This window comes from Streptomyces typhae, from assembly GCF_009755605.1.
In the GTDB taxonomy this organism is placed as follows: domain Bacteria; phylum Actinomycetota; class Actinomycetes; order Streptomycetales; family Streptomycetaceae; genus Streptomyces; species Streptomyces typhae.
This window is the reverse complement of record NZ_WPNZ01000032.1, coordinates 1-55595: the sequence shown is the minus strand read 5'-3', so window position 1 is coordinate 55595 and position 55595 is coordinate 1. Positions and strand designations below refer to the sequence as shown.

Sequence of the window (55595 nt, the reverse complement as noted above, 5' to 3'; positions counted from 1 at the left end):
AGGTCGTCGACGTGCAGGCCGCGGGCCGCGACGTTGGTCGCCACCAGTACGGTCACCTGCCCGTCCTTGAACTGGGCCAGGGTGCGTGTGCGCTGCGGCTGCGACTTGCCGCTGTGCAGGGCCGCGGCACGCACCCCGCTGGCCCGCAGGTGCTGGGTGAGGCGGTCGACGGCGTGCTTGGTGTCGAGGAACAGCAGGACACGACCGTCGCGGGCGGCGATCTCCGTCGTCACGGCGTACCGGTCGGGTCCGTGGACCACCAGCAGGTGGTGCTCCATCGTCGTGACCGCCCCCGCGGAGGGGTCGACCGAGTGCACGACGGGGTCGTGGAGGTGGTCGGCGACGAGCTGGTCGACGTCGCGGTCCAGGGTGGCCGAGAACAGCATGCGCTGGCCGTCGGGGTGCACCAGGTCGAGCGCCTCGGTGACCTGCGGCAGAAAGCCCATGTCGCACATCTGGTCCGCTTCGTCCAGGACGGTGATCCGGACCCGGCCGAGGCGGCAGGCCTTGCGCTCGACGAGGTCGTGCAGGCGGCCCGGGGTGGCGACGACGACCTCGGCCCCGTCGCGCAGCTCGGCGATCTGGCGGCCGATCGACATGCCGCCGACGACCGTGGCGAGCCGCAGCCCCACGGCTGCGGCGTACGGCGTGAGCGCCTCCGTGACCTGCTGCGCCAGCTCCCGGGTGGGTACGAGGACCAGGGCCAGCGGCTGCTTCGCCTCGGCGCGGCGCCCGGACGTGCGGGCGAGCAGCGGCAGGCCGAAGGCGAGCGTCTTGCCGGACCCGGTGCGTCCGCGTCCCAGCACGTCGCGGCCCGCGAGGGCGCTGGGCAGCGTGGCGGCCTGGATCGGGAAGGGCTCGCGCACACCGAGTCCGTCGAGCGTACGCAGCAGCGGGGCGGGCAGCTCCAGTGCGGCGAAGGAGGCGACCGGAGGCGCTCCCGTCGAGGGCGCCGTCGGCTGCGCGGGCTTCTCGTCGTGCGGGGTGGTGCCGGGGCGGCGGCTCTGATGCGTCATGAAGAGTCTTCCTCACGGGGTACGTGCCGAGGAAGGCCCGGCAGATGCCGACTCCGCAGGCGCGGGCCGGGACGGCTGCGTACGTGTGCTTCGCGACTTCAGAGGCTCCGGGCCGGTCGCGTCGACGCCGCCCTGGACACTCTACCGTCAGCCGTCTCCGCCCCTCACGGCACGACCCGTACCGCTCTCAGTCGATACAGAACTCGTTGCCCTCGATGTCCAGCATCGGGATGCACGCATCGGTGCCGTCGTAGAGCGTGCACACGTGGACGGCGCCGAGCGGCACCAGCCGGGCGCACTCGGCTTCGAGCGCGGCCAGGCGCTCTTCACCGACGAGGCCGGTCCCCACCCGCACGTCGAGGTGCAGCCGGTTCTTCACGGCCTTCCCTTCGGGTACGCGCTGGAAGTACAGGCGCGGGCCCACCCCGGTGGGGTCGGAGCAGGCAAACCAGGAATCCCGCTGCTCAGCAGGCTGGGAGAGCTTGAAGTCGTCCCACGTGGCGTACCCGTCGGGCGGCGGCGGGACGACATACCCCAACACCTCGCACCAGAACCGGGCGAGACGCTCGGGTTCCGCGCAGTCGAAGGTGACTTGGAACTTCCTGATCGAGGACATCGGCGCACCGTATCAAGGGGCGAGCGGGGGCGGGGGACCTACTCTCGGGTGCCACGGTCCTCGCCGGTGCTGAGACGCTCCTGCTCGGTGGCGTGACGGCCTTCCTCCGTGCTGAGACGCTCCTGCTCGGTGGGGCGACGGCCTTCCTCCGTCATGTCGCGGTCCCGGTACCTGGGCTCCTGCCGCTGCCACGCGGCATACAGCGTGGAGAGCCCGATCGCGATGGTGGACACCGCCTCGGGCCGCACCCGGCACAGGATGAGGACGACGCCGGTCAGCAGGACCGCGAGGAACACGGCGAGGTCGGTTCGCCGCCGGGGGAAGTGCATGGCTCAGCCTTTCTGATCTCTCGATGGGGCGAGATCAGGCTGTTGCGGGTGCGGGGTGTTGCGCCAGGCGGCACAGTTGCCACGTCTTGCAACACCGAGCACGGAAGAAGAACAGGGGGCGGGTATGGGCAGCCTGGTGCCACTGGGCGGGGACCTGCCGGACGAGTCGCGGGCGCTGGCGGAAGCGTTGCGCGGTCTCTTCGACGGGCTGGGCCTCAGCGTCCGCAGGTACGCGGCCCGACGGAGCTGGGACGCGGGGTCGATCTCGCGGTTCCTCAACGGCACGCGTGTTCCGACCTGGGATTTCGTCACCACTCTCATCGGCGATGTGGCGGAGCAGCACCGGCCCCTCACCCCTGAGGCCACGGAGTTGTTACGCCGTCTGCATCGTGAGGCGCTCGCCCGCAGCGGCTCCTCCACGCACCGGGTGCAGGTCCTCGAGGACGAACTGGCCGAGGCCGACCGGCAGTCCACACGGTCGGCTGCTCTGGTCCGAGCGCTCGAAGGAGCGTTGGTCGACGCGCAACACCGCGTTTCCGACCTCGAGGTGCAGATCGGACAGCTGCGCGCCCACCACGACCGCGAGCGCGCCGACACGGACAAAGCCCTGCGGCTGTACGAGGACCAGATGTCGGGGCTGCGCCGTGAACGCCTGTCCCTCATCGAGCAGGTGGAGGCGCTCGGCGAGGAACTGCGGGACGCCCACGCGCGGCGTATGGAGGCGGAGCGGCGTTGCGAGGAACTGGAGCGCGAGCTGATCACGGTCGAGGAGCAGCAGGGCCGCGAGGACGTCGGCCCCGACCAGGCAGGGGACGGATACGTCGACTCCCTGGGCGAGGACGGCGACTCCGTGGGCGACCACGGCGACGACCCCTTGAACGAGTTCCTCGTACCCGGCCGCCAGACCGGGCGGCAGACCGGCCGCCAGACTGGCCGTCAGACCGGCCGCCCGCCGCGCCCGGCATGGGTCGGACACTCCAGCACACAGACGCGGGCATCTCCTCCGAAGGACCCGCACGCGGCTCCGAAGGACCTGCATCCGGCCCACATCTTCGACACCCTGATAGTGGGCGAGTCGAACCGGTTCGCGCACGCGGCCGCGGAAGCCGTCGCGGAAAGTCCAGGCAAGACGTACAACCCGCTGTTCCTCTACGGGGCTTCGGGAATCGGCAAGACCCATCTGCTGCACGCCATCGGTCACCACGCCCGCCGGCTGCACCCGAACATCCGCGTGCGCTACGTCCGCTCCGAGGACTTCCGCCGGGCCATCCTGGACGTGGACATCCTGCTGGTCGACGACGTCCAGTTCCTGAGGGACGACAGGGCGGCCCTGGATGAGCTGCTGCGCACGTTCAACATCCTCCAGGAAGCGGGCAGACAGATCGTCTTGTCCTCCGACCGGCCGCCCAAGCAGCTGCCGTACCTCGGCGACCGGCTGCGCAGCCGGTTCGAGTGGGGCGTCGTCACCCACATCCAGCCGCCCGAGCTGGAGACGCGCTTCGCCCTGCTGAGCAGAAGGGTGCGCGAGAAGCAGCTCACGGTGGATCCGGAGGCGCTGGAGTTCATCGCCGCCCACACCTCCCGCAACATCCGGGAGCTGGAAGGCGCACTGAACCGTGTGACGGCGTACGCCCGCCTGAACCGGGCTCCGGTGGACCTGGATCTGGCGGCGACCGTCCTCAAGGACCTGGTGCCCGACCGCGGGCCGTCACGGGGAGAACGAGTGGGTGAGCTGATCGCCACCGCGACGGCCGACCACTTCGGCATGGAGCTGGGCGAACTGCGGTCGAGGAACCGCAGCCGCGCCCTGGTGACCGCACGACAGATCGCCATGTACCTGTGCTGCGAGCTGACGGACCTGTCGCGGCCCAAGATCGGGGAGCTCTTCCACAGGGAGGACCCGGCCGTCGTCGACCACGCGGAGCACAAGATCCGCGCCCTGATGGCGGAGCGCCGCTCCATCTACAACCAGATCACCGAACTCACGGTCAGGGTCAAGGACGCCGTGGACGCGCTGGCCGACTAAGGCCTGCCCGGTCGGCCGGCCGTCCTGCGCCGGGTGGACGGCGAGGAAGCGGCCGACGTGCCGCCATCCCTGGAGGGCCGCACCGGTAGGCCGCCTCCCCGCCGCCTTTGTGCCGCCCCGCCCCCCACGGACGCGAGCGGCACGAGGCCGGGTCGGAAGAGGATCGCCCTTCTCTCCCAGCCGGGGCCCGAGGCTGCGGACCCTGCTGCTTGTCGGCAGGGTCCGCGGTCATCGGGGGGTCAGGAACGGGCCACGGCTCCGCCGGTGCTCTGGCTGATCCACTGCCGGTGTGCGGTCACGTCGGTGTAGATGGTGGCGCTGCCGTCGCCGCAGGTGGAACTGTTGCGCCCGGCGCGGCTCGTGGCGCCGACCAGCTGCCAGCTCCCGGACGAGCCGATCAGGGCCGGGCCGCCGGAGTCCCCGTAGCAGGCGGTGGCCTGCGGGGTGCCGTAGACGCACAGTTCACTGGCCGGGTTGAAGCCCGATGAGCACATCCGGTCGGGGTTGATCCGGGTGTCGAGCTGCTTGAGGTAGCGGGGCGGCTGCTGCGAGCAGCCCTGCTGAGGACAGGTCTGGCCCCAGCCGAGGAGCCGGGTCGACGTGCCCTCGGCGGGCGAGCCGCTCGCGATGGAGACCGGTTGGTTCCGCACCTGGGTGCGCAGCTGCAGCAGGGCGATGTCGTTGCCGCCGGAGACGTCGCCGGTGTAGTAGGGGTGGCGGACGACCCGCTGGACGGCGGCGGCGGTGCCCTGGGTGTGGTCGGCCGAGCCGATGCGCAGCTGGAGCTGCTGGGCGGGGATCACTCCGCCCTGCCGCCCGGTGACGCAGTGGGCGGCGGTGACGACCCACTGCGAGGAGATCAGCGAGCCGCCGCAGCCATGGCGGCCCTGCTGTTGCAGCGAGGCCATGAACGGGTAGTTCTCGCTCGCCTGGCCACCGCCCACGATGGGCTGCGCGCCGGTCGGTACGGGGGCGGGAGCTGCCTGGGCGGTCGCGGGGAGGGCGATCGCCGCGGTGGCGAGCAGCAGCGTGCTGAGCACGCCGCGTATGAGGGATGTGGGAGACACGCGGAATCCTCCGAAAGGGAGTGGGGGGCGGTCCCGGCGCCGGACGCCGGGGCCGTCGGGTGAATCCACCATGGATGTCCGACGTCTTCCCGGGTAATCCCAATCCGTTCTAAGGTCCGCCTATGGGCCTGGAGTTGAGGCAGCTGCGCGTGGTCAGGGCGATCGCCGACCGGGGCAGCCTGTCGGCCGCGGCACGAGAACTCGGCCTGGCCCAACCGTCCGTCACCCAGTCGTTGGCCCAGGCCGAACGCGGTGCGGGCGGCCTGTTGTTCCAGCGTGGTTCCCGGGGCGCGGAGCCCACGGAGCTGGGGACGGTGGTCATCGAGCACGCGCGCACCGTGCTGGACGCCGTGGAACGGATGGCCGCCGCGTGCACCCGGCACCGGGAGGACGCCTGGCCCGCGGTGGTGCGCATGGGGTGCGCGCCCGGACTGCTGGTGGCCCAGCTGTCCGTGGCGGTGCCCCTGGTCGCCGGTACGGACGTGCAGATCACCGTGGCCGCCGGTACGGAAGGCCATCTGCGGGCCCTGGCCGAGGGACGGACCGAGGCCGCACTGGTGACCCACTTCCATCCGCCCGGGGTTGATCCCGTGCCGGTGGGAGTGGGCGGAGGCGGGGCGCCGCGTGGGGAGGCGAGCGACGCACATGGCGTGGAGAGGAGAGGGGCGCCGCGTGGCGAGACGAGGGGGGCGCTGTGCGGGGCGGTCGTCGCCGTGGAGCCGCTGTTCGCAGCCCTGTCGGCGAACCACCCGCTGGCCTCGTGGCAGGAGGTCCGGCTGGCCGACCTGGCGGGGGAGCGGTGGTGTCTGCCGCCGGGTCCTGACGACCTGGGGGCGCACCTCACCGCTGCGGGCCGAGCGTCCGGGCACACCCTCGCGCTCAGCGTCGCCGACGGTGCTTCGGCCTTGGCGCTCGTACGGGAGAGACGTGCGGTGCTGCCCGTGATGCCGGGTATCCGTGACGTCCCCGGCGTGGTGCTGCGGCCGCTGCGGGGTGAACCTCTCGCCATGACCACAGCGTTGTACTGGAGGCCGGACGGGCCGTTGTCCGAGGAGTGGGTGCGCAGTCTGTGGGGCCGTCTCGTGCACGCTCAGCGCGACATCGTCGAGAGCACCCCCGCCTACCGGGCGTGGCTGACCGCGCATCCCGACTGGCGCACTGTTCCTTCGGCTCCGACGGTGACGCATCGGCCTCGTGCCTGAGGGGTGGTGGCGGGGGCGGCGGCTCGACGCCTCGTGGTGCGGTCGCTGGTTGGTCCGGGGGCTCGGCTGGCTGGTTGGTCCGAGGGCTCGGCCGGCTCGCTGGACTGGTGGCTCGGCGGATCGGCAGCGCGGCGGCTCGACGGATCGGTCGCCGTCGCGGGCACGGTCATCGCCGCGGCGTCGAACCCAGCCAACCGGGGTTGCGCTCCCACCACCCCGGCACTCGCCCACTGTGTGACAGAGCCGATCGGTACGCGTCCAGGAGCCCGGAGCGCAGCCGACCGGCGAGCTTCTCGTCGACCGGGCCCCCGTTCTCGCGCCACAACAGCACATGCCGCGTCCGCACCGGGCTGCCCCGCAGCTCACGCACTACGCCGGGGATCACCATGCCGCTGCTCAGGGCGTTCATGGCTGACACCACAGGGCCGCCGCGTCGCATCAACTGCACCAGCAGCAAGGGTTCGACGGCTCGGACCACCATGGTGCTGTGACCGGCCAGGCGGCGCTGCTCCATCAGATGCCGGTCGAACTCGTCGTCGCCGTTGACGGCCAGGAGCCAGGTCTCCGCGGCAAGGTCCGCCAAGTCGATCTCAGCGCGGGCGGCAAGCGGGTGGTCGTCGGGCAAGCCGACGAAGAGAGGCTCTGTTCCGACCGAGGACATCCGTACCCCTGAGGCCGCAGTGATCGGCCGCCCGGGGAAGTCCGTGTGCAGCACCAGGTCGACATCCCCGCGCACCAGTGCGGCGACGGCCTCGACCGAGCGGTCGAGGACGACCAGCTCGGCAACCTCGCCGACGAGGTCGGCGGCCACCTCGTACAGCAGCAGCGCCAGCGGTGTCGTACGCACCCCCAGCCGCAAGGACCGGCCGACGGCTGCCGTGTGATGGGCCGCGATCGCCCGGTGCAGGGTGTCCATGCCACGCAGAGCTTCGCGCACGTAGGGCAGCAACACCTCGCCGAGGGAGGTCGCCCTGGCGCCGGACGGGCTCCGCTCGAAGACCTCGCCTCCCACCGCGGTCTCGATGCGGCGCAGCTGGGCACTCAACGCGGGCTGGGAGAGCCCGAGCAGGCGTGCGGCCTTGTTCAGGCTGCCGGTCGCCGCCACCGCCTCCAGGCACCGCAAGTGTCGCTCTTCCATGTCCACGACAAAAGTATGGAACCTTGTGCCGGGCGCTGACCAGGTGTGCGGCAAGCGGCGGGCCGCCTTTCGTGCCGGGCGCTCGGCCATCGACTTCTTCCCCGAGGCCGCTGGTTGCCGCACGTCTGAAGACCGCTGGTGTGACACTGGTGCGGTGACGGACAGAGAACAGCAGACGGACCGGCGCCTGGAGCGGGCCATCCTGGAATTGCTGGAGGCCCGTGACCCGGCTGCCACGATCTGCCCCTCCGACGCCGCGCGTGCCGTGTACGCGGGGAACGACGACGGCTGGCGCGCGCTGATGGAGCCGGCCCGCCGCGCGGCCCGGCGCCTGGTTGCCGCGGGCGAGGTGGAGATCACCCAGGGCGGCCAGCCGGTGGAGCCGACGGAGGCCCGGGGCCCGATCCGCATCCGGCGCGCCCGCTGAGGGCGGGCGCGGGCAGGCGGTGCGCCCCGCCCGATCATGCCGCAGGGTGAATCCTTTGGCGGTGCTCGTGCCTCTCTAACATGTGCGGACAACAGCGTCGGCACAGGAACCGGAGGTTTGTTGTGATCGTTGGTGCCGTCATCGTCGGGGCTGTGCTCATCTGTGCGTGTGCTGTCGTCGTGCGTCGTCAGCGGGGGCGCTCGCGTGGCTGACCACACATGGCCCGGTGAACAGCTGATCGCTGCGGCGCAGGAGGGCGACGTCGATGCCACGGCCGCTCTGGTGGCCGGCTCGCACCCGCATGTGCAGCGGTTCGCGTACTCGTTGTGTGCCACTCCTCAGGACGCCGAGGACGCCGCACAGGAAGCGCTGATCATTCTGTACCGCAAGATCGGGATGCTACGGGCCTCCGGCGCGCTGGCTTCGTGGATGTTTCGCATCGTCCGCAACGAGTGCTTGCGGCGGGCGCGACTGGCGCTGCGCAGCCATGGTCCGGTCCCCGACACCGTCGTGCCGTCGTTCGAGGACGAGGTGCTGCAACGCCTTGAAGCGGAACGGGTGGCGGCGGCGATCGTCGCTCTGCCCGCCGACCAACGGCGTGTGCTGATCCTGCGGGACATCCAGGGCTACAGCGGACGGATGGTCGCCGCTTCGCTCGGCCTCAGCACCGCCGCGATGAAATCCAGACTGCATCGCGCTCGCGCGGCGGTCCGTCAGGAATTGCGGACAGCATCTGATCCGCTGGCGGGAGTCGGCCATGACTGACCGGCACAGCTTCGCCAGCGCTTCCCTACCCCGGCACCTGGTGCGCGGTGCGCTGGGGTTCGGCGCGTTGGCCGGTTCCATCCTGCTCGTGCCCGCAGTCGGACCGGCCGGTCTCCTGCTGGCGCCCCTGGGGCTGCTCGCATTGCGTGGGTGCCCCATGTGCTGGACGATCGGGCTGCTTCAGACCATCTCGAACGGTCGGCTGCGGCGTTCGTGTGCGGATGCGGAGGGCCGCTGCGAGCTGGCTCTCGCCGCCCGGCACACCCGGTCACAGTGAGCCGCTAGCTGCACAGTCGTCCAGTCGGCGTCGCGCCTGCGGCGCCGCCGCCGTGCAGGGGAGCGCTGCACATAGCCGCAGGACCGCAGGACCGCAGGACCGCAGGGCCGCATGGCCGTGGGGCCGTGGGGGGTGACTGCACACCCACACAGCCACGCGGCCACATGACCGGAACCGTGTCTTGCGCGTCATGTAGCGCATTGACCCCACGGCACCGCCGCAGTTCCATGCTTGTGGACCTCCAGTGAAGAATCCAAGGAGAGATCGCATCCTGTTTGGGGGGAAGATGAGGAGAAGAACGAACTGGATTACCACTAGACGTGTGCGCGCCGTCCTGGGCGCCGCGGTCGCCGTCTGCGCGGTCACCGCGGTGCTCCCCGGATCCGCCTCGGCCGAGCCCGCAGCCTCGGCCGAGCCCGGGGCCAGGCACACGGCCACCACCGGCATCGCGGGCCACCGCGCAACCAGTGTCGAGAGGGTCAGCGTCGCGAACGACGGGACGCAGGCCAACGACCACTCCACCCACGCCTCGATCACACCCAACGGCCGCCACATCGTCTTCGCGTCCTCGGCGGACAACCTGACGAGTTCGAGGGGCGGCTACATGTACGTCCGTGACCAGCGCAGGGGCCACCTCACACGGCACGGCCAGCTCCTGGGCGAACAGCACCATCCTCCGACGATCAGCAACAACGGGGAATGGGCTCTCTACTCGGGCTACCTGCAACACTTCAAGCAGATGTACCTGGCCGAGGTGAGCCGGTCGACGGGCAGCCTCGTCCGTACCTGGGGCAACCACCAGACTCAGCCGTCGCTGGACGCGGACGGCCGCCTCATCGCCTTCGTCGTCATCCCCAAGCGGGACTGGACGACGTCCGACCAGCGCATCCTGGTCATGGACCGTGCCACCGGCGCCGAGTGGACCATCACCTGGCTCAGCCACTCACTGCCCTCCCGGCCGTCCATCAGCGGCGACAACCGCCGCGTCGCCTACCAGGACGCCAAGACGGAGGACGTCTTCATCTGGGACTGGGGCGACGACGTCATCGGTCCCATCGAGGGCCCGTCCAAGGCGGCGGAAATCGTGCAGCTCAGCGACGACGGCAGCAAGGTCGTCTACCGTTCCGGATCCGACACTCACGTGTACGAGCTGCGTACGAGCACCACCCAAGTGGTGCCGGACGCCCGGGGCCTGGCCATCGATCCCACCGGCCGCTACCTCCTGTACGCCCCTCAGATCGCGAACAGGCCCTCGCTCGTCCTGCGCGACCTGCGCACGGGCACCGAGGAGACCGTCGCGGACAAGCCCGCCTCGGCCGGAACCGACGCGGTCAGCGCCCATGGACGCGACGTGGTCTTCACGTCGGCGGCCGACGACGTCGTGCCCGATGACACCAACGGCAAGACCGACGTGTTCGTCCGCCGCTTCCACTGAACACCCCGTCCGCCGCTCCCGGGGCGCCCACCGCGCCTGCTGCACAGGAGTCCTGTTGCTCCCGCCCCCGCGGGAGCAACAGGGCTCGACCGGTTCCCCCGGCAAACTCACCGATCACTTCCCGCGACGACCCCGCACGAGCCATGATGATCAACCGTGGGGCCGGCCGCCGCAGGCCGCCTCAGCTAACGACCGTCGAAGTTCCATGGGGGATCAATGCCGCGTATAGGGGTCTACCTCGCACACCCACAGCCGGGCAGCTTCAACCACGCCCTGTTCGACACCGTGGTGCATCACCTGCGGGACCTGGGATGCGAGGTCCTCGCGCACGACCTCTGCGCCGAGCAGTTCTCGCCCGCGCTGACCGCAGACGAGACGGAGACGGTCCGGTCCGCCACGGGCACCCACGATGCGCAACTGGCCCTCCATCAGGCGGAGGTGGCCACCCTCGACGCCATGGTGTTCGTGCATCCGAACTGGTGGGGCATGCCCCCCGCGGTCCTCGCGGGATGGGTGCAGCGGGTCCTGGCGCCCGGTGTCGCCTACAAACTGGGAACCGCGCAGGGCGAGCCCGAGGCGCTGCTCAAGGCGGGCCGGGCCCTCGTCCTGAACACCTCCGACACACCCGCCGACCGCGAAGAGGTCGAGTTCGGGGACCCGTTGCAGAGTATCTGGGCGGCCTGCGTCCTGCCGTACGCAGGAGTTGTGGACGTCCGCCGGATCATCTTCCGGACGGTCACCGACTCGTCCGACGAGACCCGTGCCGCCTGGTTGCACCAGGCGCGTGAGCATGCCGCCGCGCTGCTGGACTGATCCGGGCGGCCCCGGGGAGCACCCCGGGGCCGCCCGATTCCGTCAGTAGCGGACCCAGAGGACGATGACGTCCGGTCTGGCGGAGCTGAAGGGCTCACAGAAGAAGATCGGGCCCCAGATGTGGTATCCGGCCTTGCCGGCGGCCTGGCAGTCGGCGTACGAGATGTGGTGGCTGCGTGCGTAGAAACCGATGCCCGGGGCGGCCTCGGCCGTACCGGCGAAGCCCAGCGCGAGGACCGCGGCGGTGGCGGTGGTGGTGAGAGCGGCTGCTGCGCGACGGAACATGGCATGTCCTCCTGAAGGCGCCGGGATGCCCCGGCGGAGTGTCCGACGATGCGATGTGGTGCGGTACGTACCTGACGTGCTCTACGTGCCGTGGATGCCGTACGTGCTCTACGTGCCCTAGATGCCGTACGTGCCGCACATGCCGTACGTGTTCTTCGTGCTCGGCTGCGCAGCCGAGCACGAACGTACCGGCGCGGACACTGCCGCACAATAGGTCTAGGCCAATTTGCAGGAGCTGTGTTCGCCGGAGCAGCACCCGGAAACAACCTGCTCAGGGCAGGCCCTCCCGCAGCGACCGGCATCCGCGTCGGTGTCCGTGTGCGAGGGGCGGCCGCGCCCGTGCGCGGTTTTCCGGCCGGTCCAGGAGCTCAGCTCGCGATGCGGTGGTGTCGCAGGGCCTGGGCGAGCCAGGGGTGGACCGGGGTCAGGGCCGGTACCACCTGCCAGCCGTTGACGATCCATACGAGGTGCCAGTACCGGTCGACCTTGGGGTCGTGTGCCTCGTCGAACCGCTGGCTGAGCCAGTCCCGGAACTCGATGTCGGGGGTGCGGGCGAGAGCCTCGGCGAAACGGTGCACGAGGTCGGCGACGAGGGGCGCGGCCCCGTCGCTGAGGGGGTCGGTGCCGGACCGCATGGCCTCGCCCACCTTCTGCCGGGTGAGTCGCATCAGTGGCTCCCCGACCTCGTCCTCGATGGCGGGTGCGCGCCCAGCAGCCTGGGACATGGCCGACCGACGCAACCGGGCCCGGAAATCCTCGTCGCCGACCAGCTCGGCGAGCTCGGCCCACGCGGCGATCTGGTCGCTGGAGGGATCATCGGGGAGGTCGGGAGTGGCGGCGCGGACCATGGCCACCGCGGCGGAGTCGGCATCACGCGAGCCGAAGGTGTCGGTCACGAACGCGTCGATCAGGCGGCGCCGTTCCTCCGCGGACAGCTGGGTGAGCCTGTGCATGTGGGTGGTCTCCTCGGGAGTGGACCCGCGCAGGGCGACGACTCGCAGGACGCTGCGGCGCAGGTGCAACTCCCGGATCTGGACGTCCAGGGCGTCCGCGTGTGCCGCGGCCACTTCCGCCACGGACAGTTCACGGTTGAGCACCCGTTTGATCGTCGCCAGGTCGAGACCCAGCTCGCGCAGGGTGCGCAGGAGTTGCAGGCGGAGCAGGGCGTCGAGATCGTAGAGCCGATAGCCGGCGGGGCTTCGGGTGGTCGGCGCCACTGCCCCCGAATCGGAGTAGAACCGGATCGTCCGCACGGACAAGCCGGTCCGCCGGGAAAGCTCCCCGATCGAGTAGAGGGTCGTCGCGTCCATGTCCCCCACTCTGCTGTCTCCAGTCACTGGAGACTCAAGGCTATCCGGCGGGTTGCCGACCTTCCGCCGGGCGAGCGGGCCGAGCGCCCCCCTGCGGTGATCGTCTCCACAATCCGGTTGGGACGGCGCCGCGTCTGCCGTGGCGCGCGCACGTCCCGTTGGGAGACAGACCCATGGGACGCAGGGAGAAACCGATCTCCACGCCCAACAGGGCACTGGAGAAGCTGGCCCGCTGGCTGCGCGCCCAGCGTGCCGCGGGAGGGTGGTCGTATGCCGAACTGGCGGACCGCGCGGGGTGCCACGCCACGACACTCCAGCGTGCGGCGTCAGGACACGAGGTGCCCAGCGCGCGTGCCGTCCAGGCCTACGCGCGGGCCTGCGGTGCCCCGGTCGAGGCGGCGATGGACCTGTGGCGGCAGGCGCGCGGAGACGACCCGTACGGGCCCGGCGGCGCAGTCGGCGCCGAGCCCGATGTACGTCGACGGGATCGGCAAGTTCAAGGCCGCCCTCCAGGAGCTCTACACGCGGGCCGGCCGCCCCACCGTGCGCGACATGGAACAACGGGCGGGCAAGTGGGGGAGGCTGCCGCACAGCACCGCCCACCGCATAGTGCTGGGACGGACCGTGCCGTGCGATCAGCAGCAACTGATCGGGTACCTGGTCGCCTGCGGGGTCGACGAAGCAGAGCATCCCCTGTGGGTCGCCGCGTGGCGCCGGGTCCTGGGGCGTGCGGCACATGAGGCACTGCCCTCCGCTCGGCGGGCGTTGCCCACGCATCAAGCACATCAAGCACATCAAGCACATCACGCACATCCCGCGTATCCAGCGCATTCAATGCATTCAATGCATTCAGCGAATCCAATGAATCCAGTGCATCCAGTGCATCCAGCGCGGGAAGCAGCGAGCTTGCGCTTCCAATTGCTCGGCCCCGTGCGGGCCTGGCGGGGTGCGGAGCAACGGCCCACCGGATCCCCGCAGCAGCGCGCCCTGCTCGCTGCCCTGCTGCTGCGAGCAGGGCGCACCGTCACTGCGGCCGAGCTGGTCGACGCGCTGTGGGGCGACGTACCCCCCTCGCAGGCACTCGCCGCGGTGCGTACGTACGCCTCCCGCCTCCGCAAGATCCTCGACCCCGGGATCCTCGTCAGCGAATCGGGCGGTTACGCGATCAATCTGCCGCCGGGGTCCCTGGACCTGGCGGTCGCCGAGGAGCTGTGGGCGGCGGCCGACAAGGCCCAGCGCGCGGGCGACCTCGCCACGGCCCGGTCCGTGACCAACAAGGCGCTCGGCCTGTGGTAGGGCGAGCCGTTGGCGAACGTCCCGGGCCCCTACGCTGACATCCAGCGCACCCGCCTGGCGGAGTGGCGGCTGCAACTCGTCGAGTCACGCTTGGACATGGACCTGGAGCAGGCCTGCCACGCCGAGGCGGTCTCGGAGCTCACGTCCCTGACGGCGGCACATCCCCTGCGCGAGCGTCTGCGGGAACTCCTGATGCTGGCGCTGTACCGGTCGGGACGCCAGGCGGAGGCGCTGGCGGTGTACGCGGACACGCGGCGGCTGCTGGCGGACGAGTTGGGGGTGGATCCCCGCCCCGGCCTGTCGGAACTCCAGCAGCGCATCCTGAACGCGGATCCGGCCCTGGCGGCGCCGTCACCGGGAACACCCGCGCAGCGGACGGCTGTTGCCGGTCCGTAGCACGCCCCGCATGCCCCGCCCGCCCCGCTCGGGCCTCCGGCAGCACGGAGCACGAGCCGTCCCGCGCCGGGGAACGCAGTGCGATCCCCGGCGCGGCTGCGGGCCAGGTGACGGAAAGGACCAGGCGGGGAGGGGAGAACCGCACGGGGTGACCGGGGGCGTGCGCCGTTTCGGAGACCGGTGCCGTGCGCGCAGCGTGTGCCGGACGAGGCCGGTCGCGGTCTCCGGCGTGCGCTTACACCTTCGAGTTACTCGGGGTGTATGTGGCGTGCAGTGCGGGATGACCTAGGTGCCGGACAGGGGACTGGCCGTTGCCGTACCGGGCCGGAACCCAGCCCGGTCGCGCTGCCGGCGCAGCACCGCCACCGAGACACCCACTGAGGAGATACGGGAGATGCGGGAGATGCTCCGATGAGAATGGGAGACAAACGCCGGTTCCGGCGGGACCCCCTCGCGTACATCGAAGGCCTCCGTCGCCGCAGCACGACGGGAATCATCCGACTCCCCTGGGGCGAGTACTGCGTCAGTGACGCGAACCAGGCACGTGCGCTGCTGCGCGACCCGGACTTCCACACGGGGATGTCGGACTTCTTCGGCGCACTGCTGCCCACGCGGGAAGCGCAGGTGGCAGTCGGCCACGCGGTGCGGGACTTTCTGCGGGCAGGCGTCCCGCAGTACCGCGCCGGGCTGGCCCGTGCCGTGACCGAGCTCGACCCGGCAGGACGGTGGCCGGAGAGCGGGAACCGGCTGGTGCACCGGAGCGTGGCCGACCTGATGCTGCACCCCGGCACCCCGGCCGCGACCCGCCGCCTCTCGGACCGGGCGGCGCGCGGGGGAGTGGTGTTCCACGCGCCGCAGGTGTGGCGCCGCGTACGAGCGGAGATCCTGCGCGCCAGGCTGGTCGCCGCCCTGACCGAGCAGGTGCGGCAACGCCGGGAACACCCCGCCGAGGAGCCACGTGATGTGCTGGACGCCGTGCTCGGCGCCTGTCCGGCCGCGGAAGTGCCCGACCGGGCGGTGGCCGAGCTGCAGCTGATGATGCACCGGGCGATCGTGGTGCCCCTCAGCGCCTCGCTGGCCTGGTCGGTGCTCCTTGGCTGCCTGCACCACACGGCTGACTCGCCGTGGCCCTGGCCTGTCGACCAGGTGGTGCGCGAGGCCCTCCGGCACCGCCCGATGCCCTGGGTGCTCGCCCGTACTGTCCCGCACCCTCTCGAAGTCGGCGGTGTGCCCTTCCAGGCCGGGGACCTCCTCTCCGTCAGCCCGTATCTGACGCACCACGACGAGCAGCAGTGGAGCGACCCCGATGTGTTCCGGCCCGAACGCTGGCAGGAGACCGGCGACCACGGATGCTTCATCACCTTCGGCGCAGGCCCCTTCACCTGCGCGGGAGCGGCAGTGGCGCAGACGCTGCTCGTCGAGTCGCTGACCGCCCTCACCCACGACGCGCACCTCAGCGTCACCGGCGGCAACACCCGCGCGGCCATGGCGGAGGGCAACGTCCCCCGGCCGTTCACCCTCCGCCGGACCCCCATGCCACCACCGAAGACCTGACACGAGACCGGAAGGAGGTGATTGATCATGACCGCAGCGATGCGACGCATCCTCAGCGACAAGAACCGGCCCGCCAGGCGCTGGTACTGGTACTGAGCATCACCGTAAGACGGCCCGGAAGCCGAAGCCCGGCTTCCGGGCCCCGCGCTGTCCGGGGAGCGGGTGATCTCAGCGATATCGGCGGTATCGGCGGTATCAGCGGTATCGTCCGGCATTAGCGGCATCGACGGCCGCTCAAGCGTTGCCGTACGCGGTCCGCCGCCCCCTCCAGAACGGCAGGACCGCGTACGGTGCGGGACCGGACGCGCTCGGTTCCCGGCCCCTCGAAGGCTTCGTGCGCAGCGTCCCGCTCGGCGGCGCTGCCGTCACCACCCACACGAGCGAACCGCGGCGCGGGTGCGATCCGGTTCGCATTCGGCGTGGGGTGCGATCCGTGTCGTATGCGGCACGGGGCGCGATCCGCCTCGTAACCGGCGCGGGGCGTCCCCGATCCGCGTCCCGCGTCCCACGCAAGGCGGCGTGCGCGATATATGGGCGTTTGCAATAACCCGCGTCCGCAAGTAACGTTTGGCGGGCAAGGCGCGCCCGCTCCAGCCTCACCTGCGGGTTCGCAACCGGCGGACCGCTCTCTTCCGCGGAGCCCCAGCGTCCCGCGGACCCCGGCACCGGGGTGCGGAGCGTGATCCGCGCCTACCCCCGTACACCGCCCCCAACCCCGCGAAAAGGCACCACCATGTCGCTTCAGACCATCCTCCCCGGCCGTCTGGGATTCGGCACCGCCCCGCTCGGCAACATGTTCCGCGCCATCCCCGACGACGAGGCCCGCGCCACCGTCGAGGCCGCCTGGGACCACGGCATCCGCTTCTTCGACACCGCGCCCTTCTACGGCGCCGGCCTGGCCGAGACCCGCCTCGGCGAGGTCCTGGCCGGCAAGCCGCGCGACTCCTACGTCCTGTCCAGCAAGGTCGGCCGCGTCATCCTCGACGAGCACGAGACCGCAACACCGGACTTCGGCGAGAAGGGCGGCCTGTTCGAGCACGGCAACCCCAACAAGGTCGTCCACGAGTGGACCGCCGAAGCCACCGAGCGCTCCATCGAGGACAGCCTCAAGCGCCTGGGTACCGACAGGCTCGACATCGTCTGGGTCCACGACATAGCCCAGGACTTCCACGGCGACGCCTGGCTGAGCAAGTTCGAGGAGGCCCGCACCGGCGCCTTCCGCGTCCTGTCCCGGCTGCGCGAAGAGGGTGTGATCAAGGCCTGGGGCCTGGGCGTGAACAAGACCGAGCCCATCGAGCTGGCCCTCACCCTCGACGAGCCGCAGCCCGACGGCTTCCTCCTCGCCGGCCGCTACACCCTCCTCGACCACGAGCACGCCCTCGGACGTCTGCTCCCGCTGGCCCAGGAGCAGAGGGTCGACATGATCGTCGGTGGCCCGTACAGCTCCGGAGTCCTCGCCGGCGGCAGCAACTTCGAGTACCAGCAGGCCCCGCCGGAGATCATCGAGCGCGTCGGCAAACTGAAGGCCCTGGCCGACGGGCACGGCGTCAGCATCAAGGCCGCCGCCCTCCAGTTCTCCCTGGCCCACCCGGCAGCGGCCGCCGTCATCCCCGGCGCGACCCGCCCCAGCCGCATCGCCGAGGACACCGCCGCCCTGAACGAGCCGGTCCCCGCCGCGTTCTGGACCGACCTGCGCGCCGCCGACCTGGTCAGCCCGGCTGCGCCGCTCCCGGACAACGCCTGACCGTCCGCCCCCCACCGCGCGCCCTGCTCTCCCGGGCAGGTCACACAGGCCACTGTCACGATTCGAGGCCCCCAACGCACTCCCTTACGACCGGGTGCACGACGCACCCCGGGCGGGAGCGACAACGAGGGGGTCCCGGATGCTCGAAGCGGCTGTGGCGCTGAGCGCGACGCTGTGCCTGGTTGCGGGCAGGCTGATGTATGCACTGATGCGTGACCGTACCCGGGTCAGACTGGCGCGACTGCGGCAGCAGGGCACCAGCGAGCGCGTCCGCGCTCTCCCGCCGGGAAGCGTGTTGCTGGAACGGCGCGCCGGGGAAGAGGTGCGCGTCGAGATCGGCGGAGGCGGACGTGGATGACGTGCACACGGCCCGAGCAGGCACGACCCGCTCCGCCTCCCCTCCCGCGCTCGGGCCCGTCACCGCGCCCGAGCCCGTGGACTTCTCCCTCTTCTACGCCCGGCACCTGAGCCGCCTCGTACGCCACCTGATGAGGCTGGGGGCGGAGCCGCACGAGGCGGCAGAGGCCGCCCAGTCGGCGTTCACCGAGGCCTACGCGCTCTGGCCGCGCCTGACGCATCCGGGGGCTTGGCTGCGCACGGTCGCCTACCGGCACTTCCTGCGCAGGGAGGCACGGTGCCGCGAGCTCACCGACACCCCACCCGAAACCCTCTCCCCCTCCTGCCCGTTGCGCGCCGTGGAGATCAAGGAGGAGGAGTTACGGGTGTACGAGGCACTGGCCTCGCTACCGCCCCAGCCGCGCCGCGTCATGGCCTGGCACCTCGACGGCTACGGCACAGCGGAGATCGCACACGCCCTGGACATGAAGCCGGACGCCGTACGGCAGAACCTCGGCCGGGCACGAGCCCGGCTCAAAGCAGTACTGGGCCTCACCCAGGGAGGTGCGCAGAAGTGAACCACGACCACAGCGACCGCGAACTCGACGCTCTGCTCTCCCAAGCGGACCGTTCCGTGCTCGGCGCCGTGACCGACGGCCTGGACATCGCCATCGGGCTGACGCACTTCTCCGCCCCCGCCGCCCGGACGTCGCAGACGCCGCAGACGCCGCAGACACGGCAGACACCGCAGACGTCACGGACCTCGCGGACGCCGTCGGTGCCGCAGAAGCCGTCGGCGTCGGAGGAGCCCGTACTTCAGCCGCCCCCGAAGGACGATCCGCCGCTCGCTCCGAGCACGCGGCTCGCCGACATCCTCCACACGACCCGCGACGTGCTGCTGACCGTCGGCCGGCTGCAGGCGGAGTCAGGCGCAGCGCCGCCCGGAGACATCATCCCAGGGGTACGTCGTGCTCTCGCATCGCACCTGGACGAGATCCACAGGTGCCTGACCACTCTCGAGTACGGCTTGGACCTGCGCAGGCTGTCGAAGGCCGAGTCGGGCGACCTCATCGCAACGGCCGCCGACCGGTTCGGGAAGATCGGGATGGACCTGGTGGGAGTGGCGACGGCCACCGACGAGGAAGCGCTGTACTGGCAGGCGGTCGAGTGGATCGACATGGCCGACGAGGCACAGGACCGACTGCGTGAGGTCGCACGCGTCATCCCCCGACTCTTCGACGACATCGACGACGCGGTGATGAACCCCGTGTTCCTGCTGTGACCCCCGAGAAGGCCTGGTCGCGGCGGTGCGGCGCCACCGCCGATGAGTTTTCCCGCCCGGCGGCGTCTGACCTTCGGCAGAAGGCACTCGACTCCTCCCTTGAAGAGCTCGACATCGAAAGCTTCCGAAAGGCGGTATCCGTGATGGACAAACAGTTCACGGCGACGTTGCAGAAGAGCCCGAACAAGGGCGGCTGGACCTACGTCGTGTGGCCCGAGTCGGTCGCGTTCTTCGGTACCCGCGGCCTGGTGAAGGTCCGGGGCAGGATCGACGGCCACCCGTTCCAGAGCGCGTTCATGGCCCTGGGGGACGGCACGCACAAGCTGCCGGTGAAGGCGGACGTGCGCAGAGCGATCGGGAAGGAGGAGGGGGACACCGTGACCGTCCGCCTGGAGGGACGGGTGGATACCTGACGCGTGGGGGGCTTGTTTCCCGCCCGTCACTGTCTGCCGCGCGTGCGGCCGTAGCACCCGTACGGGGGACTTACATGCCGGTGGCAGTTGCCTAGCATTCTTCCCACCTGCTCGTCTCTCTGACTTGCAGATGGGAAAAGGCCGTGGCCTCGCATGGGAATGCGTGCGTGGCTGTGAGGCGCTTCCTCTGGTGGAGGCGTGGGGCGGTCCGGCAATGGAAGAGGTGTCGAGATATGCGATCTGTGCCGTACGAGAACGGGGTCCCGGCGAGCACGATTCCGTCGGAGCAGTGGATCAAGAGCGAGGCGAGCAACGGGACGGGCAACTGTGTGGAGCTCGCCTCGCTGCCCGACGGCGGTGTCGCGCTGCGCAACTCCCGTTTCCCCGACGGGCCCGCGCTGGTCTTCACCGCCGCTGAGATCAGTGCCTTCGTGACGGGAGCGCGTGCCGGTGACTTCGACGGGCTGACGGCGTCGGCCGCCTGAGGGACCGAGGATCCCCTGGATCAGCCGTGGCCAGCGGTTGATCCGCCGGACATGCGTGCTCCACAGTGAAACACTGGCAACTGCCGCCAGATCACGAGGAGTTCGCATGTCCGCTGGCCCCGCACGCCGCGAGGCGTCGGCCCCTGCCCAGCAGCAGGTGCCGGCGCAGTCCCGCGGCGCGGCATCGCGACTGCTGGGGGACTTCCTGCGGCTCGCCCGCAAGGACCAGGGTCTGACCTTGCAGGAGGCGGCCCTCCTGATCCGTGGCTCCTCGTCGAAGATCAGCCGGCTGGAACGCGGGGAGAGCCCGGCCAAGGAGCGGGACGTCTGGGACCTGGTACGGCACTACAAGGTGCCCGAGGAGAAGTTCGACGACGTCCACGGCCTGCTGCGCCAGATCCGCACCGAGACGAAGGGGCACCGCTACAGCGACGTGACCCCCGGCTTCCTGCGGCGGCTGATCTCGCTCGAGGGCTCCGCGTCCCGCATCTTCGTGTACGAGAACCATGTGGTGCCCGGCCTTCTGCAGATCAAGGACTACGCACGCGTGCTGGTGAAGGCGGCCATGCCCACGGCCGACGAGGCCACCGTGGACCGCTATGTACGTGATCGCATGGACCGGGCCGAGCTGTTCCGCAGCCCGCAGCGGCCGGAGCTCGTGGTCGTCCTCGACGAGGGAGTGCTGCGCCGCCAGGTGGGCGGACCGACGGTGATGCGGCGACAGCTCGAGCATCTGCGGAAGTTCGCCGACGTGGACGAGGCGCACGTGAGCGTGGGCGTCCTGCCGTTCGAGGACGACGGCACGAGCCTTGCCCCAAGCTTTCCGGTGACGCATCTGCGGATGCAGGACGGCGGCCCGTCCGAGATCGTCTACGTCGAGCTGATGGAGAGCGCGGAGTATGTCACGGAGCCCGGCAAGGTCGATCAGTACCGGACCATGCTGACGGAGCTGATGCACAAGGCGGTTGCCTACCCCCGGAACCTGGACCTCCTCGACGAGTGCATCGAGCGCTCGGTGAGCCTGGAGAGGAAACGTGCCAGCGGATCTGCCACCTGAGGCAGCGTGCGAGCGGGAGCAGGAGCAGAGGCACGAGCAGGAGCATAAGCACTAGCAGGCACAGGCACAGGCACAGGCGCAGGAGCAGAAGCGCGAGCCGGCACAGGCACAGGGGCGGAAACACGAGCTGGCACAGGCACAGGCACAGGGGCGGACCTGGTGCGAGGGCTGCGGCAGGTGTGCGCGTCCTGTGGCCTCGCCGGAGGATCCCGGCGAGGCCGGGGCGGGTCAGGGCAGGCGGCCGACGCCGCCCCACTCCACCCAGTCGTCGACGTGCTGGCGGGGATGGACTTCGCGGTCGGGCCGCCAGTCGGTCACATCGCGCAGGCCCGGCTCGATGAGGTCCAGGCCTCGCAGATAGCCGCGGACGTCGTCCTCCTCGCGGACCCGGCCCCAGTTGCCGCCGGTGGCATCGGCCATCAGGGCGGTGACGTCCTCACGGACCTTCTCGTGCTCGCTCACGAGCTGACAGATCACCATGAAGCTGCCCGGTGCAAGACGCTCCTTGACCGCGTCGATCATCGGCTGCACCTCGTGGTCCTTGAGGCAGTGCGTGACCGAGACGAACAGCGCGGCGGTCGGCTCGTCGCGGCGGATGAGCCGGGTGACATCGGAGTGCCGGAAGATGCCGTCGGTGTCCCGCATGTCGGCTTGGACGATGGCCGTCCTGTCGTTCTCGACCAGACGGGTGCGGCCGTGCGCCAGGACGATCGGGTCGTTGTCCACGTACACCACACGCGCGTCGGTTGCGACACGCTGCGCCACCTCATGCACATTGTCACGTGTCGGCAGCCCCGAGCCGTGGTCGAGGAACTGGCGGATGCCGTACTCCTGTGCCAGTACCTTCACGACCCGCCGGAGGAAGGCCCGGTTGTTCACTGCCAGGGCCTTGGTACTGGGTGCGATCTCCAGCAGGATCTGGCACGCGTCCCGATCCGCTTTGTAGTTGTCGATGCCTCCCAGCAGCCAGTCGTACATCCGAGCAACGCTGGGCGTCTCCACATCGATGACGTGAGAAATGGATTGCTCCCCTTGGTCCACTCGTCCCCCCTCGCGGCTTCGCCTCGGAACTGTGCGGTAACTAGCCATCGTATAGAGCCAGTTGACCGCGCGGCCAGCGGAAGTGATCACCACTTCGGGTGAGGATGGGCGGAATAGCGGCACTCGGGCGGTGAGAATCGCGAAGCGGCGCACCACGGGGCAGGGCATCCGCCTGTGCAGGCGCCCGTCGCGCGCCCCGTGGGCGAGCGGCGCGGCGTTCCGGTGAGTGGGAGTGGGGAGTGGATGGTGGGGAGCGGGAAGTGAAGGAGTACGAGGGGCAGATGTTATGTGTGTGGTGAGAGAGGGGCTAGAACGTCGGGAGGCAGGCGTGGCGGGCGCGGCAGGGCGATGTGGGCCGTGCCGAGCGTCGTGCGAAGGCCAGCCGGGCTGCGATCTCGGACGTCTCCAGGCCCCGTAGATGGGCGATGGAACGGATGGAGCAGCCCAGCACGCAGTGGAGAACGATCATGTCGTGCGGGCCGGACAGGGCTGTCGGGCGGCGCGGCGCCGATGGCCGGCAGCGGTCCATGGTCGCTTGTAACAGCTCCCAGGCAGCGGCCGGAGCGCTGGGTCCGTTCAGCGCTCTGTCCCACTCCTTGGCGAGGTCGACGAAGGTGCTGTGGACGACTTGCAGAGCCAGGAAGAAGTCCCCGAGGCGGACCCGGGCGAAGCGCAGGTAGGGCATGAGCGCCAGTTCGCAGAACGCGTCGTACTCCAGGCGGCGCGACCCTGCGACTTGAGGGGCGTCCAGAGCGGGGGGAGCGGGAAGACAGGAGAACACGAAGGACTCCGGGTGCGTTGAGTTCACAGGTGGATGACGAAGGAGGAGGGCGAGGAAGGAGCAGAGGGGGAGGAAGGAGCAGAGGGGGAGGAAGCGGAGGCCGGGTCTGTGGGCTGAGTCGTCGCTCCATGGAGCGGCAGCGGGTCCGGTGTCGTGAGCAGGGCGTAGTGGACCTCCTGCCAGATGGCGCGTACCGGCGCCGTCGGTGCGCCGAGCCCCTGGGCGATGCCCGCGGTGAGTGGCCAGCCGGGCGTACGCCTGCCCTCCAGCACGGCCCGCACATCCAGGGCTGTGACGTCCGCGGGCCACACGATCTGCCGCAGGGACGGCCGCCCGGCAGCCAGGTACAGGCCCCGCAGGTGATCACGCAGGCGTCGGGAGGCCGTCTGCAATGACGGCCAAGCCGCAGTACTCGCACTGTCGTTGGCCGCCAGCCACAGCCCTTGAAGCTCTTCGGGCCGGGCCTGCACGGTCACCGCCAGCTTGCGCACCACCGGCCACGGCGGTGTCCACGCACCCGACAACACCAACCCCAGCTCCTCGACGGTCAGACCGCACGCCTCGGCAGCCCTGGTCACCGACATGCCACTCGCGCCGTGCAGACAGCTCAGAGCCGACGCCAGGCCACCTCGACCACCGTGATCGCTGCGTCCACTCCGGCCGCTGGCTCCGCTGTGCCCGTGCGGGTCCGTCCTCAGCAGCCACGCGCCGTGCGACTGCGGCAACGTCGGCCGCTCCGAGAGCAGTTCGACCAGGCGGTTGTGGCTGAACACGCTGCGGGCGCTGGGGGTGCTGATGCCGGCGGCCCGTGCGATGGCATCCCACTCCTGACCGTCCTGGCGGGCGTCGTGCACCACGGCTGCCGTCAGCCGTTGGAGGGCGGCCGAGGCATCCGCCACGCCTCTGAGCAACTGCTCCAGCGGCGCGTCACACGAGGCGAGTCGCACGAGCTGGTCCGTGAGCGACTGCAGCCGTTCGGCGGCGCCCGCGCCGAAGCGCACCGGTGACTGCGCGGCCGTCTCACGCTCCCGGCGCAGCTGGGCGCGGCGCCGACACGAACGATCGCAGTACTCCCGGCGCCGTCCAGGGCCGCCCCCCTGCTTCAGATCCTTGCCGCAGAAGAGGCACTGAACAAAACGCACCGGCTCCATGCCGGGCCTCCTCGAGTTCGCCGAAGCTGTGGGGTGCCACACAGAGAACTCCGCGGCACCCCACCCATGCCGGTGGTCACACCCATGCCAGTGGTCCCACTGCGTGCCAGTGGCCCCACCGCATGTCGGTGATCACCCCGACGCCGGTGGTCACACCGCACGCCAGTAATCGCACAGCACGTCAGTGGTCACAGAGTCGAGCCCGCCGCCCTCAACGGCGCCGCTGACGCCGCCGGTTGCGGCACCGGCACCGAGGCACGGCCACGCCCCCGATCACCGTGGCCAGAGTGACGATCGCGGCCACCAGTCCCACCGTCTGCGAGACCGCGTCCAAGGCCCGCGGTCCTCCGATCCACAGCAGCGCGAGGATGCTCCCGCACACGGCGAGGACGACCACCGCCACCGGCCACGCCCACCCGCCAGTTCGGCGGCGAAAGGCGTGCGGCACAATTCCCCTACGTAACGCCGAGATCATTGTGAAAGGTCCGCGGCGTGACGGATCACGCATGGTTTCTCCTTGCTTGATCGACAGCCCTGGAGCGCGGAAGCACTCCGGGGCTGTTTCGTTTCCTCACACCCGCTGCTCCGTATGGGGGGCGGGAGTTCAGCGAATGTACATCACCCATGTGTGCACGAAAGCGATTCTCGTCAGCGCTCACACGGAGCCGAATTTTGGGAAAAGGACTGGGAGGGGCGCCGCTGGGCCCGAGTCAAGTCGGCACGCCTGGGATGTAACCAGTTCTGGCTGCGGTTTCGTTTCAGGATTGCCTTCATGTGCTCGCATGTGACCGATAATGAGCGATTACGCGGGTAAGGGACGTTCCGTCGTCAACTGTTCGCGCTTCGACGGTCACCTACCGGCCCGTTGAATATCAGATGATTTCACCCTCAGGGGTGAAGATTCAGGCTCCGGAGTCTGTGATTCCGGATGATCCCGGATGCACCTGCAAGTTAATACCGGCAGGGAATTTGCGAGAGCTATTGAATGCGATTCACTCCTGCCGGACCGCGGAGGTGAAGGCCGCCGAGTGCGGGAGACGGGCGAAGACGCCCGACAGCCCCGTCCGCGCGATGAAGTCATACCCCCGGTCTCCCCGACGGTGTCCGCATCGCACCCGCCCGCAGCCTGATCCACACGGCGAGGACCACACACCCGGCCGTACAGCCCGATGCTGTGATGAGCAGTGCCGAATCGGCGGCAGTCTGCGCACCAACACCGCCGCTCCGGTCGGTGACGGCCCCGGCCAGTCCGACGCCGAGACCGGCGGCCACCGTGACGGCCGTCTTGGTGACCCCCGACGCTTCTCCGGCCCGCTCCGGCCGGATCACTGCCTGGGTGGCGATCAGCGTCAGGGAGTTGGCCACTCCGAGGGCCGCGCCGCCCAGGGTGGCCGCAGCCACGTACAAGGGAAGAGAGGCGGTGTGGGCAAGGCACGCCAGAACGAGGGCTCCCGCGCGCCAGCAGCCGGCCATCAGCCGCGCTGCGGTGGACGGTGGCACCCGCCCGGCGATCGGCCCGGCAACCGCCATGGCCGGCGCGGGTGCGAGGAACACGACGCCCGCAGGGACGACCGGCAGCCGCCACTGGCCCTGGAGCGTCAGGGGTACGACGAACAAGAACATCACGGTGGCGGTGTTGGCCGCGGCACCGGCCAGGGTGAGTGCCACGTACGGCTCGTTGCGGAAGAGGCTGAGCTCCACTAGCGGACGGGGCGCGACCCGCTCGTGCCGTACGAACAGGATCAGCAACGCTGCCGTGACCAGGAGGCCCGCCGACGCGATGGGCCACGGCCACTGCGGACCGCCGTCGATGACGACGCAGAGCGTGGCGAGCGCGCCCGTGGCACACGCCACTCCTGCCCAGTCGACGCTGCGGGACGCTGTGGTGCTGTCGTTGTGGTGCTGTCGTAGCTCTCGGCGGTACGTGAGGCACAGACCGCGCCGAGCGCGGCGAGTGGGACGTTGAGCCAGAACACGGCACGCCAGGACGGGGACTCGGTCAGGCCGGCGCCGACGAAGACACGGACTCGGTCAGGGCGGCGTCGACGAACGGGCCGCAGGCGGTGGCGGTCCCGCCGATTCCCAGGGCCCAGCCGGTGGCACGGCCGCGCAGTTCCTCCGGGTGGACGTTGTTGAGCAGGGACAGCCCCACCGGCATGATCAGCGCGGCTCCGGCGCCCTGGGCCACCCGGGCACCCACGAGCACGGACAGGGTCGGTGCGAGCTTGCGGGCCGACGAGGACCTGCCGAACACGACAAGTCCCGCGACCAGGAGCCGTCTTCGGCCGAACAGGTCGCCGAGCCGCCCCACCCCCAGCATCAGCGTGCCGCTGGCCAGCAGATACGCGCTGACCACCCACTGCAGACCGTCCCTGCCCGCGTGCAGGTCGTGCTCAGGGTCACTTGCCAACCGGACTTCGCGCGACCTGGCGGGGCGGAGTGCAAGGCCTGTGCACCGGGTCAGGGCCGAGGCGGTTCCCTGTCCGGGCCGCGATGTCGTGGCGGATGCTCGCCCCGACTCTGCCGCCGTTCTGCGGCGGCGTCGCGGAGCTGGCGCCTTGCACCCTCCAGGCCCCTGGAGGCGATGTCGAGAATGGCGGAAGTGCCGACAAGGATCTTTGTCAGGGAAGACCGCATTGCTTCCTCTTCTCTGTGTGTGAGCGAACCTGTGTGTGAGCCGGTCGTGGTTGTGTCAGCGAGGTGGGCGGCCCCGCTCACGCACCGGGCGAACTCAGCACTGCCGCAGGCCCGGGGCCGGGGCGACGGGCGTCCACACGCCGGGTTGGGCATAGTTCCTCTTCCTTCCGGCTCTGCTCGGCAGAGCGCGAGGTCGTGAACTCACGGCCTGGACCTCGATCGCGTCAATCGTCACGGTCACGGGGCACGCGCAGCCGGCGTGACCGGGTCCGGACAGGGCGGTGTCCTCCCCGCCGCGCACCAGCTTCGGGCCCCGGGGGATTGATGAGCAGCCCCTTTCCGTGCCGCGCAGCAATTCCGTGGCGTGGCGTGGCGGATCGGTGTCGACTCGGCGAGCGTGACGGCCGGCCGAGCTTCGACGGCGAGGCCGCCACCCGCGGAGCGAGTCTGCTGAAATGCCGCGTGACGCGGACAAACGCGTGCGGAGCTACGAGGGGACCGCGTGGGGCGTCGAGAGAAGCCGTTGGACCCAGCAGCCGGGTCGATCGCACGACTCGCCGTGGACCTCACGCCTGCTGTGCTGGCAGGCGTGAGTACCGACCGTTGTCGCTGGCCACAGTACCGACCGTTGCCGTCGGCCACAGTACGACCGTTGCCGCGTCCATCCGCGGAAGATATGCCGCTTCATTCACCGGTACCTCACTACGGTTGACCGCTCCATGTACTGGCCGAATCAACCGGACCGCCCCGTCTGCGCGTCCTGAGCGCAGCAGCCGATGCCGGCGGGCTGTTGGGGGTCGGGAGTGTCGAAGAGGCCCGCGCCGCCGCAGACTCCGGTTTCGGGGAGGGAGAGTTCGACGCGGTCGGCGGCGTCGAGGTCACCGGCCAGGGCGGCGGCGACGGAGCGGACCTGTTCGTAGCCGGTCATCGCGAGGAAGGTCGGGGCGCGGCCGTACGACTTCATTCCGACGAGGTACACGCCGCGTTCGGGGTGGGACAGTTCTCGGTGGCCGTGAGGGTAGACAGTGCCGCAGGAGTGCTGGTTGGGGTCGATCAGCGGGGCGAGGGCGACGGGGGCCTGGAGGCGTTCGTCGAGGCCGAGGCGCAGTTCGTCGAGGAAGGTGAGATCGGGGCGGAAGCCGGTCAGGACGATCATTTCGTCGACCGGTTCGAGGCGGCGTCCGTCCTCGTCGACCAGGACCAGACGCCGATTGGCGGCGCGCTCGACGGCTTCGGTGCGGAAGCCCGTGACCGCCTGCGCGTGTCCCCGGTCGACGGCGGCCTTCGCGGCCAGGCCGAGGGCGCCGCGGGCGGGGAGCTGGTCGGCGTCGCCGCCCCCGAAGGTGGAGCCGGAGATACCGCGGCGCAGGACCCACACGGCCTTGGTACCCGCCCCGTCGCTGGACTCGGCGAGGTCGGCGAGACCGGCGAGGGCGGTGAAGGCGGAGGCGCCGGAGCCGATGACGGCGGTCGTCTTTCCTGCGTACCGGGCGCGGGCAGTTGGGTCCCAGAGGTCCGGGACGCGGTAGGTGATCCGGTCGGTGGCTGCCCCCTCGCCGAGGGCGGGCAGGCCGTCGCCCCCGGCCGGGCCGGGTGTGCACCAGGTGCCGGAGGCGTCGATGACGGCGCGGGCGAGGATCCGCTCCTCGTGCCCGTCGGCGTGGGCGGTGTGGACGGTGAGGGGCCTGCGCTCGCGGTCGGCGTCCACCATCCGGTCCCGGCCGGCGCGGGACACGCCGGTGACCCGGGCACCGAAGCGGACGCGGTCGCCGAGGACGTCGGCGAGGGGCTGGAGATACAGCTCGGCCCAGTCCCCGCCGGAGGGGTACGAGGTGGGGTCGGGGTGGTTCCAGCCGGTGGGGGAGAGGAGCTTTTCGGCGGCCGGGTCGACGACCTCGGCCCACGGGGAGAACAGGCGTACGTGTGCCCATGCGCGCACTGCGGCGCCGGCAGCCGGTCCCGTCTCCAGGATCAGGGGTTCGAGTCCCTGGTCGAGCAGGTGGGCGGCGGCGGCAAGTCCGACGGGTCCGGCTCCGATCACGACGACGGGCAGCTCGGTGGCTGGCTCGTTCACGGCGACTCCTCGCTTGGTTCGATGTATGTCGATGTCGTGTCGCGTCGCCTAGAGTGACATGTGTATCGATGGACGTCAACATAGATGGATGTCGAATCGGAGGGGTGATCCGATCTCCCTGAGGCCAGGTCGTACTCTCTGCCGCCTCGCGCCGCCCTTCTCGCCACTGCTTCGACATGTGTCAACATAGCTATATGTCGAATGCGAAAGTGCTGCCGCTGGTCGAGTCCGACGGCCAGGGTGTGGTGCCGTGCTGCCCGCCGCTGACCGAGCGTCCGATGACCGCCGAGGAGGCCGAGGCGGCCGCGCGGATGTTCAAGGCGCTCGGTGACCCGGTCCGCCTGCGGCTGTTCTCCGCCGTGGCCTCCCACGAGGGTGGGGAGGCGTGCGTGTGCGACATCTCCGATGTCGGTGTCTCCCAGCCCACGGTCTCCCACCACTTGAAGAAGCTGAAGGAGGCCGGGCTGCTCACCTCCGAGCGGCGCGGCACCTGGGTGTACTACCGGGTCGAGGCGTCGGTGCTCGCCGCGATGGGGCAGCTGCTGACGCTGCCCGCCGCGGCCTGACAGCCGGTTGATCGTGAGGGCGGTGTTGCAGGGCATCGGGGGTGGTGAGCGCGCCGCCGGCGGCGGAGCTGCGTTGCCTCCGCCCTGCTTGGGGCGCTGATCGGCGCCATCGAGCGGGCCGGGGTCAGTGGAGCTGCGTGATCTCGCGGACGGCATCGCGCGCTGTCCGTCCGACGCCGACGAGGGTGGCGGATGCGGGGCCGGTCCAGTCGCCGTAGCCGAGCAGGTGCAGTCGTGGCTCTCCGAGGGCGCGGGTGCCGTCGGTGGCGATGTGTCCGCGTGGGCCGCGCAGGTCGAGCGGGGTGAGGTGGGCCAGTGCGGGGCGGAAGCCGGTGCACCAGATGATCGCGTCCGCGCGGGCGTCGGTGCCGTCGGCCCACTGGATGCCGGTGGCGGTGAGGCGGGAGAACATCGGCTGTGCGTGGAGGTGTCCGGTGTCGCGGGCGGTGCGGACGGGCGGGACGGCGACGATGTCGCCCAGCGACGCCACCCCGCCGGTGTCACCACGGCCGGCGTCCAGGGCACGGCGGCGGGCGGTCGCGACGTCGAACAGGACGCGCCCGTCGATGTCGTCGGCCAGGAAGCGCGGCGGGCGCCGGGTCGCCCACGTCACCTCCGAACGGCCGTCCAGGGTGAGGTCGGCGGCGATCTGCGCGCCGGAGTTCCCGCCGCCGACCACGACGACGTGCTGCCCGGCGAAGCCACCGGGGTTCTGGTAGCCCACGGTGTGGAGTTGGCGCCCGGCGAAGGTGCCGCGGCCGGGGGTGGCGGGGACGAAGGGGCGCGACCAGGTGCCGGTGGCGCTGATGACCGCTCGGGCCCGCCAGTTGCCGGAGTCGGTTTCGATCAGCAGCCGGTCGCCGTCGCGGTGCACGGCCTCCACCCGGACGCCGTGGTGGACGGGCAGGTCGTAGCGCTTCTCGTAGTCGGTGAGGTAGTCCACGACATGCGCGGCGTCCGGATACGCCTGGCCGGGCTGGGTGGGCATGAGGCGGCCGGGCAGCGAGGAGTGCTCGGCCGGGGAGAACAGGCGCAGGGACTCCCACATGTGCTGCCAGGCTCCGCCCGGCGCCGGTGCGGTGTCCAGGACGGCGAAGTCCAGGCCCTGGCGGCGCAGGTGGTAGCCGGCGGCGAGCCCGGCTTGGCCGCCGCCGACGACCACCACGTCCGTACGCCGACTCACGGAGCCGTGACCAGGTCGGCGGCTGTGAACTTCCTGCGCCAGGCGAGCGCGACGTGGACCAGGCCGATCAGCACCGGTACTTCGATGAGGGGGCCCACGACGCCGGACAGGGCCTGGCCCGAGGTGACGCCGAAGGTGGCGATGGCGACGGCGATGGCCAGTTCGAAGTTGTTGCCCGCCGCGGTGAAGGCGAGCGTCGCGGTGCGGTCGTAGGCGAGGCCCAGGGCCTTGCCGAGCCAGAACGTACCGAAGAACATGATCGCGAAGTAGACCAGCAGCGGTACCGCGATCCGGGCGACGTCCAGCGGCTGAGAAGTGATCGTCTTCCCTTGCAGGGCGAAGAGGACGACGATCGTGAACAGCAGCCCGTACAGCGCCCATGGTCCGATCTTCGGCAGGAAGCGGCCCTCGTACGCCGCACGCCCCATCTTCCGCTCGCCGACGCGGCGGGTGAGGAAGCCCGCGAGGAGCGGGACGCCGAGGAAGATGACGACGTTCAGCGCGATCTTCCCCATGGAGATGTCCAGGTGGTCGCCGTCGCCCAGGTGCAGCCAGCCGGGGAGCAGGTCGAGGTAGAACCAGCCGAGCAGGCCGAAGGCCAGGACCTGGAAGACGCTGTTGAGGGCGACCAGGACGGCGGCTGCTTCGCGGTCGCCGCAGGCCAGGTCGTTCCAGATGATGACCATGGCGATGCAGCGGGCCAGGCCGACGACGATCAGCCCGGTGCGGTACTCGGGCAGGTCCGGCAGGAAGGTCCATGCCAGGGCGAACATGACCGCGGGGCCGAGGATCCAGTTGATGACGAGCGAGGACGCCATGAGTCTGCGGTCGCCGGTCACGGCGTCCAGCTTGTCGTAGCGGACCTTGGCCAGGACCGGGTACATCATGATCAGCAGGCCGAGCGCGATCGGCAGGGAGACCCCGTTGATCTCGACCTTTGCCAGGGCGTCGTCCATGCCGGGGACGAGACGGCCGAGGCCCAGGCCGGTGGCCATGGCGATGAGGATCCATACGGCCAGGTAGCGGTCGAGGGTGGAGAGTTTGGCGACGACTGAGGTTTCCTCGCCGGGGCCGGGGCCGGGGCCGGGGCCGGGGCCGGGGCCGGGGCCGGGGCCGGGGCCGGGTGCGGGCTCGGTTCCGGGCGCCGTACCCCGCCCGTGTCCAGGGGCGGAGCCGGAGGCGGGCCCGGTGGCGGGTGCTGCGTCGCGGGTCACGGGCAGGCCCGCTTGGTGTCGCCATGGGCGCGGGCGGTTGCGGCGAGCGTGGCGAACTGCCCGGCCAGCACCTCGATGACCTCGGGCCTGAGCCGGTAGTAGGTGAAGCGGCCGCACGGCTCGGTCTCCACCACTCCGGCCTCGCGCAGCACCTTCAGATGGTTGGACAGGTTCGTCTGGCGGGCGCCGGTCTCCTCCACCAGGTGCGTGGTGCACAGCGTTTCGCGGGCCAGCAGAGTGACGACCCGCAGTCTGAGGGGGTCGGCGAGGACCCGGATCAGTTCAGTCTCGACTGATGTCAGCATGGGCTGATAGTCTCACATCATCTGAGGCTGATACCAGTCCAGGCTGACCTATGAATGCTTCGCTTCGGAAGGGTCGTCACGTTCATGTCTGCCCCGTCCCCCTCCTTGCCGCCCTCACGGCCCGAAGCGCGCCTGGCCGCCTCCGTCCCTGAATCCGTGCCTCACTCCGTCCCTGAATCCGTTCCTGGATCCGTCCCTGGATGCGTTCCTGACCGTGTCCCTGGGGCCGCTCCTGGATCCGTCCCTGCCTCGACGCCCGTCCCAGCCCCGACTTCGGCCCCGGCTTCGGCTCCTGTTCCGGTCCCTGCTTCCGTTTCCGTGGCCCGCCTCGCCGCCCGCTTCGCCGGACGCTTCTCCGCCCAGACCGTGCAGGCCGTGCTCGCGGACTCCTACCGTCGCCTCGCCGAGACCGCCACCGTGACGGCCTATCTGCCGGTGCTGGCCGAGCGTTTCACCGCGGAGCGGCTTGAGGCCCTGGCCCACGTCCGGGCACCGCGCGGTGCTAGAAAGCTGCCGAGGGTGCTGTTCGTGTGCAGCCGCAATGCCGGTCGCTCGCAGCTGGCCGCCGCGCTGCTGCGGCACCGTGCGGGCGACCGGGTCACGGTGTCCTGCGCGGGCACGCGTCCGGCGGCCAGGATCGAACCCTATGTCGCGCAGGTCCTCATCGAGGCGGGCGCCGCGCCCACCGCGGCGTACCCCAAGCCCCTGGCCGACGAGGTCGTTGCCGCCGCCGATGTGGTCATCACGATGGGCTGCGGCGACGCCTGCCCCGTCCTCTTCGGCAAGACCTACCTGGACTGGCCCGTCCCGGATCCGGCCGACGCCCCCATAGCCGTGGTCCGTCGGATACGCGACGACATCAACACCCGCGTCACCGCGCTGCTCGACAGGCTGCCGAGCACCTCGACGCCCATACCGCCAGCTTCCGCTTCGTGAAGGAAGAACGCATGCCCTCCGCCCCGCTCGACTCCGCCCCGCTCGACTCTGTGCCGCTCGCTTCCGTGCTGTTCGTGTGCGTCCACAACGCCGGGCGCTCACAGATGGCCGCCGGCTTCCTCCAGCACCTCGCGGGCGACCGGGTCGAGGTGCGCTCCGCCGGGTCGATCCCCGGCGACCGGGTCAACCCCGCCGCGGTCGAGGCCATGCGGGAAGCCGGAATCGACATCTCCGCCGCCCGGCCCAAGGTCCTCACCCCCGAGGCCGTGCAGGCCTCGGACTACGTCATCACCATGGGCTGCGGCGACGCCTGCCCGGTCTTTCCCGGCAAGACCTACCTGGACTGGGCCCTGGACGACCCTGCGGGCCAGGGCGTCGAGGCCGTCCGCCCCATCCGTGACGAGATCGGGGTTCGCGTCGCGGCTTTGATCGCCGAGATTACCGAGATTACCGAGATCGCCGAGATCACCGATACCGACGCCGCCCCGCGGGCTTGAACCTACGTCCCGCGCCGCAGAGTCGTCGCAGCCGGAGCGGTGCCGTTCGGGCGGGTCTTCTCCGGATAGCCCCACCACCAGTGGGTGGTTCACCGGATGGGCATCGCCGGCGGTGCCCGGCGATCGTGTGTCGTGGAGAACGACATGGGGCGAGGAGGCAACCGGTGGATCGTCTGACAGAGCACGGGCTCGCACGCCGTACGCTGCTGGCCGGCACGGCAGCGACTGGCGCGGGGATGGTGTGGGCAGGTACGGGGAGGGCCGTGGCGGGTGGCTGGAGGGGGCCGGTGCGGCAGGCGGCGGTGGATGCCGAAGCGGCCCGCCTGGACCGCTTGCTGATACGGCTGCGGCGGGACATCCATCAGCATCCCGAGGGCCCGGGGGAGGAGCGGCGCACTGCTGCCCTGGTGGCCCGGGAGCTGCGCTCGGCAGGGCTGGCGGTCACCACCGGAGTGGGCGGCCATGGCGTTGTCGGAGTGCTGGAGGGCGCGCGTCCGGGGCGGACCGTCGCCTACCGGGCGGACATGGACGCGGTGCCGCCCACCGACATCGTCGGAGGCGGTCCGGCGCCGGCCCATCACTGCGGTCACGACATCCACACCACGGTGGGTGTCGGTGTCGCGCGTGTCCTGGCCCGGCTGCGGCGGCAGTTGAGCGGGAGGGCGGTCTTCGTTTTCCAGCCTGCCGAGGAGACGCTGTCCGGTGCCCGCGCGATGATCGACGCGGGTGTGCTGGAGCGAGAGCGCGTCGAGGAGATTCACGCGCTGCACTGCGGGCCCTTTCCCGTCGGCCGACTCGCCGTGACGGGTGGGTACGGGATGCCGGGCCAGGACAAGGCGGAGGTGACCCTCTCCGGTCCGGGCGCCCCCGAGGCCGCTCGGCGCTTGGCCGCGGAGATCGGCGCGCTCGCGACCGTGGCCCTGCCCCAGGCGCCGGCGGACCTGGAGCGTCTCATCGCCGAGTCGCAGATCCCCGGCGGGTCGCTGGCGCGGTTCGTCGCGCTTCGGGCAACAGCGCAGGACGCCACGGTGCGGGTGTCTTTTCGTTGCTGGCCGCAGGAGCGGTACGTGGAGGTGCGCGCGGACATTCGCCGACTGACCATGCCGTATGCGGGGGCCGGAGTGCGCTTCCCCGCGGAGCCGTTCCCGGCCCTGATCTGCGCGGAGCGCGACGCCCGCCCGCTCGCCCACCACCTGCGCCGCACCGTCGGCAGGGACAAGGTCATCGGGCTCCACGCCGCCTTCCCGCCCTTCAGCGGCGAGGACTTCGCCCTCTTCCTGAACCGGATCCCCGGCACGTACACCTTCCTCGGTGTCCGAGGCCCTGGCGCCCCGATCACTCGAAGCTACCCGCACTACCCCGACTTCTCCCCCGACGAGCGCGCCATCGGCGTCGGCGTACGGGCGATGGCGGGTTGGATCGCCGAGCGGACCAGTGGCCGTCCCGGTCGAGCCCCCGAAACCACCGGTATATGACTGACGCTCATGAACGACACCGCCAGCGGTCCAACGGTCCGCCACGGATCACAGTCGCCACCACCACCCTTCGAGGTCCTGATCGTCGGCGAAGTCCAACGGGACCGCGTAGGGCGACCGTTGTGCGATGGCCAGGGCGTCGGTGCGGGCGACCACGGCGCGCAGGTCCCGTACAGCGGGCATCCCGGCGAGTTCGGTGACGTCGAAGGGGCAGCCTGTGGGGCCGCCGAGGAGGGTGCCGGCGCCCCATGCGTACCAGGACCCGATGAGGTCGTGGTCGTGCTCCTTCTCTGCGGCGACGGCGACTTCGCGGACCGCCTCGATCAGTGGAGCGCGGTGCGGCGGCGCGGCATCGGGGCCGCTCAGCCGGCCGAGGGCGGCCATGCGCTGCCACAGCGCGGTTCCGGCGTCGCAGTAGAGGAACGGCGGGTCGACGTAGCCGTCCTCCAGCCAGGCGTCGTATCCGGCGAAGGCGGGATCGTCCTCGTCGTACGCGCGCAGGCCCGTGAACTCGGTCAGTGCGTCGAAGTACGTGTTCCGGGCGGCGTAGTCGGGATGCTCGTCGATGGGGAACCGGTACGTGTATCCGCGCCTCATCAGGGCGTCGAGGACGCGGAAGTGCGTGAACGAGCAGTCGTAGCCGCTCTGGAAGTCGTACAGCGCGGCGAACCAGCCCCGGACGCGTGGATCGTCCGGGGCGGCGTGGCTGTCGAGGACGCGTACCGAGTCCGCGACCAGGTCCTCGATCTCATGCATCGACATCGCGTTCTGCGTCCCTTGCTTCTGTCGGAACTCGCTTGCGAGGCGGGGGGTTTCGGCTGTGAGGCGGGGGGCCTCGGCGCGCCGCCCGGCGACGGAGCCGACGTTATCGGATGCGCGGTCGGGGAGAGGCGGACGGACGTGGTCAGGACAGGGGTGGTTGCAGGAGGTGGACAGGCAGGCGAGCAGGCGACGGTGGTGTGGCGGTGGTTTCGCTGGAGACCGGCATGGTCTCCTGGGTGCTGTGTCCGGCGTGTCACGGGCCGAAGGGCGTCGGGTGGACCCGTGCGGGCGTCGCGTCGGCCGAGACCGGCTCGGACGAGCAGCGCACCGCTCTCGGCCTGCACCAACTCCGCTCCTTCCACGCCAAGTCCGTCGCCCGCGAGGCGGCCCGACCAATGCTGGAGCGAGCCGTGGCCGCCCACGCAGCGGATGCCGACCGTCCGGAACCCGCACGCGCGGCCCGGTCCGCGCCGGCCCACCTGGGCAACCCGCAGAAGCCGCTGGTCTGCGACGACGCGCCGCCCGGCGGATCCGACCACCACGTCGTCGACTTCACCGAGACCGTCGCGCGTGGCGACGTTCCGGAACACACCCTCCTGCTGAGCGACACCGTCTGGTCCGTTCGCACCCGTCACCTCTCGCCGCGGACTCCGGGAGGGTGACGCGATGTCGCCCACGCGTCAGGTGGTGCGTTGACGCGATAGCGACACCACGGTTGCATGCTTGACGATCCTCTGGTGGAGATCCAGAGGACGAGCCGTGTTCAACTGGGGGGACAATGAGGGGAATCACGGATCGGATCACCACCAGACGCGTGCGGGCCGCGGCCCTGGGCGCGGCGGTCGTGGTCTGCGCGGTCGCGGCGGTGGCGCCGACTGCTGCCACGGCCGTGCCTAACGCGCCGACCGCCACGCCGGGACCGAAAGTCGCACCGGGACCGAAAGTCGCACCGGGACCGAAAGTCGCACCGGAACCGAAAGTCGCGATGGACGGCCTCAGCGTAGGTGTCGAGAGGATCAGCGTCGCGACCGACGAAGGCTATGGCGCCGCCTCGATCACACCCGACGGCCGCAGCGTCGTCTTCAAGTCCCTGAAGGACGTTCCGCAGCAGAGCGGCAACGAGGTGTACGTCCGCGACCGGCGTGCAGGACAGACCAGGACGGAGCCCCTGGTCGAGGGCTGGACCCCGGCGATCAGCGGCGACGGGAAGCAGGTCGCCGCCTCCGCTCCGGCGCAGGGGATGACCGCTCAGCGGATCCGACAGCACTCACTGGACCTCGGCATGCTCCCCGACCGGTGCGGCCACTGCAACGAGCCGTCGCTGAGCGCGGACGGCCGGTACCTCGCGTTCGGCTACCTGCGCCTCCCGGAGCGGTACCGGAACGTCGCGGTCGCGGACCGCAACGGCGGCTTCGACACCGTCGCCAGCCTCAGCAGCAGCGCCGCGGCCCGGCCGTCCATCAGCGGTGACGGCCGCTACGTCGCCTACCAAGGCGCCACGTACCAGCGGGAGGACGGCGTCCACCTGTGGGACCGGACCACCGGCACCACCACAGGACCGCTCGAAGGCCCGTCCAAGGGCGGGACGCTCGTCCAGCTCAGCGACAACGGCAGCAAGGTCGTCTACCTCTCGGACGGGGGCACCTACGTCCACGACGTCAGCTCGGGCGACGCCCACCTCGTGCCGAACGCGGAGGGCGTGGCCATCGACCCCACCGGCCGCTACCTGCTGTACGTCCCAAAAGGCACGAGCGGCCCGTCGCTCGTGCTCCGCGACCTGCAGACAGGCGCCGACGAGACCGTCTCCGACCAGCCCGCCACGGCCGACGCCGACTCGGTCAGCGCAGGCGGGCGCGACGTGGTCTTCCAGTCGGCGGCCGACAACATCGTCCCCGGCGACACCAACGGCAAGCCAGACGTCTTCGTCCGCCGCTTCTTCTGACCACTCCGCTCGCCGGCCGCCCCCCATCCGGTGACTCAGGGGGGCGCCGGGGGCCCTCGGCTCAGACCAGCGTGCCCATCAGGCGGGTGACATAGGCGTCCAGCCGTTCCTCCACGACCCGCGTCGTGAGCTCCGGCCTTCCTGCCTTCCGCCACGCCCGCGCCACCACGCTCACTTCCTCCGAGAACGCGAGCGCGTCCCGCACCAGCCAGTACAGGCGCTCCTCCGCGACCGCGGCCGGCTCCCCGCCTGCCTTCTCGTACGCCGCAACGAACCGCAGGCCCCACTCCGGGCCGTGCAGCATCGCTAGGACGGTGGCGCAGTGCGCCACATCGAGGTCCGCCGGACCCCAGGAGGTCGCTGCCCAGTCGACGACGCCGGTGATGCGGGTACCTTCAGCATCCACGGGAGTACCTTCTGGATCCACAGAACTACCTTCTGGATCCACGCGAGCACCTTCCGGATCCGCGGGCGGAACGTCGAACAGGACGTTGCCAGGCTGGAAGTCCCGATGCAGGAACCGCCCCACGTACGGCGGCGCGGGCTTGCGGATCACGTCGATCGCCGCGGCCCAAGCCGCGGCGTCGGCGCCCGGCGGAGTCACGACCGTGTCGGCGGTCGTCCACGCCACGTACGCCCGGGGCCGCTCGGCGGGCCGCGCGGGCCGCAGCGCGTTGATCGCGACGAGTTGTCCGGCCAGCAGCGGGACGCGGTCCCGCACCCCCTCGTCGTGCAGGACCGTCCGACCCGCCACATGCGTCATCAGGAGCGACGGGTACTCGCAGTGCGCTGCGGTGGTGTCGACCGCGACCAGCCCGGGAGCCGACACGCTGGTCCCCGTGAGCAGGGTCAGGGCGCCGGCTTCCCGGCCGAGCCAGTCCTCGGCGTGCGGCACGTCGACGAAGGTCCGCAGCACCAGGTCACGGGTGGCTCCGTCCGGTGCGGCGATGGTCAGTCTGCGCATTTCGGCGGTGATGCCCCCGTGCAGCGCCCGTGTGGTGACGATCCTCTCGCCGGCGTCCAGATACCGGCTCACCCATGCCAGGGCCTGGGGGCGGACAGTCGCTGCCTGATCGTGGTTCGTCACCGTGCCACCTCACCACCCGGGCGGCGACGCACGCAAAAGCTTTTGCGGAAGGGCGGCTACGGAGACACCGGTGGCACGGTCCGCTCGGAGTCGTCAGCCGGTCGCCGGGACCGTGAGCGGAGCGGGCGGGCTCAGCCGGCCGGCCCCGGGCGGCACCGGCACGGCGGCGAATTCCGCGTCCTGCTGGGCCTGGAGCTCCTTCTTGCGGGCCGGTCCGGTGGAGGGCAGACGCTGCTCCTCGTACAGGAGATGGGTCACCTCCTGGGCGTGCTTGCTGGCGGGAGTGTGGAACTGCACCTCGAAGAGCTGCCCGGAGCGTGCCGCGCGCCACCCGGTGTTGAGGCCCTTGTAGCCGCGGGCCCGGCCCCAGGTGTTGGACCACTTGGTGCTGTTGTTGCCCCAGGCGGACAGGAGGGAAGAGGCCGTGGCGACGCCGTCCGTGTAGGTGCCGTCCGGCCACTGGAGGGTGTAGCGGACGGCGTCGGTCAGGCCCTTGAGGACCGTGTCGAGGTTCTTCTCGGGGTGCTCCTTGAGGGAGGTGGCGACCTTCCTCTTGAGGGAGTCGGGAGACTTGAGGCGCTTGTCGAAGCCGACCAGCTCCGCGTGGGAGGCGATCGCGGCGGTCCGCACGTCCACACTGATCGACTGCTCGGCCTCCTTCGCACGGTCGATGTAGGCGTCGACCTTGGCGTTGTCGGCGCCGCTCAGCGCGAGCCCGCCCGCGCCCGTCCAGCCGTCGTCGCCGGGTGCGGCGGCCGCCATGGGGCCCGCACCGATGGCCAGCGCGGTGGCGAGCGCCGCTGTGAGAAGGCTGCGGCCGATGGGGGCAGTGGTGTTCGTGCGGGTCGTCATGGCTCCGCCTTCACGTTCGAGGGTGATCTTGCGGAGAGCACAACGGGCCCGGCAACCGCTCGGTTACGGCTGTCCGGGCCCGTCGGTAACGGAGGCGCTCAGCGCCGTCGCCGTACGCTCGTACGCCGGTCGCTACAACCCTTGCCTGGTCCCCGGCACGCCGGCAGTGGCAGACGCGTCACCGCGGTGGAGCACGAACTGTGAGCCGGGTTCGACCAGGATGTCCCCGTCCCGCGAGTCGCTGATGCGCACATCGGTGAGCGTCGCACTGCCGCGCGCGCCGCCCATGGCGAGGATGCCGGAGCCGTTGTTGGACTTGGAGATCGTCACGTTGCTGATCTTCGCGTCGGGGATCGCACCGCCACCCGTCTTGAACTGGATGCCGTCGTACGTGGAGTCGTGGATGTCGGTGTCGCGGATCGTGACACCGGGGATGTCGGGGCCCTGGGCGAACAGTGTGATCGCGCCGAACTCCTGGTCCTCGTTCCAGAACGCCCCACCGGTGCGGTGGAGTCCGTTGTTCGCGATCAGGGTCTGCCCGGAGAAGGGAAGGGGGTCGTGGTCGGTGGCGAGCATGATGCCGGGATAGTTCATGGTGTCGTGGACGAGGTTGTTCTCTATCTTGTTGCCGTAACCGCCGTACACGGCGATGCCGTTGGCCCGCCACGGCAGTTGCACCGTGTTGTTGCGGAACGCGTTGTCGTGGGCGACGTCGACGGACTGGTCCTTGACGTACTTGTTGGCCCATACGGCGAGCGCGTCGTCACCGGTGTTGCGGAACGAGGAGTTGAAGACGGTCGAGTTGCGGGTGCCGTTGGTGAAGTTGACGCCGTCCGCGTAGGTGTTGCGGACGCGCATGCCGCTGAACTCCAGGCCGTCCCCGGGCCCCCACAGCTCGGGGATGTTGCTGTAGTCGCGGCCGACCCACGCACCGACGTTGGCGTGCTCCAGCCACACGTTGGCGATCTTGGTGTTCTTGCCGAAGCGGCCGTTGAGGCCGACGCCGCCCTCCGCGTCGCCGTCGCCGCCGCGGATGGTGCCCGAGCCGAAGACGGCGATGTCGGAGATCTTGGTGTTGTCGTCGATGTCGAAGCCGAAGTTGCCCTCGTGCGGATGGTTGATGCCGCCCGCGTCCTGCGGCGGAATCAGCGAGTACAGCTGTGCGTGCCACATGCCCGCGCCGCGGATCGTCACGTCCCGGATGCCCACCTGGTTGTACTGACCCCGGTTCAGCGGGTCGTCGGTGAGGATCTTCTTCTCCTGACGCCACTGCCCGGCCGGGATCCACACGCAGTCGATGTCGCCGTTCTGGTCGGCGGTCACGGCCTTCTGGATCGCGTTCGCGTCGTCGATCCCGTCGTTGGGGATCGCCCCGTACTCGGTGATCGAGGTGCACGCGGCGGGCTTGCTCGCCGCGGGTGCGACCTGTTCGAGATCGACCAGGTCGAGTACGTAGTACGCGGCGTCGTCACCGGCGTCGCGCTGCAGACGGAACGTGGTGCCCTTGGGGTAGGTCCGCGTGAGCAGGGCATGCGACTCGTCGAAGAGCCGGCGTGCGTCGCTGCCGGGGGTGTTGGTCAGTCCCTCCGGCTGGTCGGTGCTGCCGTACAACCAGCTGTGCTTGGACGACAGCGTCAGCTTCTGGACGAACTTGCCGTCGGCGTAGAGGCTGAGGGTCTTCTGCTGGCCGCCGCCTCCCGGCGCGTCGGGGATGGAGTTGCGTACGACGATGGAGTTGGCGGCACCGGACGAGGTGAACTCGACGTACTGTCCGGTCGAGTTGAGGCGCACGGACTTGCGCCCGGAGGACTCGGTGGCGAAGTTGGTGTGCCCGAAGGTGCGCTCGGCGTCCGCCACGAGGAGTGTGCCCTCGTACTTGCCGTCCTCCGCCTCGTACTCGACGTACGGTGCGGCGGCACCGCGCCCGATGACGAGGGAGCGCGCGAAGACGTTGTTGTCCTCGTTCGTCTCGGCCACGACGTCGGTGGCGTCGGCGGTCGCGGTCAGCGTGGCGCCGCCGCTGGTGGCGGTCCAGCTGCCGGAGAGGTCGACGCTCGCGCTCGCGCCCGCGGCGACGGCGGGCGCCGTGCCGTTCAGCGTCCTGTCGCCCACGGTCAGGCGGGTCACCGACCCGGCGGTCACGGCGCTGGTGCCGCGGTTGTGCAGCTTCACGGCGAAGGTGACGTCGGCGCCGACCGCCGGGTTCGACGGATGCGACGTGATGCCGGTGACCTGGAGGTCCGGCCCCGGACTCTGGCCGACCGTCAGTTTGCCGTCGGCGGTGCGGCTGTTGTTGTCGTTGTTCTGCTCGGCGACGGTGTCGTCGGGGTCCACCACCGCGGACACGGTGTAACTGCCCTGCGCCCGTCTTCCGATGTCGACGGGGACCGTGGCCGACTCACCGGCCCCGAGCGCGCCCACCCTGGCGCTGCCCGCGACCGAACCGCCCAGGCTCACCTCCGCGGTCGTGGCGGCGGCGGCCGCCGAACCCGTGTTGCGCACCGTGGCGTCGACCTTGATGGCGTCGCTCTCGCTGGGCTGCGCGGGCCGCCAGGTCAGGTCGGTGACGGTCAGGTCGGGGTTGGGGGCCGGTTCGCCGTTGACCTCGAACTCGGCGACCTGACCGGCGTACCCGGAGCTGTTCGACGAGATCTTCAACCGAACGTCGGCGTAGCGGCCGGAGACCGGGATTGTCACGGTGTTGCGGTTGCCGCTGGGGGAGAAGGCGTAGTCGGCGCGCGCCTTCACGGTGCTGAAGCCGTCGGCGGACTGGGCGCGTCCGAGCACCTCGATGCTCTGGGTGCGGGGTGACCATGCCGGGTCCGGATTGAGCTTGAGCACGACCGACGTGAGGTTCGCGTCGGCGCCGAGCTGCACGGTCAGCGTCGAGGGATGCGCGTTCGCCTCCCAGTAGGTGTGCACGCTGCCGTCGTTGGCGTTCGGCGCGAAGTAGCTCTGAGTGGACGAGGACGCCTCGATGGGCTTCTTCAACGCCAGGTTCGCGGCGGCTGCTCCGGTTTCGGCCTCGGTTTCCGTCGGTGCCGCGTGGGCGGCGACGGGCAGGAGCCCGAAGGCGGTCAGCACGGCGACGAGCCAGAGACCCATGGTCCGCCGGCTCCGTTGCTTCCCTCTCACAGTGTGCCTCTCGGTGTTCGGGGCTGTTCGACACGACATGCGGGTGCATGACGGGAGCATGATGGGTGCATGACATATCGAAGGCGCATATTCAGTGGCGTGCCCTTCGCCGGTGCGGGGCTGGGCTTCGCCAGTACTCAAGCGCCATTGGTGCGACAACGCAAGATGCTGAGCAGAAGGCGCAATTCTTTGACAGTCAACCGAATGGTCGACTGTCACACTCGTAAGATTCTGCTGACAGAGATGAATGAAGCGCCTGTACGTGCCTTTTTTGGCATATACAGGCGCTTGAGGTGGGACGGCGGTCTCCCCGGCTACCTCAGGTCGGCGAGGAGTCCGTCGAGGGCTTTGCGGAGGGCATCGGAGTTGTCCGGTCCGAACCACGTGGTGCGGATGCGTTCGTTGTTCCCCTTGGGGGTCTCGTGGTCGGCGGCGAGCCGTTGCAGGGAGCGGGACTCGTCGCTCAGGGAGCGGCCGACCCCCTGGAAGAGGCTGCGGACGTAGCTGTCAGCGTCGGCGGCGACGATGCCGTGGTCCGCCGCCCACGAGGCAAGCGTGACGAGGTAGGCATAGTGCGTGGTCAGCGTCCCCGTCAGAGCGGAGAAGACGTTGAAGGTCTCCTCGTCCTCGACCGGGAGCGCCCCGCCCAGGTACGCGAAGAAGGCGTTCACCTCCGGGTGCGAGGGGCACGTCACCGTGACGGAGCGGCGCTCTCGTACGGTGGGCAGGGGGATGGCCCGTACCACCGGGGCGTCGGTGGCGAGCGTCCGCCGCAGCTCGTCGATGGCGACACCGGCCATCACGTTGACGACCAGTTTGTCGTCGCCGACTCGCAGGCCGGCAAGGGCCTCCCGCAGGTTCCCACGGCGTACGGCGATGATCACCAGCTCGGAGCGGTCGACCACCTCCTGATTGTCGGCGCAGACCCGTACGCCCTCGTGGCGTGCGGACAACTCCGCTGCCGTGGCGGCTCCCCGGGGTGACAGGAACACCTCCGGCGGGGTGTCGGTCCCGTCGCACAACCCCGTCACGAGGGCCCGGCCGATCTCGCCCACTCCGATGATGCCGATGCGCTTCACTGCGTCTTCCTCCGTGGTGCGTAGGGGCTGCTGCGAACCATGCTGATCCACTTCGACGAACAGGCTCAAGGGCCGGTGTATCGCCGGCGTATCGGAAAACACATACACCCCCGCAACAGTCCCCGGTCTTCAGTGGAGCCGCGGAACACCGCCACGACGTAGGTGATCACGAAAAGGAGAAGGCGTGGCTAATGACGGGATATGGGACCGGCGTTCGCTGTTACGGAGTGCTGTCGTCCTGACCGGTGCCGCCGCCACCGCGCCGCTGCTGGGCCGGGCGGCCACGGCGCTGACCGGCAGCGCCGACGCGGACGCGCTGTTCAAGGCCGGGGAGTTCGAGAAGGCGGGCCGCGCCTACGAGGAGATCCTGAGGAAGGACCCCAAGAACCTGCACGCGGCCCGCCGCCGCGGCTACCTCGGGCTCCTGGCCAACAAGTTCGCCGACGCCGAGAAGTACCTCAAGTCGGCCATCCAGCTGGCGCCCGAGGACAAGGACGCCAACTACTACCTGGGCGAGTGCTACATGCGCCAGGACAAGTTCGCCCAGTCCGCCCCGTACTGGCGAGCGGCCGGCGAGGAAGGCTACGCCAAGTGGTTCGCGGCGGTCCGCGGCGAGGCATACCAGGTCCACGGCGACATCGCGCGGCTGGAGTGCACACAGATGGACCCGGCGCCGCTGGTCGGGGTCTCACTGAACGGCGGACCGCAGAAGAGCTTCTCGTTCTACACCGGCGCCACGAGTCTGAACCTGACCGCGACGACGGCCAAGGAGGCCGGGCTGAGCCCCGTCGCCAGCCAGAAGGTGGACTTCGAGGGCGGCCACATCTGGGCCTACTACGGAATACTGGACTCCCTCAAGCTCGGCGGCATCGAGCTGCGCAACGTGCCCGTGGGCTGGTCGACGACGGAATCGGGCGAGGACGTCGGATCCGGTGACAGCGCGGGCATGATCGGTACGTGGGTCTTCGCCCACTTGCTGACCACCTTCGACTACGCGGGCCGACAGCTGATCCTGCGTCGCCGCACCCCGGAAACGGCCCGGAAGGCACGCGCCGCCGCCACGCGGGCGGGCGTCGAGCCCCTGCCGCTGTGGCTGGCCGACCAGTATGTGCACAGCCGGGGCAGCGTCGCCGGTGCGAGCGGTTCCCGCAACGGGGTGGTGGGGGTGAACTTCGGCGGAAGCGGCGGCGAGAGCGCCGCGGTCGTCTTCGGCGAGACAGCCGAGAAGCTGGGGATCCGCAGCGACTACGACCGCCCGATCGGCACCTTCGCCCACAGCCACCCGGCCGTCACCTACCCCTGCTACCCGAAGGAGATCCGCCTCGGCGACGCCGTAGCCAAGGAGATCTACTGCGAGACGCATCCGCAGGCCTCGATGGCCCCCTACGGATTCGACGTGCAAGCCGCCTTCTTCCACAGCTTCCACAAGCCGTTCAACACCACGCTCGACTTCACCGACATGAAGCTGTACGTCGCCCGCGGCAAGGCCACCTGACGACGGCGAGCTCACTGGCCCCGCGGGAGCCGCCTGGCGCTGCTCGGAGCCGGCGTCCCCCATGAGTGGCGGGGTGAGGGGTCCTCGGGGAACCCCTCACCCCACCCGGCTGTCCGCCCGTCCCCCAGGGGCAGGCGGCGCCCGGTTCACCCGGCATGCACCGCTCCGTTGCCTCCTCTCCCTACGCTTTCCTGCCCGCACACCGCTGACCACGGTGCGCACGGCCGACAGCCAGGGGGAAAGGATGTTGCACACAGTCTTCGACGGGGACTCCGTACCGGCCGCGGACCGGTTCGACGCTTGGCGCGAAGCCAGCGCACAAGCCCTGCTACCGACCCTGATGGACCAGGTCGGCTGCGACGGGGCGCACGACGAATTCCGGGCCGGTCTGCGCGCCGCAGGGCTCGGGCCCGTCCAGTTGGCGGACCTCACCTACGGGCCGCTGCGCGCCAGGCGGACCCCACGCCTGATTCGCGCCTCGGATCCCGAGCACTACCTGCTCTCCCTCATCCGCGACGGCTCCCAGGGCTATGCCGCCGTCACCGGCGACGCCACGCTGCACCCCGGGGACCTGCTCCTCCACGACACGACACAACCCTTCACCGCCCACGTGCCCGACGCCGCCCGGTACGCCTCCACCATCATCCAGATCCCGAGGGCCTTGGTGCCGCTGCCGGCCGACCGCGTACGGGACCTCGTCGGCATCCCGGTGCCGGGACACGATCCGCTCGGCGCGCTTCTCCGCCAGTTCCTGATCGGTCTCACCACCGCCCACGATCTCACCCCGGCGGACTCGGTCCGGCTCGGCACGGTACTGCTCGACCTGTTCACCGCGCTGGTGGCCCGCCTCCTCGACGACACTCCCGCCCCTGCACAGGCCACCCACCGGGAAGCCCTCCTCCTGCGCATCCGCCAGTACGTCGAACACCACCTGGAGGACCAGGAGATGACCCCGGCGTCCGTGGCCGCCGCGCACCACATCTCCGTCCGGCACCTGCACAGCGTCTTCGAGGGGCAGACAACCGGCGTGGCCGGCACGATCCGGATCCGGCGCCTGGAGCGGTGCCGCCGCGAACTGGCCGACCCGGCACTCGTGGAAGAAGAAGTGCGGGCCATCGCCGCACGCTGGGGCTTCGCGCGGGCGACCGACTTCAGCCGGGCCTTCCGCAGGGAGTACGGGATGTCACCGAGGGAATTTCGCAAGCTGTGCGCAGGACGCCGTCACCCGGCGCCGTGAACGCTGCGCATGGCAGGCCGAACTGCCGCTCTGCGTCGGGTGCGCAGCACTGTGCGCTCTGTGCGCACCACGTGCGGCGGGCCCCGGCGCAGACTGTTGACCGCCGCGGCAAGCCATCGACCACCGACCGTCCCCGCGAGGCAGTACGAAAGCCCGCGGGTCATCTAGGCCCTGCGGGGCCAGGGGGTTCGTCACGTCATGCAGACCACATCGAAGTACGTGTCCGCTTTCGCGGCCGTCGCACTGGGAACCGGGGCGCTCCTCGGCACCACCGTCTCCACGGCGTCAGCGGCCGGAGACGGCGCGAACAGGGAGACCGGGACGTCGGCTGCCACCGCCAGGGGCTCCGTCCACGGCGGGAACTCGATCTGGGAGAAGGTCTCCCCGTTCCACAACAAGCTGGGCACCACCTGGCACCCCAGCCAGGGGTTCGAAGCGTCCTGCAAGCGCTGGGCGGACGACGACAAATGGTGGTACTGGGTGAAGCTCGACGGCAGCGGTCTCAGGGGCCACATCCCCGGCGACCAGACCAACCTGCGCCACTCACATCTGCCCAAGTGCGGCTGACCAGCGGCTCCATGAGCGACTGTGTTCCCGGGGGCACACCTGGCGCCCCAGCACGAAGGGACGGTGCCAAGGGCGCAACCCTTGGCACCGGCTCCCACGCTCGCCCGACAAGCGATATGGCGCCCGTAACAGCCCTGCACGGGCTCGTTCTGATGAAGTGGGCGCATGCTTGGACTACTGGCCTTGGGCGTTTCCGGGATCGCGGCCATCGGCGTACTCGTCGCCCTCTTCTCCCTCCTGGCCGTGGCCCTGCCGGGCCGTCCGCAGATGTCGCGATCGAGCACATCTCCGGCTACGAGGTCCGGTACCTTCCGCTCCGGTTCGAGTGCTTTCTGGACAACGGCGCCAGCTACGCGAGCAGCGAATTCCCCACCTGGCTCACCGCGTTCCCCGCGGTCCTCGCGCTGGCAGCCGCCCTGCTCGCTCTCGGCGCCCGCCACCTCACCCGGCGCCGCACGCCGTAGCGGATCCGCAGGACGGCGACCGGCCGCGCCCGCCGGTCGGCCCGCGCTGACGCAGTGGCCACCAGGCGACCAGCCGGCGTCGACGGGGCGCGCACCACCGGTGGACCGCCACCGCCACCGTTACGGCCACGCTCAGCTCTCCGAACGCAACCGGTCCAGCTCACCGCCGATCACGTCCCGCAGCACATCGTGCCGTGGTCCGAGTCGGAACCGTTCGTCACTCCACCGCTCGCGCGGGTACAGCCACACGGGCTTGCCCACCAACTCGGGCGGCTCCCAGTCGTAGCGCGGCCACACATGGGCGTGCAAGAACGGGTCCGTGTTGCCGAGGATCTCCAGATTGACCCGGCGGAAAGCAGGGTCCAGCTGCCGACAGGCCCGCTCGACCGCTTCACCGAGTCGGTCCATGTCGGAGAGGAACGCCAGCCGCTCGGCTCTCGGCAGCTCGGACAGTCGCTGAACACTCGGCTCATCCACGAGGAGAACCGCGTAGCCCGGCAGGAACTGCACATCGCCGATCGCCGCGAACCCCGAATCGAGCCGCCGAAGAACGGTCGGGTTCTCGCCGCGCAGCGCCGCTTCGATGCGGTTCGTCCGCCAGTCAGCAGTCATGGCCCCGCCAGTCACCAGTCATGGCCCGCCAGTTACCAGTCATGGCCCGAACCTCTCCGCAGGCGACTTCCTCGCTCCCCGCTGGCCTGCTTCAGCGCCCGTACGAGCAGCCGAGAGGCACAACGACCGTACCGCCCTCACCGATGGCCCAACACATTGACCACCCGCCCACTCGGATCGCGCACGAAGAACCGCCTCACACCCCACTCCTCGTCCTGCAAGGGATGAACGATCTCCGCACCGCTCTCCCGCACGAGCGCATACGCGGCGTCCACGTCGTCCACCTCCACGCTCATGTCGGGGACGACAGGCGCGGTCTTGTCACTCGTCATGACACTGATCTGCGCTGTGGGGCTGGAGGGGGAGGCGAGCGTCATGATCCAGCCGTGGTTCATGACCTCCTCGAAGCCCAGTAGGCCGTAGAACTCCCGGCTCTCCTGCGCGGCCTCCGATCGGATGTTGGGCACGACACGGCGGACGGTCATCGACGACTCCAAGTGAGAAAGGACGTGACTCCATGTTTCTCCCATGAGTACTACGTCGCGGTGCGCTACGGCGAACTCCACGGACTTGACGGCTATGTCGTGAACGACATCTTCATCACCCTGCGGCGATGACGTGGGCAGTCCCTTCGGCACCCGCGACGATGACGTGGGCAACACCGACCAGGGACTGCTCCGTGCCGGTCAACGACTCTCCCTGTGGCCGGCGGGCAGGAAGACGATGTCGAGATCCTGGAGCAGGTCCGGGTCGGTGTCGACGGTGATGCGGGTGATCTTCCCTGCGCTGGTGGTGAAGGCGAGGAGGGCCCTCGGCCGGCCGCGGTGCGACCAGACGGCTGCCGGGACCCCGTCGACCAGGGCGAGCCGGGCGGCCTGAGCCCGCCCGGAGAAGAACGCCGCGACCTCGTGGGCGCCGCGGATCTCCAGTGCCACGGCGTCCGGATCGAGCAGCCGCAGCAGAGCGGTGAAGTCTCCGTCGCGGGCCGCGGCGAGGAATGCCTCGACGATTTCCCGCTTCGGCGAGCGCGCGGCATCCGAGGCGTCGGCCGTTCCTTGTACGTGGCGCCGGGCCCGGCTGGCGAGTTGCCGAGCCGCTGCCGGAGAGCGGTCGATGACCGTGGCGATCTCCGCGAACGAGACGGCGAAGACGTCGTGCAGGACGAAGGCGAGGCGCTCGGCGGGCTTCAGAGTGTCCAGGACGACCGTCAGGGCCACACCGACCGAGTCGGCCAGGAGCGTCTGGTCCTCGGGCCCGGCCTGGCCGCCCGCAGCGGTGCCGGGGTGCGGAGCGGCGGGCTCGGGCGGCAGTGGTCCGGCCGGGTCCTCACGGCGGGCCCGGCGCGCTTCGAGGATGTTCAGGCAGACCCGGGCGACGACGGTCGTCAACCACCCGGCCGCGTTCTGCACCTGTTCGGTGTCGGCGCGGGTGACCCGCAGCCAGGCTTCCTGCACCGCGTCCTCGGCCTCACTGGCGGAGCCGAGCATCCGGTGGGCCACCGCGTGCAAGTGGTTGTGGTGCTGCGTGAACTGCTCGCGCAGCCAGTCCTGCTCGGCCATCTGTCACATTCCTTTGTTCGCTCCTGTCATACCGATTGACCGGCGTACCCGCGCGGATGTGACATCCGCGGCGGCCCGGAGCTCCGCTCCGTGGGGGCGCACTCACCCGAAGCACTAGGAGACCAGGCATGAAAGCGCACGTCAGCTCGATCCTCCTCGCCGTCCGGGACATGGACCGGGCCAAGCGGTTCTACATGGAAGGACTCGGCTGGGAGATCGAGAACGACTACGGCATCTCGGTGTTCTTCGCGTCGGACGGCGCCTCGCCGATCGGCTTCTACGGCCGTGCGGGCCTGGCCGAGCAGGTGGGCACGGACCCGGACGGCAGCGGCTTCGGCGGGATGGTGCTGACCTACGTCGTCCGCAGCGAGGCGCGGGTCGACGAGGTCATGGCGGAGGCGCAGAAGGCCGGCGCCGGAATCCTCAACCCCGCCGGAGTTCTGCCGTGGGGCGGCTACGGCGGCACCTTCACCGACCCTGACGGCTACATCTGGAGTGTCTCCTACAGCGCCCGGGGAGGGAACCAGCCCTACGCGGAGTAGGCGCGACCGCTCGGGTCGGGTTGTGGCCCGGGACGGCGGGCTGTGTGGAGCAGCCGTCCCGGGCACGGCACGGTCCACTCCCGCACGGGCGGCCTGCTGGTCGACTACTGCCACCGGGCCGGAATCGGCGTCGTCATCCGAGGCGTCCCCGGTTTGTGTCATTCGCCGGTGCCGGTGCCGGTGCCGGTGCCGGTGTCGGGCTTGGGTTTGGGTTTGGGAGCAGCTTCGTCGTCCTCGTCCAGTTGGCGGAGATGGTCGTTCCAGCGCTGGCGTCGTTGAGTGAGGGTCTGCTCCCACCAAGGGGTGCCGCGCTCTCCCAGTCCTGTTTTGGCGAGGTGTACGCGGGCGCGGGCTCGTTTGCGTGCCTGGTCGTCGCTGCCCGCGGCGGCGACTGCTCTGCGGGCGGCCATGAGGTGGTGGGTCAGGCGTTGCTTGACGCTGTCGGGCACGCGGGGGTCGGTGGCCCGCCAGCGTCGGCCTTTGATGACGAGGAAATGGCCGTCTTCGGTGTATTGGATGTCTTTTTCCGCCACGAAGCCATCATGGCCTGCCGCGAGCGGGAGACCGCCAGGGTCGGTGTGCGCAGTCGTGAGGTGTCGCCAGAATCAACAGCATGACGACAAAAATCGACGTGGTGTAGATTTGCGAGTGAGGGGGCGACCGGGCCCCTTCGCCGCCGTCACTGGAGGAGCGATGCGGGAACAGAAGTGGCTCATCACCGGGGTCAGCTCGGGGCTGGGGCGTGCCTTCGCCCAGGCGGCGCTGGACGCCGGACACACCGTCGTCGGCACGGTCCGGTCGGAGGAGGACCTGCGGGCCTTCGAGGAGCTGCACGCCGGGCGCGCGCACGGCCGCATCCTGGACGTGACGGACAGCGAGGCCGTCACGGACGTGATCGGGGAGGTGGAGCAGAACGTCGGGGCTCTGGACGTCGTCATCGCCAACGCGGGCTACGGCCTGGAGGGCGTCTTCGAGGAGACCCCGCTGGCCGATGTACGCAGGCAGTTCGAGGTCAACGTCCTGGGGGCGATGGCCACTCTGCAGGCCGCCCTGCCTCACATGCGGCGTCGCCGCCGCGGACATCTGATGGCCGTCACCTCCATGGGCGGACTCATGGCGGTGCCCGGCATGTCCGCATACTGCGGCAGCAAGTTCGCCCTGGAAGGAATCCTCGAGGCCCTGGGCAAGGAGGTCGCGCAGTTCGGAATTCATGTCACGGCGATCGAACCGGGGTCCTTCCGCACCGACTGGGCCGGACGGTCCATGACGCGGGCGGAACACTCCATCGACGACTACGACGAACTGTTCACGCCCATCCGCGAAGCCAGGCGGAGGGCGAGCGGTAACCAGCTGGGCAACCCGGCCAAGGCCGGGGAGGCGGTCGTGCACATCACGTCCGTGGACCAGCCGCCGGCCCACCTCCTCCTGGGATCGGACGCGCTGCGCCTGGTCACTGCCGCGCGTACGGCCGTGGACGAGGACATCCGCGCATGGGAGGCCCTCTCCCGTACGACCGACTTCGCCGAGGGTGCCCAGCTCTGATGGCCGGTCAGCACACCACGCGCAGCCGGCGCACCGCCGAGCGCAAGGGCGACGTCCGGGAACGGGCCATCCTGGACACCTGTGAAGCCCTGCTGACGCGGAAGGGCTACGAGGCCATGACCGTCGGCGACATCGCCGAGGGCGCCGGCATCACGCGCGGCGCCCTGTACTTCTACTTCGGCTCCAAGCAGGAAGTGGTCACGGCACTGGTGGCCCGGACCGTGGAGCACCTGTGGGAGCGGTCGCGGACCACCGCACAGGCCGACGACCCGCGCGAGGCCGTCGAGGCGGCCATGCGGCGCACGGTCGAGCTGTGGAACGAGCACGGCCTGGTCATGCGTACGGCGATCGACCTGTCCCTGACCGTTCCGGAGATCGGCGCGCTGTGGAGGCGTACCGCCGACTTGTTCGTCGCAGCCATCACCGCTGTCCTGGAGCGCGCCGGAGTCCAGACGGGCACCGGACCACAACAGGCCTCGGCCATGGCGCGCGCCCTGTGCTGGATGATCGAGCGGACCTTCTACCACGCCTCGCAGGAGTCCCGCGAGAGTCTGCAGAGTCTGCAGGAGGCGTCCTCGACCTGCGAACACATCTGGCTCGTCAGCGCGGGCCTGACGGGCTGACAGGTGGCTGACAGGCAGGGGCCCGTCCGGGCGTCGAGGGCCGATCGCCCCGATAGAGGTAGTGGACCCGTCCGTCGACGGGATTGTCGGGCGTCATCTCGCCCTCGGCGACCCGCCGCAGCCCGGCCTTCTCCAGGGCCCGCCACGACGCGCGGTTCGCCACCGTAACGGGTACCAGGAGACAGGAGGCATCAGGGTGGTCGCTCCAGGTCGCATGGACGACCGAATGGATCATCTGCGGGCCGAGCCCTCGACCGACGTGCACTGGTTCACCGATCAGGTAGTCGATGGTCATCGCCCCGTGAGGCACCTCGACCAGCGCGGCGAGCTCAGCCAGGTACGCCGGATAGTCGGACAGGCGGCAGCGCTGGACCAGGCCGATCGGGCTGCCGTCGAGGTGGACGAGAAGGTCCTCCGACGGTTCCTCGCCCCTGGCGGCGGGTCCGAAGTCCCGTGCCACCGCCTCGGTCGAAGTCTCATGATTCCACCAACGCGATACGTGCGGTTGCTTCAGCCAGGACTGCAACAACGGGAAGTCGTGCTCGGCGAGCCGACGCCACGTGATCATCGAAAGGCCTCCGGCGGGACGACACGAGCCCAAGAGCACGAGCACAAGAGGAGGAAAGCCTCGCGGACACGGGCTTGGACGGCAAGGCTCCGAGGTGCGGTGCCGCCTCTACGGGCGACGCGACGCGACCGCCACCAGGTCGTCATCGACGGACGCTGTGCGACCGGGACCGGTGTCTCGGCCGGTATCGAAGCGTGACATTCAGACGAAGCGTGGCATTCCGATGAGGCGCCTCGTGCCTATGAAGCGCGTCGTTCAGAGGTAGCGCGTCGTTCAGAGGTAGCGCTGCGCGGTGTCGATCCAGGTGGTCTCGTGCCGGTTGTCGGTGATCCCCTTGAAATTGCGGGCGGCCACAGCCGCACTCGGCCGTCTCCTGGTCCGCGGCGGAGTACTAAGCAGCACGGAGGTGGCCGCCGACAACGTCTTGATCGCCAGATAGGGCGCGGTACTGGAGGAGCCCCAACCGAGGGGCCTGCCCCGCCTGATGCTCCGGCGGACGACTTTGAACGCCTGACGGACACCGCCGAGCATGGCGATGTCGTCCTCGGTGAGGAAGCGCTCGGCGGCCAGCTTGGCCATGAGCGCCTCGATCTGGCCTTCGGCGGCGGTTGCCCGTTCGAGGCAGCCCCAGCCGACATGCTCGGTCGTGGCGACCGGCGTATGGCCGTCCGTCAGGGCGTCCCACGTCTTCCAGACGGCCACGAACTCCCCGTAGAGACGTTGGAAGTCCGCGGCGGCTGCCAGATCCATCTCGCGGCTGCGCCTGATCTGTTCCCAGCGGTCGGTGACCCGCGTGCTCACGAGCCAGCCACCACTCAGCGTGGCGGCGACCGTGAGCAATGGTGCACCTATCGACTCGACGAGCGGCATGGGCCTCCTGACGACGGTCGCGATCCGTACGCACTGGATTGTGTCGGTCGGCGTGTGGGAATGCGACGCGTTCACGATTCCCCTTCGAGGGCGAGGGCGAGGGCGAGAGCGAGGGCGAGGGCGAGGGCGAGGGCGAGGGTGAGGGCGTGGGCGACGGCGGACCGGGCCGGGCAGGCGTCGGCGCCCGCACCACCGAGGGGATCGCCCTATCGGCGTGGCTGCTTCCCGAGCACGGCGACGCCACCGCCCAAGGGGCCCGATCTGCGCGTCGAGTTCCGCTGACGTCTCCGGTCGTTCGGGGTTGACAGGTTCGGGGACACGCAGAACACTAACGGCGTTAGATATTCTAACGGCGTTAGGAATTCGTGGTGGGGAAGCGTGAAGAGGTACGTCGGCGGACGTTCGCCGAGATCCTGGAGGCGGCGGCCCGGATGGCCGAGGCAGAGGGCTGGCAGGCGGTCACCGTCCGCCGGATCGCTGCCGACATCGGTTACAGCGCACCGGTGATCTACCAGCACTTTCCCAACAAGGAAGCCGTCCTGCGCACGCTGCTGGAGCAGGCCAACGGCGAGCTGGCGCAGCGCATGCGGGCCGCGGTGGCCGGTGCACCGGCGTCGCGGGGCCCGCACTTGGCGGCGGTCGCGTACCTGGAGTTCGCCCGGTCACGGCCCGGCCTGTACCAGCTCGTGTCCGGCGCACCCGGCACCGCCGTCGATGCCACCACCCGCCGCGCCGCCGCCGGCGACGTGATCGCCTTCACGCGGCAGCTCATCGGCGCGTGGGCAGCCGGGACCGCGGCAGAGTCCGTCGACATCGAGGACGCCTGCGACCTGCTGTGGGGCACGCTGCACGGTCTCGCGTGCATCGGGTCGATCGAGGACGTCGGCCACTCCCGCGCCCTCCGCCTGGCCGACCAGGCGGTGACAGCACTGCTCGGCCACTGGTCGTCCTCGACCGCGCACCCCGAACGCCGCCCGCACACCACCACCGAGGGAGACAAATGATCTACCACCACAACCGCTTCACCTTCAAGGCGACCGTCACCGCCCAACAGCGCGAGGAAGCCCTCGCCAGCCTGCGCAACCAGGGCGAGTCGATCGACGCGGTCACGCGGTACGTCGTCGGCAGAGACGTCGGCGGCGACTTCGACTACGGAGCCGTCTTCGTCATCGAGGACCTCGACGGCTATTGGGAATACCTGATGGCGCCCTCGCACGCCCACACAGACCGGATCGGTCTGCCGCTGGTGGAGTCCTTCGTCTCCTACGACACCACCGACAGCGACGACCCCGACATCGCCCAGAAGATCGCCGACCTGCACGCCCGCCGCTACGCCGGAGACCCTGCCCTCACCAAGCTGGTGGCCGACCTCCCTTCCTACACAGGCAGCAGCGCACCCACCCCTAGGTCGTGTCTTCAATTGATCTTGTGTGCTGGATCATGGTCGGGTGATACGTCGCCATGAACTGTCCGATGCCGAGTGGGAGTTCGTCCGGCCGCTGCTGCCTGTGTCCTTGCGGGGGCGGAAGC

57 protein-coding genes and 1 pseudogene (1 of these 58 running past the window's edge) are annotated in these 55595 nt (G+C 70.2%); 31 read left to right on the top strand and 27 right to left on the bottom strand.

The window, feature by feature from the left end:
- The 3 genes from GPA10_RS37925 to GPA10_RS37915 all read right to left on the bottom strand — a co-directional run.
- A protein-coding gene (locus tag GPA10_RS37925; protein ID WP_157169383.1) for a DEAD/DEAH box helicase crosses the window boundary here: on the bottom strand, positions 1 to 1016 show its 5' portion. 409 nt of this gene lie to the left of the window's left edge; 1016 of the gene's 1425 nt are visible here — the first part of the coding sequence; its start codon is at positions 1014 to 1016; its stop codon lies beyond the left edge, outside the window.
- 187 nt (positions 1017 to 1203) lie between these two features.
- Entirely contained in the window at positions 1204 to 1632 is a 429-nt protein-coding gene (locus tag GPA10_RS37920) for a VOC family protein (RefSeq protein WP_058850648.1), read from the bottom strand.
- A 38-nt stretch (positions 1633 to 1670) separates the two neighbouring features.
- Entirely contained in the window at positions 1671 to 1961 is a 291-nt protein-coding gene (locus GPA10_RS37915) for a hypothetical protein (protein ID WP_157169382.1), read from the bottom strand.
- 124 nt (positions 1962 to 2085) lie between these two features.
- Between GPA10_RS37915 and dnaA the strand changes: the two genes are divergently transcribed.
- Positions 2086 to 3987, top strand: a complete 1902-nt coding sequence (dnaA, locus tag GPA10_RS37910) for a chromosomal replication initiator protein DnaA (protein ID WP_157169381.1) — start codon at positions 2086 to 2088, stop codon at positions 3985 to 3987.
- Between the two features lie 239 nt (positions 3988 to 4226).
- On the opposite strand, the gene GPA10_RS37905 is transcribed toward dnaA, so the two are convergent.
- Positions 4227 to 5054 carry a S1 family peptidase gene (locus GPA10_RS37905; protein ID WP_058850645.1) on the bottom strand — a complete coding sequence of 276 codons (828 nt, stop codon included), beginning with the start codon at positions 5052 to 5054 and terminating at the stop codon, positions 4227 to 4229.
- Positions 5055 to 5176: 122 nt separating this feature from the next.
- Between GPA10_RS37905 and GPA10_RS37900 the strand changes: the two genes are divergently transcribed.
- Positions 5177 to 6256, top strand: coding sequence for a LysR family transcriptional regulator (locus GPA10_RS37900; RefSeq protein WP_157169379.1), 1080 nt, complete (start codon positions 5177 to 5179; stop codon positions 6254 to 6256).
- A 166-nt stretch (positions 6257 to 6422) separates the two neighbouring features.
- Here GPA10_RS37900 and GPA10_RS37895 read toward each other — a convergent pair whose 3' ends face one another.
- Positions 6423 to 7394, bottom strand: coding sequence for a LysR family transcriptional regulator (locus GPA10_RS37895; RefSeq protein ID WP_198351827.1), 972 nt, complete (start codon positions 7392 to 7394; stop codon positions 6423 to 6425).
- Between the two features lie 154 nt (positions 7395 to 7548).
- Between GPA10_RS37895 and GPA10_RS43150 the strand changes: the two genes are divergently transcribed.
- The 5 genes from GPA10_RS43150 to GPA10_RS37870 all read left to right on the top strand — a co-directional run bounded on the left by GPA10_RS43150 (position 7549) and on the right by GPA10_RS37870 (position 11111).
- Entirely contained in the window at positions 7549 to 7821 is a 273-nt protein-coding gene (locus GPA10_RS43150) for a DUF3253 domain-containing protein (RefSeq protein ID WP_343041777.1), read from the top strand.
- A 204-nt stretch (positions 7822 to 8025) separates the two neighbouring features.
- Entirely contained in the window at positions 8026 to 8586 is a 561-nt protein-coding gene (locus tag GPA10_RS37885) for an RNA polymerase sigma factor (protein ID WP_343041776.1), read from the top strand.
- Positions 8579 to 8863, top strand: coding sequence for a hypothetical protein (locus GPA10_RS37880; protein WP_157169376.1), 285 nt, complete (start codon positions 8579 to 8581; stop codon positions 8861 to 8863). Before GPA10_RS37885 ends, GPA10_RS37880 begins: the two co-directional genes overlap by 8 nt.
- A 322-nt stretch (positions 8864 to 9185) precedes the next feature.
- The gene (locus tag GPA10_RS37875; RefSeq protein ID WP_343041775.1) at positions 9186 to 10298 is read left to right on the top strand and encodes a TolB family protein; all 1113 of its coding nucleotides are present in this window, start codon (positions 9186 to 9188) and stop codon (positions 10296 to 10298) included.
- 216 nt (positions 10299 to 10514) lie between these two features.
- Positions 10515 to 11111, top strand: coding sequence for an NAD(P)H-dependent oxidoreductase (locus GPA10_RS37870; protein ID WP_157169374.1), 597 nt, complete (start codon positions 10515 to 10517; stop codon positions 11109 to 11111).
- Between the two features lie 42 nt (positions 11112 to 11153).
- Here GPA10_RS37870 and GPA10_RS37865 read toward each other — a convergent pair whose 3' ends face one another.
- Both GPA10_RS37865 and GPA10_RS37860 read right to left on the bottom strand, forming a co-directional pair.
- The gene (locus GPA10_RS37865) at positions 11154 to 11396 is read right to left on the bottom strand and encodes a hypothetical protein (protein ID WP_058850639.1); all 243 of its coding nucleotides are present in this window, start codon (positions 11394 to 11396) and stop codon (positions 11154 to 11156) included.
- Between the two features lie 368 nt (positions 11397 to 11764).
- Positions 11765 to 12706 (bottom strand): MerR family transcriptional regulator, encoded by a 942-nt coding sequence (locus GPA10_RS37860; protein ID WP_157169373.1) that lies wholly within the window; start codon positions 12704 to 12706, stop codon positions 11765 to 11767.
- 173 nt (positions 12707 to 12879) lie between these two features.
- On the opposite strand from GPA10_RS37860, the gene GPA10_RS37855 reads away from it, so the two are divergent.
- The 10 genes and pseudogenes from GPA10_RS37855 (at position 12880) to GPA10_RS37810 (ending at position 21269) form a co-directional block, all read left to right on the top strand.
- Entirely contained in the window at positions 12880 to 13446 is a 567-nt protein-coding gene (locus GPA10_RS37855; RefSeq protein WP_157169372.1) for a helix-turn-helix domain-containing protein, read from the top strand.
- A 121-nt stretch (positions 13447 to 13567) separates the two neighbouring features.
- Positions 13568 to 14383: pseudogene (locus GPA10_RS37850) on the top strand (AfsR/SARP family transcriptional regulator); the annotation flags it as partial.
- Positions 14384 to 14815: 432 nt separating this feature from the next.
- On the top strand, positions 14816 to 15952 hold the full coding sequence (locus GPA10_RS37845; protein WP_157169371.1) for a cytochrome P450: 1137 nt from the start codon (positions 14816 to 14818) through the stop codon (positions 15950 to 15952).
- Positions 15953 to 16685: 733 nt separating this feature from the next.
- The gene (locus GPA10_RS37840; protein WP_157169370.1) at positions 16686 to 17696 is read left to right on the top strand and encodes an aldo/keto reductase; all 1011 of its coding nucleotides are present in this window, start codon (positions 16686 to 16688) and stop codon (positions 17694 to 17696) included.
- 139 nt (positions 17697 to 17835) lie between these two features.
- Complete coding sequence (locus GPA10_RS37835) at positions 17836 to 18054, top strand: hypothetical protein (RefSeq protein WP_058850633.1); 219 nt, start codon at positions 17836 to 17838, stop codon at positions 18052 to 18054.
- Positions 18047 to 18610 (top strand): RNA polymerase sigma factor, encoded by a 564-nt coding sequence (locus GPA10_RS37830; protein WP_343041774.1) that lies wholly within the window; start codon positions 18047 to 18049, stop codon positions 18608 to 18610. Before GPA10_RS37835 ends, GPA10_RS37830 begins: the two co-directional genes overlap by 8 nt.
- Positions 18607 to 19314, top strand: a complete 708-nt coding sequence (locus GPA10_RS37825; protein ID WP_157169369.1) for a DUF6099 family protein — start codon at positions 18607 to 18609, stop codon at positions 19312 to 19314. Before GPA10_RS37830 ends, GPA10_RS37825 begins: the two co-directional genes overlap by 4 nt.
- Before the next feature lie 143 nt (positions 19315 to 19457).
- Positions 19458 to 19727, top strand: coding sequence for a DUF1905 domain-containing protein (locus GPA10_RS37820; protein ID WP_157169431.1), 270 nt, complete (start codon positions 19458 to 19460; stop codon positions 19725 to 19727).
- 233 nt (positions 19728 to 19960) lie between these two features.
- Positions 19961 to 20212 (top strand): DUF397 domain-containing protein, encoded by a 252-nt coding sequence (locus tag GPA10_RS37815; RefSeq protein WP_157169368.1) that lies wholly within the window; start codon positions 19961 to 19963, stop codon positions 20210 to 20212.
- 106 nt (positions 20213 to 20318) lie between these two features.
- Positions 20319 to 21269 (top strand): helix-turn-helix domain-containing protein, encoded by a 951-nt coding sequence (locus GPA10_RS37810; RefSeq protein ID WP_157169367.1) that lies wholly within the window; start codon positions 20319 to 20321, stop codon positions 21267 to 21269.
- A 228-nt stretch (positions 21270 to 21497) separates the two neighbouring features.
- On the opposite strand, the gene GPA10_RS37805 is transcribed toward GPA10_RS37810, so the two are convergent.
- The 6 genes from GPA10_RS37805 to GPA10_RS37785 all read right to left on the bottom strand — a co-directional run bounded on the left by GPA10_RS37805 (position 21498) and on the right by GPA10_RS37785 (position 28953).
- Positions 21498 to 22310, bottom strand: a complete 813-nt coding sequence (locus tag GPA10_RS37805) for an SAM-dependent methyltransferase (RefSeq protein ID WP_343041773.1) — start codon at positions 22308 to 22310, stop codon at positions 21498 to 21500.
- Positions 22311 to 22617: 307 nt separating this feature from the next.
- Entirely contained in the window at positions 22618 to 23118 is a 501-nt protein-coding gene (locus tag GPA10_RS37800) for a hypothetical protein (RefSeq protein WP_157169366.1), read from the bottom strand.
- Positions 23115 to 24242, bottom strand: a complete 1128-nt coding sequence (locus GPA10_RS37795; RefSeq protein WP_157169365.1) for a hypothetical protein — start codon at positions 24240 to 24242, stop codon at positions 23115 to 23117. The genes GPA10_RS37800 and GPA10_RS37795 overlap by 4 nt, the downstream gene beginning before the upstream one ends.
- A gap of 1077 nt (positions 24243 to 25319) precedes the next feature.
- Positions 25320 to 26096: an MFS transporter gene (locus GPA10_RS37790; protein ID WP_343041772.1), complete on the bottom strand. Its 777-nt coding sequence runs from the start codon at positions 26094 to 26096 to the stop codon at positions 25320 to 25322.
- 145 nt (positions 26097 to 26241) lie between these two features.
- Complete coding sequence (locus GPA10_RS43145; protein ID WP_246260464.1) at positions 26242 to 26652, bottom strand: MFS transporter; 411 nt, start codon at positions 26650 to 26652, stop codon at positions 26242 to 26244.
- A 960-nt stretch (positions 26653 to 27612) separates the two neighbouring features.
- Positions 27613 to 28953, bottom strand: coding sequence for an NAD(P)-binding domain-containing protein (locus GPA10_RS37785; RefSeq protein ID WP_343041771.1), 1341 nt, complete (start codon positions 28951 to 28953; stop codon positions 27613 to 27615).
- Positions 28954 to 29147: 194 nt separating this feature from the next.
- Here GPA10_RS37785 and GPA10_RS37780 point away from each other — a divergent pair, with 194 nt between their 5' ends.
- Positions 29148 to 29519, top strand: a complete 372-nt coding sequence (locus tag GPA10_RS37780) for an ArsR/SmtB family transcription factor (protein ID WP_157169364.1) — start codon at positions 29148 to 29150, stop codon at positions 29517 to 29519.
- A gap of 124 nt (positions 29520 to 29643) precedes the next feature.
- On the opposite strand, the gene GPA10_RS37775 is transcribed toward GPA10_RS37780, so the two are convergent.
- The 3 genes from GPA10_RS37775 to GPA10_RS37765 are packed head-to-tail and all read right to left on the bottom strand — an operon-like array spanning position 29644 to position 32221.
- Positions 29644 to 30702, bottom strand: coding sequence for an ArsO family NAD(P)H-dependent flavin-containing monooxygenase (locus GPA10_RS37775; protein WP_343041770.1), 1059 nt, complete (start codon positions 30700 to 30702; stop codon positions 29644 to 29646).
- Positions 30699 to 31916, bottom strand: coding sequence for an ACR3 family arsenite efflux transporter (gene arsB, locus GPA10_RS37770; RefSeq protein WP_343041769.1), 1218 nt, complete (start codon positions 31914 to 31916; stop codon positions 30699 to 30701). Before arsB ends, GPA10_RS37775 begins: the two co-directional genes overlap by 4 nt.
- Positions 31913 to 32221: an ArsR/SmtB family transcription factor gene (locus GPA10_RS37765; RefSeq protein WP_157169363.1), complete on the bottom strand. Its 309-nt coding sequence runs from the start codon at positions 32219 to 32221 to the stop codon at positions 31913 to 31915. The genes arsB and GPA10_RS37765 overlap by 4 nt, the downstream gene beginning before the upstream one ends.
- 318 nt (positions 32222 to 32539) lie before the next feature.
- Between GPA10_RS37765 and GPA10_RS43140 the strand changes: the two genes are divergently transcribed.
- The 3 genes from GPA10_RS43140 (at position 32540) to GPA10_RS37750 (ending at position 35129) form a co-directional block, all read left to right on the top strand.
- A complete protein-coding gene (locus GPA10_RS43140; protein WP_343041768.1) occupies positions 32540 to 33157 on the top strand; it encodes an arsenate reductase ArsC in 618 nt (205 codons plus the stop codon).
- Between the two features lie 11 nt (positions 33158 to 33168).
- A complete protein-coding gene (locus GPA10_RS37755; protein WP_157169361.1) occupies positions 33169 to 33654 on the top strand; it encodes an arsenate reductase ArsC in 486 nt (161 codons plus the stop codon).
- Positions 33655 to 33890: 236 nt separating this feature from the next.
- Complete coding sequence (locus GPA10_RS37750) at positions 33891 to 35129, top strand: M20 metallopeptidase family protein (protein ID WP_157169426.1); 1239 nt, start codon at positions 33891 to 33893, stop codon at positions 35127 to 35129.
- A 48-nt stretch (positions 35130 to 35177) separates the two neighbouring features.
- Here GPA10_RS37750 and GPA10_RS37745 read toward each other — a convergent pair whose 3' ends face one another.
- Positions 35178 to 35891, bottom strand: coding sequence for a hypothetical protein (locus tag GPA10_RS37745; protein WP_157169360.1), 714 nt, complete (start codon positions 35889 to 35891; stop codon positions 35178 to 35180).
- 203 nt (positions 35892 to 36094) lie between these two features.
- On the opposite strand from GPA10_RS37745, the gene GPA10_RS37740 reads away from it, so the two are divergent.
- Both GPA10_RS37740 and GPA10_RS37735 read left to right on the top strand, forming a co-directional pair.
- A complete protein-coding gene (locus GPA10_RS37740) occupies positions 36095 to 36553 on the top strand; it encodes a hypothetical protein (RefSeq protein ID WP_157169359.1) in 459 nt (152 codons plus the stop codon).
- Positions 36554 to 36876: 323 nt separating this feature from the next.
- Positions 36877 to 37833 carry a TolB-like translocation protein gene (locus tag GPA10_RS37735; RefSeq protein ID WP_246260462.1) on the top strand — a complete coding sequence of 319 codons (957 nt, stop codon included), beginning with the start codon at positions 36877 to 36879 and terminating at the stop codon, positions 37831 to 37833.
- 61 nt (positions 37834 to 37894) lie between these two features.
- Here GPA10_RS37735 and GPA10_RS37730 read toward each other — a convergent pair whose 3' ends face one another.
- The 4 genes from GPA10_RS37730 to GPA10_RS37715 all read right to left on the bottom strand — a co-directional run bounded on the left by GPA10_RS37730 (position 37895) and on the right by GPA10_RS37715 (position 43986).
- Positions 37895 to 38920, bottom strand: a complete 1026-nt coding sequence (locus GPA10_RS37730; protein ID WP_343041767.1) for a phosphotransferase family protein — start codon at positions 38918 to 38920, stop codon at positions 37895 to 37897.
- Between the two features lie 93 nt (positions 38921 to 39013).
- The gene (locus GPA10_RS37725; RefSeq protein ID WP_157169357.1) at positions 39014 to 39772 is read right to left on the bottom strand and encodes an ATP nucleotide 3'-pyrophosphokinase; all 759 of its coding nucleotides are present in this window, start codon (positions 39770 to 39772) and stop codon (positions 39014 to 39016) included.
- 132 nt (positions 39773 to 39904) lie between these two features.
- Complete coding sequence (locus tag GPA10_RS37720) at positions 39905 to 42877, bottom strand: CARDB domain-containing protein (RefSeq protein ID WP_246260460.1); 2973 nt, start codon at positions 42875 to 42877, stop codon at positions 39905 to 39907.
- 344 nt (positions 42878 to 43221) lie between these two features.
- On the bottom strand, positions 43222 to 43986 hold the full coding sequence (locus GPA10_RS37715) for an NAD(P)-binding domain-containing protein (protein ID WP_343041765.1): 765 nt from the start codon (positions 43984 to 43986) through the stop codon (positions 43222 to 43224).
- A 184-nt stretch (positions 43987 to 44170) separates the two neighbouring features.
- On the opposite strand from GPA10_RS37715, the gene GPA10_RS37710 reads away from it, so the two are divergent.
- From GPA10_RS37710 to GPA10_RS37700, 3 genes are all read left to right on the top strand, one after another.
- Positions 44171 to 45481 (top strand): tetratricopeptide repeat protein, encoded by a 1311-nt coding sequence (locus GPA10_RS37710; RefSeq protein ID WP_157169355.1) that lies wholly within the window; start codon positions 44171 to 44173, stop codon positions 45479 to 45481.
- A 244-nt stretch (positions 45482 to 45725) separates the two neighbouring features.
- Entirely contained in the window at positions 45726 to 46718 is a 993-nt protein-coding gene (locus GPA10_RS37705; protein ID WP_198351826.1) for an AraC-like ligand-binding domain-containing protein, read from the top strand.
- Positions 46719 to 46916: 198 nt separating this feature from the next.
- A complete protein-coding gene (locus tag GPA10_RS37700) occupies positions 46917 to 47285 on the top strand; it encodes a hypothetical protein (RefSeq protein ID WP_157169353.1) in 369 nt (122 codons plus the stop codon).
- A 596-nt stretch (positions 47286 to 47881) separates the two neighbouring features.
- On the opposite strand, the gene GPA10_RS37695 is transcribed toward GPA10_RS37700, so the two are convergent.
- From GPA10_RS37695 to GPA10_RS37685, 3 genes are all read right to left on the bottom strand, one after another.
- Positions 47882 to 48361, bottom strand: a complete 480-nt coding sequence (locus tag GPA10_RS37695) for an HIT family protein (protein ID WP_157169352.1) — start codon at positions 48359 to 48361, stop codon at positions 47882 to 47884.
- A 137-nt stretch (positions 48362 to 48498) separates the two neighbouring features.
- Complete coding sequence (locus tag GPA10_RS37690; RefSeq protein ID WP_157169351.1) at positions 48499 to 48846, bottom strand: VOC family protein; 348 nt, start codon at positions 48844 to 48846, stop codon at positions 48499 to 48501.
- Positions 48847 to 49047: 201 nt separating this feature from the next.
- Positions 49048 to 49920: a sigma-70 family RNA polymerase sigma factor gene (locus GPA10_RS37685; RefSeq protein ID WP_157169350.1), complete on the bottom strand. Its 873-nt coding sequence runs from the start codon at positions 49918 to 49920 to the stop codon at positions 49048 to 49050.
- A 128-nt stretch (positions 49921 to 50048) separates the two neighbouring features.
- Between GPA10_RS37685 and GPA10_RS37680 the strand changes: the two genes are divergently transcribed.
- Positions 50049 to 50462, top strand: coding sequence for a VOC family protein (locus tag GPA10_RS37680; protein WP_058850603.1), 414 nt, complete (start codon positions 50049 to 50051; stop codon positions 50460 to 50462).
- Between the two features lie 158 nt (positions 50463 to 50620).
- On the opposite strand, the gene GPA10_RS37675 is transcribed toward GPA10_RS37680, so the two are convergent.
- Entirely contained in the window at positions 50621 to 50995 is a 375-nt protein-coding gene (locus GPA10_RS37675) for a hypothetical protein (protein ID WP_343041764.1), read from the bottom strand.
- Positions 50996 to 51155: 160 nt separating this feature from the next.
- Here GPA10_RS37675 and GPA10_RS37670 point away from each other — a divergent pair, with 160 nt between their 5' ends.
- Positions 51156 to 52004 carry an oxidoreductase gene (locus GPA10_RS37670; protein ID WP_157169349.1) on the top strand — a complete coding sequence of 283 codons (849 nt, stop codon included), beginning with the start codon at positions 51156 to 51158 and terminating at the stop codon, positions 52002 to 52004.
- Entirely contained in the window at positions 52004 to 52627 is a 624-nt protein-coding gene (locus tag GPA10_RS37665; protein ID WP_157169348.1) for a TetR/AcrR family transcriptional regulator, read from the top strand. The genes GPA10_RS37670 and GPA10_RS37665 overlap by 1 nt, the downstream gene beginning before the upstream one ends.
- Here the strand turns inward: GPA10_RS37665 and GPA10_RS37660 are convergent.
- Positions 52605 to 53195: a GNAT family N-acetyltransferase gene (locus GPA10_RS37660; RefSeq protein ID WP_157169347.1), complete on the bottom strand. Its 591-nt coding sequence runs from the start codon at positions 53193 to 53195 to the stop codon at positions 52605 to 52607. The genes GPA10_RS37665 and GPA10_RS37660 overlap by 23 nt on opposite strands.
- A gap of 273 nt (positions 53196 to 53468) precedes the next feature.
- Positions 53469 to 54065 (bottom strand): hypothetical protein, encoded by a 597-nt coding sequence (locus tag GPA10_RS37655; RefSeq protein ID WP_157169346.1) that lies wholly within the window; start codon positions 54063 to 54065, stop codon positions 53469 to 53471.
- Between the two features lie 368 nt (positions 54066 to 54433).
- Here GPA10_RS37655 and GPA10_RS37650 point away from each other — a divergent pair, with 368 nt between their 5' ends.
- Entirely contained in the window at positions 54434 to 55069 is a 636-nt protein-coding gene (locus GPA10_RS37650; protein ID WP_343041763.1) for a TetR/AcrR family transcriptional regulator, read from the top strand.
- Positions 55066 to 55530 (top strand): Dabb family protein, encoded by a 465-nt coding sequence (locus GPA10_RS37645; RefSeq protein WP_157169345.1) that lies wholly within the window; start codon positions 55066 to 55068, stop codon positions 55528 to 55530. Before GPA10_RS37650 ends, GPA10_RS37645 begins: the two co-directional genes overlap by 4 nt.
- The last annotated feature ends 65 nt before the right edge of the window (positions 55531 to 55595 follow it).

Coding starts and splice junctions, on each gene's coding strand:
- GPA10_RS37765 (WP_157169363.1), bottom strand. CDS start 32,221: ATGCTGACATCAGTCGAGACTGAACTGATCCGGGTCCTCGCCGACCCC.
- GPA10_RS37695 (WP_157169352.1), bottom strand. CDS start 48,361: ATGACTGCTGACTGGCGGACGAACCGCATCGAAGCGGCGCTGCGCGGC.
- GPA10_RS37655 (WP_157169346.1), bottom strand. CDS start 54,065: ATGCCGCTCGTCGAGTCGATAGGTGCACCATTGCTCACGGTCGCCGCC.
- GPA10_RS37820 (WP_157169431.1), top strand. CDS start 19,458: ATGGACAAACAGTTCACGGCGACGTTGCAGAAGAGCCCGAACAAGGGC.
- GPA10_RS37780 (WP_157169364.1), top strand. CDS start 29,148: ATGTCGAATGCGAAAGTGCTGCCGCTGGTCGAGTCCGACGGCCAGGGT.
- GPA10_RS37815 (WP_157169368.1), top strand. CDS start 19,961: ATGCGATCTGTGCCGTACGAGAACGGGGTCCCGGCGAGCACGATTCCG.
- GPA10_RS37700 (WP_157169353.1), top strand. CDS start 46,917: ATGCAGACCACATCGAAGTACGTGTCCGCTTTCGCGGCCGTCGCACTG.
- GPA10_RS37670 (WP_157169349.1), top strand. CDS start 51,156: ATGCGGGAACAGAAGTGGCTCATCACCGGGGTCAGCTCGGGGCTGGGG.
- GPA10_RS37735 (WP_246260462.1), top strand. CDS start 36,877: ATGGACGGCCTCAGCGTAGGTGTCGAGAGGATCAGCGTCGCGACCGAC.
- GPA10_RS37900 (WP_157169379.1), top strand. CDS start 5,177: ATGGGCCTGGAGTTGAGGCAGCTGCGCGTGGTCAGGGCGATCGCCGAC.
- GPA10_RS37865 (WP_058850639.1), bottom strand. CDS start 11,396: ATGTTCCGTCGCGCAGCAGCCGCTCTCACCACCACCGCCACCGCCGCG.
- GPA10_RS37845 (WP_157169371.1), top strand. CDS start 14,816: ATGGGAGACAAACGCCGGTTCCGGCGGGACCCCCTCGCGTACATCGAA.
- GPA10_RS37705 (WP_198351826.1), top strand. CDS start 45,726: ATGTTGCACACAGTCTTCGACGGGGACTCCGTACCGGCCGCGGACCGG.
- GPA10_RS37745 (WP_157169360.1), bottom strand. CDS start 35,891: ATGTCGATGCATGAGATCGAGGACCTGGTCGCGGACTCGGTACGCGTC.
- GPA10_RS37860 (WP_157169373.1), bottom strand. CDS start 12,706: ATGGACGCGACGACCCTCTACTCGATCGGGGAGCTTTCCCGGCGGACC.
- GPA10_RS37870 (WP_157169374.1), top strand. CDS start 10,515: ATGCCGCGTATAGGGGTCTACCTCGCACACCCACAGCCGGGCAGCTTC.
- GPA10_RS37895 (WP_198351827.1), bottom strand. CDS start 7,394: ATGGAAGAGCGACACTTGCGGTGCCTGGAGGCGGTGGCGGCGACCGGC.
- GPA10_RS37750 (WP_157169426.1), top strand. CDS start 33,891: ATGGTGTGGGCAGGTACGGGGAGGGCCGTGGCGGGTGGCTGGAGGGGG.
- GPA10_RS37645 (WP_157169345.1), top strand. CDS start 55,066: ATGATCTACCACCACAACCGCTTCACCTTCAAGGCGACCGTCACCGCC.
- GPA10_RS37720 (WP_246260460.1), bottom strand. CDS start 42,877: ATGGGTCTCTGGCTCGTCGCCGTGCTGACCGCCTTCGGGCTCCTGCCC.
- GPA10_RS37920 (WP_058850648.1), bottom strand. CDS start 1,632: ATGTCCTCGATCAGGAAGTTCCAAGTCACCTTCGACTGCGCGGAACCC.
- dnaA (WP_157169381.1), top strand. CDS start 2,086: ATGGGCAGCCTGGTGCCACTGGGCGGGGACCTGCCGGACGAGTCGCGG.
- GPA10_RS37725 (WP_157169357.1), bottom strand. CDS start 39,772: ATGACGACCCGCACGAACACCACTGCCCCCATCGGCCGCAGCCTTCTC.
- GPA10_RS37835 (WP_058850633.1), top strand. CDS start 17,836: ATGCTCGAAGCGGCTGTGGCGCTGAGCGCGACGCTGTGCCTGGTTGCG.
- GPA10_RS37855 (WP_157169372.1), top strand. CDS start 12,880: ATGGGACGCAGGGAGAAACCGATCTCCACGCCCAACAGGGCACTGGAG.
- GPA10_RS37915 (WP_157169382.1), bottom strand. CDS start 1,961: ATGCACTTCCCCCGGCGGCGAACCGACCTCGCCGTGTTCCTCGCGGTC.
- GPA10_RS37690 (WP_157169351.1), bottom strand. CDS start 48,846: ATGACCGTCCGCCGTGTCGTGCCCAACATCCGATCGGAGGCCGCGCAG.
- GPA10_RS37795 (WP_157169365.1), bottom strand. CDS start 24,242: ATGGAGCCGGTGCGTTTTGTTCAGTGCCTCTTCTGCGGCAAGGATCTG.
- GPA10_RS37880 (WP_157169376.1), top strand. CDS start 8,579: ATGACTGACCGGCACAGCTTCGCCAGCGCTTCCCTACCCCGGCACCTG.
- GPA10_RS37680 (WP_058850603.1), top strand. CDS start 50,049: ATGAAAGCGCACGTCAGCTCGATCCTCCTCGCCGTCCGGGACATGGAC.
- GPA10_RS37685 (WP_157169350.1), bottom strand. CDS start 49,920: ATGGCCGAGCAGGACTGGCTGCGCGAGCAGTTCACGCAGCACCACAAC.
- GPA10_RS37840 (WP_157169370.1), top strand. CDS start 16,686: ATGTCGCTTCAGACCATCCTCCCCGGCCGTCTGGGATTCGGCACCGCC.
- GPA10_RS37660 (WP_157169347.1), bottom strand. CDS start 53,195: ATGATCACGTGGCGTCGGCTCGCCGAGCACGACTTCCCGTTGTTGCAG.
- GPA10_RS37810 (WP_157169367.1), top strand. CDS start 20,319: ATGTCCGCTGGCCCCGCACGCCGCGAGGCGTCGGCCCCTGCCCAGCAG.
- GPA10_RS37665 (WP_157169348.1), top strand. CDS start 52,004: ATGGCCGGTCAGCACACCACGCGCAGCCGGCGCACCGCCGAGCGCAAG.
- GPA10_RS37755 (WP_157169361.1), top strand. CDS start 33,169: ATGCCCTCCGCCCCGCTCGACTCCGCCCCGCTCGACTCTGTGCCGCTC.